Genomic DNA, 54,280 nt, shown 5'->3' on the forward strand with positions numbered 1-54,280 from the left:
AATTATACGTCCGACCCGATATGTTGCTCAACCTCCGGTGAGCGTCGTTCGCGTGGGGTCGCCGAGTGCACGGCTTGTCGCCGAGTGCACGGGATATCCACGTCGACGATCCGTGCACTCGCGGGCACGCCGTGCACTCGGCGACCCCACGCGAACGACGCTCACCGGAGGTTGAGCAACATATCGGGTCGGACGTATAATTTCCGTGAATTCCGGCGGGCTGAAAGGGCGCCCGTTCGACCGCACGATGCAGGGATCTGCATCCTCGGATGCGGTGCGCTCCTCGACAGCCGATGCCGGCCGACTGATTGGAGTGTTGAGATGTTCACGATGCCCGATCCCCGATTCGAGCTCAGGAAGATCACCGATACCGAGTGGCTGATCCTCGACCACCGCTACGCCGCGGATGACTCGCGCCGCACGGTCGCCTGCATCTATCAGGTCGACACGGTCGAGGTCGAGGCCGTCTGGCTACGAGACCTGCCGCTCGCGACCTACTACATGTCTGCGGCGGATGTTCTGGAGGACGTGCAGCGGTTCCACTCGCCGAGCCGTGCCGGACGCCCGGTTCCGATCCCGCATCTGCCCCCGCTGGCCACCGCCTGACGTCGACGAGACGCCGGCGGGCGAGCCGACGAGGGTCGGGATTGTCCGGCCCGGCGCACGCGTCTGTCAATGGGCACGCGTGCCCGGGCCGGCAGGGTGAGACTGAACTCCCCACCCCTTTCGTCCGAACGGAGTCTCTGATGTCAGATCCGCAGAACAACCACGATGACCAGCCCCTCGTCGACGCCGTCGGCATCGACCCGGACATGCCGTCCACCGATGACGACATCGACGAGGACGACGACATCGACGTCGCCGACCAGGACGAGTGACCTGATTCGCACGTGCGCAACCCCCTGGCGTTCTCTTCCGGAGCGTCGCATCCTCGGGGCATGACACACCCAGACGACATCAAACAGCCCCTGGACCACCTGCCTCCCCTCGAAGAGCGGGACAAGGCGATCGAGATCGAAGAGCCGAGCTATCCGACCTCCGAGGCACCCGTCGGCGAAACCCACGCCTCGCCCGAGACGGCAGCCGAACCCGGCAAGCCGAACCGGCACGGCGTCGACAAGCTCCCGCCCGGAACGAACTGACCGCTGAGGACCAGCGGTCGGATCGCTTCTGCGGGTTCGCCGGTCGACGCTCACCGGATGCCGACAGTGTCCTGGGTATCCGGCGGCTCGGCGCTCGGCCCGCCCTAGGCTTCAGAGGTGCCCCGACCCGCTGCCTCTCGTCGACGGACGGTCGCGAGGGTCGCGGGCGCACTCTTCGCCTTCGCCACGGCCGTCGTGCTCGGGCAGCTCGGGGTGTCGGCAGCGACCTCGGGCACGGCCTCCCTCCTGATCGGGCCGCTCGATGAGCGCAGCCTCATGAGCCTCGCGATGCTGATCGCGTTCCTCTCCCTCGGCATCGGGCTGTGGAGCGTGGATGCGCCGCGGTGGATGCTGGCGCTCAAGATCATCGGCATCGTCCTCGCCGCCTGCGCCACCGCCCTCGCGGCCGTGGTCATCACGCTCGTGGGCGACGCGAAAGCCACGCCGCTGCTGCAGGGCGACTGCGATACGGGCTACGTCGTCGTCGAGCACCGATCGCTGAGGGGGTCGAGTGGCACGGTGTATCGGCAGGACGGCCTCATCGCGACCTCGGTCGCGCGGACGTCCGGCGACGACGCGTACGAGCCGTTCGCGATGGGAGGTTACGCCGTGACCCAGGCAGATGGCACCCTGTCCGTCTCGTACGCGATCAACCGGCCGAACGCGGGCTCGAATCCGCTGGGCACCTACGCGGGGGCTTTCTCCGTGCCCGTGCTCGAAGGGCGTACGCCGCAGTGCGGTCTCGACGCGCACCGCGAACCGCTTCCCTCCCCGGCCCCCGCGACGACTCCCGAGCCGGCGCCCGTGACCGCCGCATCGGTCGATGACGAGACGACGGAACTCGTGAGCGCCTCTCTCGACGCCGCCTCCGGAACCGCCGTCGACGCATCCGGCGCTCCGATCGACACCGCCGCCCTGCCCATCCGCTCCGTTGCGTGTGCCGAGGGTCCCGGCACCCGCCGCGAGCTGCGGCTCGACTTCCGCACCGACGACAACACCCGATCGGTCGCCGACATCCTGAAGATCTGGGACCGGGCCGGGTACGAGAAGGATCGTGCCATGCAGGAGGACATCCGCTACAGCGAGGGCCGCCCCGTGGAGCGGATGAGCGTGCGGGAAACATCGAGCACCGACGGCCTGGTCCACCTCACCGTGAGCTCGGCCTGCATCGTCGAGTAGCGAGCCGTCCGGGCCGGAGGATCTAACCGTCGCCCCGCTTCTCCGCCTCTTTCTGCACCTTCTCCGCCTGCTTCCTGGCCTCTTCTTCAGCCTTCTGCTGCGCCTTCTCTGCTTCCCTGGCCGCTTTCTCGGCGGCTTTCTGCTCGTCGGTCGGCTTTCCACCGCCGGGCTCGGTGTCCTCGGCGGGCACGACCGGCTCGGCAGGCTGCACGGGAGCGTTCACGGGTGTCACGGAGGGCTCCGGAGTCGTCGCGGGAGACTGCTCGGTGTCGACCGTGTCGGTCACGTCCGGATCCACGGCGCCTATGCCCGACAGCCACACCCCGGTCAGGACGGATGCCGCGACCGCCGCGACCACCGCGCCGCCGATGATCCCCCGGCGACGTCTGCGAGCCTTTCGCGCTGTCCGACCGCGCGGTCGGACAGCTCCGTCGGGAAGAAGGAGGGTCGGGGTGGTGGCCGGCGATGACGCGGTGCCCTCTGCGGCCATCGCGGCGACCGTGGCCGGGACGGCAGGACGCGGAGGCGCAGGAGGTGCCGGACGCGACGATGCTGACGCTGCCGTCGCGAGTGCCGACGAGGCAGCGAACACCTCCGAGGCGCGCGGCCGATCACCCGGGTCCGCTGCCAGCATCCGGGTCAGGAGGGTGGACCACTCGGATCCCAGCGCCGCCGGCACCTCCGGCGTCTCGATGAGCCGGGCCATCGCGGCACCGATGCCCTCGGCCTCCGGGAATGCTCGCACACCGGTGAGGGCCTCGAGCAGCACCAGCCCCAGCGAATAGATGTCGGCGGGCGGAGCGGGCGGCTCCCCTCTCAACTGCTCCGGGGCGAGATACGCCGCGGTTCCGATCACGACGCCGGGGGTGGTGAGCCGCGCGCCGTCGACGAGGACGGAGATCCCGAAGTCCGCGAGCTTCGCCCCCGACCGGCTGCCGGCGAGCGGGGTCCGCGACACCAGCACATTCGACGGCTTGATGTCACGATGCACGATCCCCGCGCCGTGCACGACATGCAGCGCCTCGGCGAGGTCCGCTGCGAGCCGGGCGACCTCGGCGGGCGCCAGGGGCCCCTGCGCGATTCGGGCGGACAAGGTCGGCCCATCGATGAACTCCATCACCAGGTACTCGGCTCGCCCCGGGACGAGCTGCGCGTCATAGAGCGTGACCAGGCCGGGGTGATTGAGCGAGGCGAGAACCGTCATCTCGCTGCGCGCACGACCGGATGACTGGGCCTCGTCCATCTCCTCGCGCAGCATCTTGATCGCCACGGTGCGGCCGAGAAAGATGTCGTCGGCGCGATACACGCGTGCCATCCCGCCCTGTCCGACGCACTCCTGCAGCTGATAGCGCCCATCGAGCAGCGCTTCGGTAGGAAGCGAGTCATCGGTCATCGTCGAATCCTCCTGACGCCCGTCGGGTATCGGGCGGCGAACGCCCACCTTACGGATTCGACGCGCTCGAGGCTCGGGCCTTGACACACGCCTGAACCGTCCCGATCTCCCGCGCCTCCTGGGAGGATGGTCGCATGATCCAGGTCGACGACGTCGAGGTCACCGCGGGTGACGTGACCCTCCTCGCCCCCGTCTCGGTGGCTGCGGAGCGCGGCGCGGCACTGGTCATCCGCGGCAGGAACGGCAGTGGCAAATCGACATTCCTCCGCGTTCTGGCCGGCGCGCGGCAGCCGTCCAGCGGGACGGCGCGGATCGCCGGCGAGCCGATCGCTCCCCGCGACCGTGGCTTCCGTCGACGCGTCGCCACGATGATCGGGCTGCCACCCATGGCGCCCGATCTGACGGTGTTCGACCACGTGCTGCTGGTCGCGACCACGTGGCTCGACGACTCCGATGCCGCGGCGGCTCTCGCGCATCGCGTCGTCGCGGAGCTGGGCCTGGCCGCGCTGGGGCAGCGATTCCCCCACGAACTGTCGTCGGGGCAGACGCAGCTGTTCGGCCTCGCACTGGTGCTGGCTCGGCCGTTCGACGTGCTGATCCTCGATGAGCCCGAGCAGCGGCTCGACGCGGAGCACGTCGAGGCGGTCGTGCGCGCGTTGCGAGCCCGGCGCGACGCGGGGACGACGATCGTCCTCGCCACGCACAGCTCGGCGCTCGCTGACGCGCTCGCCGATCAGACGCTCTGGTTGGATGCCGCGGCATGAGCGGCCGCACCTCCGCCGCGATCAGGATCTGGCGTGCCCGCAGCGTCCGCACGAGCGGCGACCGCGCCTACGTCGTCTACTTGGCACTGATGGTCGCCCTGGTGGCGGTGGCGCCGTTCGCGCGAGCGGTGTGGTTGAGCGTGACGAGCACCGAGAGCATCGCGGTCTTCGCGTCCCCCGCCGCGCCGGGGATGACAGCACTCGTCGTCGCGGCGCTCTGGGCCGGCGCGGTGCTGGTGGGCCGGGATCGCGGCCCCGCACTTCGTTCGCCTCTCCCCACCTACGCCCTCGCCACCAGCGACCTGCCACGCTCCGGCGCATTCCGAGGCCCGGTGCAGCGCGCGGGTGCGACGCTGACCGCCGTGACCGCCGTGTTGGCCGCGCTCGTCGCCGTCGGCGCGAACGGCAGCGGAGCGGTCGGGCCGCTCGGCGTCGCCATGTTCGCCACGGTCGGCGCGCTCATCGGGATGATCGCCACCGTCGCCTGGCTCGCCGGCCAGGCACTTCCGCGTGCTGCGGTGCCGATCGCTGTCGGAACACTCGCTCTCGGCATCGTCTCCGCCGCCGTCCCGGTCATGCAGCCGTACGCCCCGTGGGGGTGGGTCGGGCTCCTGTATCCCGGCAGCGGATCACCGCACACCCTCACCGCGCTGCTCGCACTGGTGGCACTCGCCGGAGGGCTCGTGGCGACGGGGCCGATGCTTATGAACCGGCTCGCACTCGCGGAGTTGCTGGCCCACGCGGCGCGCTGGGATTCGGCGACCATCCATGCGACCGGCCTCGATCTGGGTGCGGCCGCGACGGTCTACCAGGGCCGACCGCACCTCGGTCGTCGGCTCCGTGCCGTGCGGGCGGTCGGGTCCCGGGCTGCCGTGTTCCTGATCCGCGATGCGATCGGGGCGATTCGCACGCCCGGCCGGCTCGCCGTCGGTGTCCTCGCCGTCGCCGCCGCGGCGACGCTCTTCACACTCTCGTTCGCCCCGGCAGCACCTGCCTGGACACTGGGTGCCGCGGCCGGGGTGATCTTGTTCGCCGGCCTCGGCCCTCTCACCGACGGCGTCCGACATGCCGCGAGTGTCGCCGCGGACTTCCCGCTCTACGGTGTCAGCGACGAGCGGCTCCTCGCCGGTCACGCACTCTTTCCGATCGCGGTCACTACGGTGGTGCTGCTCACGGTGGTCACCGCGTGCGCGCTCGTCGCCGGCATCGGAGTGGTCGCGCCCCTGGTGAGCTCGATCGCGCTCGGGCCCCTCTCCGTCGTCGCCCGCATCGCCAACGCCGTGAAAGGTCCACTCCCGCCCGCATTGCTCACCCCGATTCCCACCCCGATGGGCGATCTCGGTGCCGCCGTTCGTCTGGCCTGGGCCCTGGATGGCCTCTTCTTCGCGGCGCTGATCGGTGTTTCCTCGGCCCTCGTGTTCACGGCGCCCGTCCTTCTCCTCGTCGTCGCAACTGCTCTGATCGGCATCGGCGTCCCGCGCTGGCGCCATCGCCGCTGACCGCACCGGTACTGTTTTCTCAGGAGAACGGAGCCGATCATGGATGCTGCCGATGCGATCGGGCTGATCGCCGAGATCCTGTCGTGGATCGGCCTCGGGGTCGGTCTCCCCCTCCTGCTCATCGTCTTCCTGGTGAAAGTGCACGATGGCCGCTGGGTGCCGCAGGAGGTCTTCATCCTCGAGGACGACGGCCGCGCCCGTGCCCGATGGTTCACCGCCGGCGACTTCTGGGAGCGCCCGCTCCGCGCCGACGAATCCGGCCACTGGCAGGGCCGCGAAGAGGTCGATGCGTTCGTCAGCGAACACCACCCGAGCCTGATGCGATTCGAACCCCGCCGGCCCCTCCTCCATGCCGTGCAGGTGCTCGGAGTCACGCTCGCCAGCGTCGGTGCTGCGGCGGTCGCGCTCTCGATCATCCTGCTTTTCGTGGGGTGAATCGACGGCGGCCGGCCTGACAGGCACCGGCATTCCGCGGCAGGATGGAGGCATGCCCGTTCCTCCCCTCTCTTCACGCCCCTGGCTCGACTCGTACGCGGAGGGCGTCCCCGCAGACATCGACGAGCCGACGCAGACCCTCCCGGAGATGCTGTCGGCGAGCGTGAAGGCGTTCGGCCGGCGTCCGGCGCTGGACTTCTTCGGCGCGGTCACCACCTACCGGGAGCTCGGGGAGCAGATCGAGCGAGCCGCCGAAGGTCTCCGGCGGCTCGGGGTCGGCAAGGGCGACCGCGTCGCCCTCGTGCTTCCCAACTGCCCGCAGCATGTCGTGGCCTTCTATGCGACTCTGCGACTCGGCGCGATCGTGGTCGAGCACAACCCCCTCTACACACCGCGGGAGCTGCGACACCAGTTCGAGGATCACGGTGCGCGCGTCGCCATCGTGTGGGACAAGGCCGCCGACATGGTCGCAGGTTTTCCCGCCGACCTCCGGGTCGAGCACATCGTCAGCGTCGACATCACCGCGGCGATGCCCCTGTCGAAGCGCGTCGCGCTCCGACTCCCGATCCCCAAGGCTCGTGAGGCGCGAGCGAAGCTGACCGGCACACCGAAGGCACGGCACCTCGTCGCCTGGAAGAGTCTCATCGACCATCGCCGGCTCTCGCGACGCGTGCCCGGTCCCGCCTTGGGCGACACCGCGCTGTTGCAGTACACGAGCGGGACGACGGGCGTTCCGAAGGGCGCGATCCTCACGCACTCGAACCTCCGCGCCAACGCGATGCAGGGGCGGGCGTGGGTACCAGGCCTCGTCGACGGCGAGGAGACGTTCTACGGCGTGCTGCCGTTGTTCCACGCCTACGGCATGACGCTGTGCCTCACGTTCGCGATGAGCATCGGCGCGCGGCTCGTCCTGTTCCCCGCGTTCGATCTGGGGCTGGTCACCGCCGCGGCGCGCTCGACTCCGCCCACCTTCCTCCCCGCCGTGCCGCCGATCTACGACGCTCTGGCTCGCGCAGCCACGCGCGGGACCATCGATCTCTCGACGGTCCGCTTCGCCATCTCCGGCGCGATGAGCCTTCCGGTCGCGACGGTGAAGCGGTGGGAGGAGGCGACCGGCGGCCTCCTCGTCGAGGGCTACGGCATGACCGAGAGCTCGCCGGTGGCACTCGGCAATCCGATGGGGCCGACCCGTCGTCCCGGCACCGTCGGCGTGCCCTTCCCGAGCACCGAGATCCGCGTCGTCGACCCCGAGGACACCGATGTCGACATGCCGGCCGGCGAGCGCGGAGAGCTCCTCATCCGTGGGCCTCAGGTCTTCCAGGGCTACTGGGGGCGTCCGGGCGATACGGCGGATGCGCTGCTGGCAGACGGCTGGCTCCGCACCGGAGACATCGCCGAGGTCTCGGCCGACGGGTTCGTGAGCATCGTCGACCGCCTCAAGGAACTCATCATCACGGGCGGGTTCAACGTGTCACCCAGCGAGGTGGAAGACGTGCTCGCGGCGCACCCGGATGTCACCGCCGCCGCCGTCATCGGTCTTCCGAGGCCGCACGGCGGAGAAGACGTCGCCGCCGCGGTCGTGCTCCGCGAGGGCGCCGCCCTCGACGTGGATGCGCTGCGCGACTTCTGCCGCACGCGACTCACGCCCTACAAGGTACCGCGCCGCATCACCGCCGTCGATGAGCTGCCGCGGTCGCTCATCGGCAAGGTGCTGCGCCGCCAGGTGCGCGACGAGCTGCTCAAGGATCGCTGAGGGGTCGAACCCACCCGTCAGTCACCGGACCGGCCCCGGCCGTGGGCGAGTGCACCAGAAGTGGCTCGCTACTTCGTCGCGTTCGGGTGATGCGTGTGCACCTGCTCGATCAACACGTCGCCACCGTCGACGTAGAACCAGATTCGCGCATCACCCTGGGCGGTCGGCTTGTGCTGCCAGCGCTCGTGACGAGCGTTGCCGCGCTGGATGAACTGCAGCTCGCCTCGCAGCGGATAGTTCGTCGGTGTTCGCTCGAGAGGGCTTCCCGTGAGGAAGTCCCATGTATCGGCCATGGGGTTGCGGATGGTCGCGACGAGGTCGCGCCAACCCCTGCGGGCGCCGGCGGTCGCGTATCGGATCGTGTATTCGGTCTTCTTCGTGGGCCTGGCGACCAGGTCGTCCTTGGCCACGCTCAGGGACGCTCGATCAGCTCGTCGTGATCCAGCCACTCCGCAGGTCGAGCGGAGAGCCCTGCGGCGATCGCGGTCGCCGTCTCCCGCCAGGACGTGAGCTCCGCGATCGCCAGATGGGGCTGTCCTGTGGCGAACGATGCGCGAGCCGCATCGACGAGATCCCGTGCGCACGTCGCCTGGTCGGTATCGGAGAGCGCCAGCATCCACGGGAAGCGGTCAGCCATCCGCGACGCGAGAGTGCCCTCCTCGTCGAGCGTGACCGTGATCAGGTCGGCGGCGAACTGCAGCAGCGCCGCGCGGGCGTCGGCCTCACGCTGCGACATCAGTACGAGCGGCTCACCGTCTCGGCGCGTGATCTGGACCGTGTGGTCCTCCGCCTCGGCGAAGACGTCAGCGGAGTGCTTGCTGAGATCGGACGAGCGCCGAGTCGTCGTGCGGAGGTCGTTGAGGATCGTCATGCGTTCATTCTATTCGGAATGTGTTCGGAAGTCTAAGGATGGTCCTGGAGCGCTTCGCCCTCGCATGGATCTCACAGAGTTCGAGAGCATGGTGACTTCATGACGCTAGGCAATTACCCGGTCAGGCCCTCGATCGGGGTGACCGATATCGAACGGTCGGCGGCGTTCTACGAGCAAGTGCTGGGCCTCGTCCCCGTGAGCATCGGCCCGAGTGCCGGAATCCAAGGAGGCGCTCGGTTCTACGCCTGCGGGCAGGGGACCGTGCTCAACGTTTTCGAGACGCCCACTGCGGGTTCGACGCGCTCGACAGTGGCCACCTGGTACGTCGACAACATCGATGCGGTCGTCGCCGGATTGACGGCGGCGGGGGCGCAACCCGTCCGCTACGAGGGATTCGGGCAAGACGATCATGGGATCGGACCGCGTGCGGGCGGTGGCCGCATCGCCTGGGTGGAAGACCCCGACGGAAACACCCTCGCCATCGAGTCCGACGATTGACCCCGTGAGCGACCACGGGCACCGCGAGGCACTCCCCGCTCAAGAGCGGGCGGAGCTGGAGCGCCGTCTGGCCGACATCCAGGTCGAACTCGAGGTGATCGCGCGCGAGCGACTGCGCGGGACGCTCGCCACGTTCCCCCCGGACGATGGCGAGGAAGAACTCGAGGCCGAAGCCGACGCCATCCGCGTCCGACTGGGGACTTCTCCCGCGATCGGACGCCCGCCGCGGGGGAGCTCGCTGGGCTGGGCCGCGCTGGTCGTGGCGATCGCCGCCATCATTGTGGTGGTCGCACTGCTCACCCGCTGAGATCTGCGGAGGTCAGGCGAGGTGCCGACCCAGCGCAATGAGGAGACCGCGCGTGCCGTCCTCACGCCCCTGCCCGTCCGCCCAGAACTGGTCGAAGAAGACGCCGTGCTCCGTGTGCGTGAAGCGGGTACCGGCATCGATCGGTTCGAACTCCAACGACGCGACCGACGTCGACATGTGGGCCCCGTCGAGCCACATGTCGTACGTCGTGACGATGCGGACGTGTTCGACGATGTCGGTGTACGTCGCCTCGTACCGTGAAACCGGACCGCCGTGGAACTTGCCCTCGTCGATGTCGCGGCCGCCGACGCGGAAGTCGAACACCCACTCCCGAGTACTGATGCGGTCGGCGTCGCCCCACCAGCTCCGCTTGCTGTCCTCGTCGGCGAACGCCGCCCAGACGCGCTCGATGGGCGCCGCATAGTCGCGGGTCAGGGTGAATCCGGAGCGCCCGAGCCGGCGTTCGATCGTCATCCCCGCCTCCTATCGGGCCAGAGTGACGTGGATCGCGCCGCTCTCGGCGACTTCTGTCGTCACCTCGTGGGTGAGTTCGAAGCCGACCAGGTCGTCCCACAGTCGATGCCCTCGACCGAGGAAGATCGGGGCGACCATGAGGTGCAGGTCGTCGATCAGCCCTGCGCGCAGGAAGTCTCGCGCCGTTCGGTACCCTCCGCCGACGCGCACGTCGAGGTCGCCGGCGGCCTCCTTCGCCTCGGCGAGCACCTCGTCGATCGGGGCGTCGCGGAAGTGGAAGGTGGTTCCGCCGTTCATCGGAAGCGGCGCCCGAGGTGCCGTGTGGGTGAGGACGTAGACCGGGGTGCCGAACGGAGGCGTGTCACCCCACCAGCCCTTCCAGTCCGGATCGTCGGGGAAGGAGTGGAGTCCGAACATGCCGGCACCCATGATCTCGGAGCCGACTCCGTCGAAGAACGCGGCCGCATGACGGTCGTCGACGCCAGTCGTGCCTGCGCCGCTCGTGTCCCCGAAGACGTTCTCGCGAAAAGTTCGGGTGGCGGCATACGCAGCGGTAAGTCGCGCCCAGTCTTCGCCCATCGGATTCTCGGGGGTCGCATCCGACGGCGTATAGCCGTCCAGCGAGGCGAACAGGTCCATGCGGACACGTGTCATGTCAGTTCTCCTTCGGGGTCGTGAGAGCGAGATGGATGCCGAGTCGGTCGGCGTGGTGCTCCGCGGGTGTGCGCTGCTCGCCGAGCCACAGGTGCAGCACGTCGAGGGCGCCGGGTCGCAGGCTCACGGTGCGCACGCGCCCGAGCTTCTCCGACGTGACGACTCCGGCACCCTCGAGCACGCTCAGGTGCTGCAGGAACGACGGCAACGCCATGTCGAACGGCGCCGCGAGATCCGAGACGACAGCGGGAGACTTCGCCAGCCGTTCCACGATGGCGCGACGCGTCGGATCCGCGAGAGCGCGGAACACGGCGTCGATCTCTTCGTGATACTTAGGCATGCACCTAAGTATCACGAAGGATCGACATCTCGTCAAGCGGGAGGGAGGCTATCCGGTCGTCACGCCCGGCTCCGCGGCGAACGGCACCATCCCGAAGCCGCGGTAGATCCGCGCCGGGCTCACGGCCCGCCCCTCGGCCACGGTGAGGGCCACGTTGCGGATGTCCCTGATCGACCGCGTCGGGTCGCCGTCGACGAGGATGAAGTCGGCGGCCTTGCCCATCTCGATCGTGCCCCGGTCTTCGGCGCGGTGCAGGTGCTCTGCGCACTCGATCGTGGCGATGCGGAGCGTGTCGACCGGACTGATGCCGGCATCGACGAAGAGCTCCAGTTCGCGATGCACGGTGACGCCGGTGCCGTCATCCGTTCCCGGCCACAGCTTCACGCCCTTCTGATGCAGCCGGACCACGATCTCCTGAAGGCGCCGGAACGCCGTCTCGTAGCTGTCGAGTTCGGCCTGGTCCCGGTAGGGCACGTAGGTACGTCGGCGATAGCGGCCGACGCCCGCCGGGAAGTGCTCGATGACCGGCTCGTGAGCGGCGATCACGGTGCGCGCCCTGCTCAGCATCAGCTGTTCGAGAATGACCAGGGTCACGTCGAGGCTCACGCCCCCGTCGACCATCGAGGTCATGGTGCGCTGGACTCGCTCCGAGTCGAGGTCGAGGTCGGCGACCCGGGTGAGCGCCGTCAGCCGCAGCGGCGTGCGCGTGTCCTCCTCCGGCTCCAGCACCCAGCCGAGTGCGAGCTGGTTCAGGTGCGTGATCTCGTCGTACCCGTCGGCGATGGCCCGATCGGCATCCATGAACGCCGGCACGTGGCCCTGCACCCGCATCCCCCGGTCGTGGGCGCGCGCGGCCGTCTCGGCGACCCAATCAGGTGTGAAGGAGTTGTAGATCTTGATCGCGTGGAACCCGCGGTCGGCATACCAGTCGACGGCTGCGCGCGCCTCGTCCAGACTCTCGACGACGTGGCCCATCCGCATCGCATGCGCGCTCCGGCCCTCGATGAAACCGGCGGGCACGGCGGAAGGCCCGCGCACCTCCCCCGTTTCGATGGCGCCCATCAGGGCGGCGAGCGCGTCGTTGTCGTTGCCCATGTCGCGGATGTTCGTGACTCCGGCGGCGATGTACAGCAGAGCGGATGACGTGTCGAGATGAGCATGCATGTCGTGCAGGCCGGGGATGGCGGTGCGACCGGCCCCGTCGATGATCGTGGCGCCGTCGGGAACCGCGATGTCGGGGCCGATCCCGGTGATGCGTCGCCCGTCGACCACGATGGTCTGCGGATCGCCGACCTGCCCGCTCACCGGGTCGAAGATGCGCACGTCGCGCACGACGAGCGTCCCGCCCTGGTGCAGCGTGGCCTCGCGGGAGAGCGCGGCGAAGCGGCGTCTGGTCGCTCGCTGCAGCGCCGCATCGATCTCGGCTGCCGCGGCGACGAGATCCGGGTGGAGCAGCAGCTCGCCGTCGGAGATCCCGAGCACCTCCCCGGTGACGCGGTCTCGCAGCACGTACTGCGGCCGCAGCTGCACACCCGTGAGCGCGAAGGCCTCGACATCACGGCCGCCGACTTCACCGAGCGGCACCGGGACGACCGCGACCTCCCCGGCCGGCAGCAGTGGAACAGGCCCTCCGGTGGCGAGGGCACGCTCGACCAGCAGCACCAGGCCGTACGGGCTGGCGTCGGCGGGAAGGTAGAAGCCCTCCGCCGTGGTGGTGCCCTCGTCGGCCTGGCTGCTCCAGCGCGCCGCCCCGTCGGGGTCGATCGCGAACCTCTCGTGCACCGTGCCGCCCATGAGCGACGTGCCGTCGATCTCCCACCGCACCGGCAGACCGGCATCGAGCCGGAGTGTCTCGGCGAGTCTCGCACCGCGGCCGTTGTTGTCGACCTCGTAGACGATGCGGGTGAGGCCGTCCGGATCGGTGTCGGCCGAGAGTGATCCGACAGGCTCGCCGTTGGACACGAGGATCAGTTGCACCGTCATCGGCGGGTCCCTGCTTTCGAGGTGTGGGTGATGGTTCGGCCGATCGCGTCGCGGGCCTCGACGAGAACCGTCTCATCGAGGGAGTGCCCGGCGATCAGCGGACGGATCTCGACGGCGGATGCCGGCACGCCGGAGTGCCGCACCGCGTGGATCGTGCTGGCCAGCGTGGTGGCGAGGTCGAAGTAGCCCCCGAGCAGGAGGACGCGCAGGTCAGGCCGCTCCGTCGCGACCTCGCCGAGGTTCGTCGCCACCGAGGTGCGGAAGATGGGCGGCATGGCCTCTGCCGGACGCCAGTCCCAGGCGAAGTTCAGGTCGAGGGAGAGCGACACGTAGGGCTCGTCCGCATCGACGGGTGCGCGCAGCTCGTCGCGGAGGTACCGGGCGATGGGGGCCGAGTGGATGACGTTGCCGCGGCCGAGGCCGAGAGCCGGGTCATCTGCTGCCGGCGGACGACCATCGGGATGGGGCTCGGACAGCGGACCGGTCACGCGCACGTCCAGCCGCCCGACGACGAGTCCCTCGTCGGCCCGCAGGCGGCGGAGGAAGTCCTCGCTGCCCACTCGCAGGTCGGCGGCGAGCACGGCATCCGGCGAGAGGCCCACGAGCTCGGCGATCCGTGCGGCGAGGCGGATGCGGGTTTCGGGCTCGAGGGCCGCGCCACGGTGCAGCGCCGGGAGCACCTCGTCGACGGCGAAGCGCTCCACCTCGGCCCAGACCTCCGCGACGTGGTCGACGCCCGCGCAGACGTCACCGTGGAACCAGGCCGCCACCGCCATCGTCGGCAGCGCGAACACCGTGGCGAGGTCGTTCTCGGGCGCCTCGGCGACCGTCGTAGCGTCGAGCATCGGCGAGATGAGGGTGATGCTGTCCAACCGCAGATCCGTCAGCTGCGGGGCGACGGCGGCGAGCCGGTAGCCGCCGAAGCTCTCTCCGATCAGATGGATCGAGGCGTGCTCCCGGTCGTTCGCGCGGAGCCAGGCGCGGACGAAGGTCTCCACGGCATCCGCATCGCCGGGCACCGTGAGCAGCCGAGCCTTCGCCTCGTCCCGGAGCATCCTGCTGAACCCGGTGCCGACCGGGTCGACGAAGACGAGATCGGCCGCGTCGAGCAGCGAGACGGCGTTCTCGACGACCTCACCCGAGCGGAGGATGCGCGGACCCAGGGCGTTCATGTGCAGCGGAGACGACGAGGCGCCGGGGCCGCCGTTCCACAGGAAGGCGACAGGGCGCTCCGTGTCGGAATCCCGGACGTAGCTCGTCGCGCTGATGGTGGCATCCGGTTCGCCGTCGGGCCCGAGGAGGACCAGTTCGCTCCACCGCGCGACGCCTTCGCCGAGGTCTGCGCCGAGTGACACGCGCCCCTCGATCGACCTCACCCGTCCACCACCCAGTCGGTGGTGCGGATGTCGCCGCCTCGGGGCTCGTAGCGCACGGTCACCTCCTCGCCGTCGCGCGCGATGACGATATCGAGCGGCGTGGATCCGTCCCGTGCCGCGCTGTACGAGAAGCGACGCGTGACGAGTTCGTCGCCGTCGCGGAGTCCCGCGCGTTCGGCCGCAGACCCCGCGACCAGACCGGTGATGCGCCGCGGCTCCTGGAACGACACGATGTCGAAGCCGAGGTCATGCTCGGGGGCGACAACGGGAACCGGGCGAAGCACTCCTTGGAAGAGCTCCGTCGGTCGTTCGATCGGTTCGCCGGCCACCATCGCGTCGTAGTCGGTGCGCGCCCGCTCGCCGATGACCTTCTCGATCCGCTGCAGCCAGCCCTCCACGAGCACCTTCTCGCCGCGACGCTGCGCCCGCTGGATGTCGATGACGATGTCGTCGAGCGAGACCTCTCCGGCCGACTCCGCCCGCAGACGGGCATCGACGGCCACGAGGTACTGGATGCCCCGCCCATAGGGGATGGTCTGCGCCCGCAGATCCGCCCAGAACAGATCGGCCGCGGCCGCATAGCTCAGGTGCCGTCGCGGGTTCGCGTCGTACCGGCGGTACATGTCGGTGAGCTGTTCGCCGAAGGTCGCGGAGTCGAGTATCCCTGCTCGCCAGGGCAGCACCAGCGAATAGAACTCGGCCGTCCCCTCGCTGTACCAGGATCCGACGGTCCAGTCCTCGTCGAGGTGCGGCCAGTTGTGCACCATCTCGTGCGCGAGCAGAGTGCGCAGATCCGCCTCGTCGACCTCGGTCGTCGGCGAGTAGCCGAACGCGAACGACGACGGGAAGGACGTGCCGCCGGAGCCCTTGTCGGGGTTGCGGCGCACGAGCACGTGATACTGCGGATTCTCCTCTTCGAAAAACGCGCTCATCGTGGTGTGGATGTCTCGCAGGTAGCTGCTGAGGCCGTCGAGGTCGAAGGGCATGTCGCTGTAGGCGTGGATGCCGAAGTTCGTCGCTCCGTCCGGAGCGATGATCGGGGTCCCGGCGCCGAACAGGCAGTGCTCGATCGATGCGATGTCGCCCGACCAGCGCCGCACCTCATCGCCGGCGCCGTGGCTCGAGACCGCCGACACGCCATCGTCGAGGTGCCAGGTCAGCGAGAAGTCGAACTCGCTCTCCGCACTGAGCGGCACGGGAAGGAAGGTGCAGCCGGCGCCGAACAGTCCGAGCTGCTCGCGGCGCAGGTCGAACAGCGGCCCGACCGGTGTGCGCAGATCCACGTCGCGCACGGGGGCCCGCACCGCGACCTCCACGACGCCGTCGACGTCGCGGGCGGCGAGGAAGTGCCGGTAGGTGCTCATGGGATCCGACGTGCCCTCGACCTCCGTCAATGGGACGGCGCCGGCGGAATCGCTCACCCGGATGTCTTCCACTCGGTATACCGCGCCGGGGACGGAGGCGATCACGGCAGGGAGCCGGAGCAGCACCTCCCCTGCGGCGACGGGGCCGAACTCGGCGCGATAGCGGGCGTCGATGCCCGCCCATCCCTCGGCGCTGCGGAACGGGGTGAGCTCGAGATCGAACACGGGCAGAGTCATGAGAGCGCCTCCCAGCGCACCGTGGCGACCTGGTCGCCGGCCGGCAGATAGTCGAAGTCGAGCGGCTCGCCGTCGCGCACGACGTGCAGCGACAGCGGCCGGTCGCTGTAGCGGGATGCGTGGTACGGCAGTGCGAGATCGACCAGCGCATCCCCGTCGCGCACCCCGGCACGGGCGGCCGCGGAATCGGGACGGAGACCCTGCACGCGCCGCCCGTCGCTGCGGAAGGAGGCGACGTCGAAGCCGAGGTCGTACTCCGCAGCCGTCGCCGGGACCGCTCGCATCCCCTCGAAGAGAACCTCGGGAAGCGGGATGGGGGTCCCTGCGGCCATGGCGTCGAAGTCGCGTTGCGCGTCAGCCCCCGTGAACGCCGCTACCCGCTCCACCCAACCCGCGGCCCCGACCTGTTCGCCGGCACGCTGCGCGCGGAGGATGTCGAGCACGACGTCGTCGAGCGACTTCTCGCCGTCCGTCGCCTGCCGGACCCGGCCGTCCGTCGCGATCAGATAGCGGAGCCCGCGCCCGTAGGGGATGCGCTGCGCGCGGGGATCGGCCCAGTACGCGGCGGAGGCCGCGTCGTTGTCGAGCCCTCGCAGGGCGTTGGTGTCGTACTGCTGGAACCTGTCGGTGAGCTGCGCGGCGAGCGCCGTGGTCGAGAGCATGCCGCTGCGGTGCGGGAGTACGTGCGAGTAGTACTCGGCGGTGCCCTCGGTGTACCAGGAGATCGCCGAGTGGTGGTCGTTCAGGGTCGGCCAGTTATGCGCCATCTCGTGTGCGAGGAGGCTCCGCAACTGATCCGTCTCGGTCTCGCCGACCGCTGAGAACGCGAACGCGAAGGACCCGGGGAACGCCGAACCGCCCGTCCCCTGCCCGAGGTTCTTGCGGATGAGCACGTGGTAGCTCGACCCCTCGTCCTCGAAGAACCGGGTGAACTCGGTGTGCAGCCTCGCGACGTACTCGCCGATCTCGTCCAGATCGAACGGGGTGTCGTTGTAGGAGTGGATGCCGAAGTCCCCTGACCCCTCCGGAGTGCGGTGCGGGGTGCCGGCGGCGTAGTAGCAGAACGCGACCGACTGCAGCGGCCCGCTCCACGAGCGATCGCCGGTGCCGTAGCTCGACACCGCCTGGACGCCCTCGTCCAGGAGCCAACGGAGCGAGAAGTCGAAGACGGGACCGTCGGGGGTCGAGACGTCGCCGGGAAGCACCAGGAAGTTCAGGCCGGCGCCGAACAGTCCGAGCTCTTCGGCCCGGAGGTCGAACAGCGGCCCCACCGGAGTGAGTTCGTCGTGGGGTCGCACGGGCGCCCGGAAGGCGACCTCGACACGGCCTTCCGTCGTGCGATCCGCGACCCAGTGACGGTAGACACCGGAGGAATCCGACGTGGGCTCGGCTTCCGTGAGCACCAGCGGCCCCGCGTCGTCGGAGACGGCGAGATCCTCCGTGCGGTAGGGCGTCGCCGGAATCGAGACGACGACCTCCGGGATGCTGAGCAGCGTCTCGCCCGCCGCCACCGCGGGCAGGTCGACGAGGTAGTGCACGTCGAACGCCGTCCACACATCGCCGTCCGCGACGGGCCGGAGGTCGAGCTCGAACCGCGGCATGCTCATCCCCGAGCCGCCGGTCGATGCGCGATGCACGACATCTCGACGCTGATCCCGAACGGCAGGCGGGAGACCTCCACTGCCGTCCGCACCGGGTGGGCGCGATCGCTCAGGTACGCCGCATACGCCTCGTTCATGGCCGGCCACTCGTCCATGTCGGTGAGGAAGCACACGATCTGCGCCAGGTCTTCGAGGGCGAATCCCTCCGAGGCCAGCAGCGCCTCGACGTTCTCGAGCGTGCGGCGGGTCTGCGCGCCGATGTCGTCGAGCACGGCATCGCCCGTTGCCACGTCGATCGATCCCTGGCCCGACAGGTAGAGCACGTCGCCGACCCGCCTGGTCGTGGCGTAGGGGCCTTTGGGCTGCGGCACGAGGGTGGCGCGCGTGGTCATGAGTGTCCTCCATGGGGATGGTGTGCCGGCGCGAGCTCTGTCAGCGCAGACAGCAGCAGGTCGACGTCGTCGTGGGTCGTCGTCAGGTACGGCGAGACGCGCAGGGCGCCGTCCCGGACGGTCGTGGTGATTCCGCGGTCTTTCAGCCGGTCGGTCAGTGTCGGGGCATCCGCCACCGTGAGGCTGACGATGCCCGATGCGGGCTCGGCCGCGGCGGGTGGCAGGCCGAGTTCGGCTGCTCCCTCGGCGATGCGCCGGGTGAGCGAGAGGGTGTGCGCGCGGATGGCCTCGAGCCCGATCCCCTGCCGCACGCGGGCCGCGGCCTGCAGCGCGGCCATGCCGAACAGGTTGCTGTGGCCGACGGCCAGTCGCGGCGAGGACGGCTCGTTCATGTAGCCGATGAGCCCCGGGACCGCGCGGTCGTCGAAGCGCTCGCCGGTCGCGACCACGGCGGCGCCGAATCCCGCCAGCAGCCACTTGTACGACGCGGCGACGTAGACGTCGGCGTGGCGAGCGGCACCGGGGAACAGCCCGGCCGCCTGCGCCCCGTCCACGATCAGGAGCGCGTCCGCAGACACGCACGCGTCGTGCAGCCGAGCAAGGTCGAGCGCATCACCCGTCGTCGCGTGCACGTGCGTCACCGAGACCGCCCGCGTGGCCGGGCTGATCGCCGCGATGAGCGCCGTCGTGCGGTCGGCGTGCGCGGTGGTGGCGACCTCCTGGACGGAGAGCCCGGGGATCGTGCGCCACGGCATCCGCGGGCTCGGGAAGTCGTCGGCGAGCACGATGACCTCGTCGCCGTCGACGAAGGGGATCGCACGGGCCACGGAGTTGATCGCCGTGCCGGTGTTCGCCAGCACCGAGACCGCGGTCGCCACGACCCCGAGCTCGTCCGCCAGCAGCACCGACACGTCATCCGTGAGCTCATGCCAGTCCGACGAACCGCGCGTCCCGCGACCGAGAGCGCGCGCGACCCCGGCGACGGCCGACTCCACCTCGACCGGGACCGTGCTCACCGCCGCGTGATCGAAGTACCCGCGCGGACGATCAGGGAAGTGCTCGGCGATGGCGCGTTCGTCGATCATGCGGCCGTCCCCCGGTCGATTCCCGGCGTCACCGAGAACCGGGGCACGGCGTCGAGCAGCATCCGCGTGTAGGGATCGTGCGGGTCGCGGAACAGGTCTTCCGCCGGCCGGTTCTCCACGACGACGCCCTGCCGCATGACGGCGATGTCGTCGCAGAGGTAGCGCAGCACATCGAGGTTGTGCGACACCACGGCGAGCGCGAGACCCGACTCGCGGCGGATGTCGCGAAGGAGGTTCAGCACCGACGCCTGCACGCTCACGTCGAGCGCGCTCGTGGCCTCGTCGCAGACGAGCACCTCGGGTCGCACGGCCAGCGCACGGGCGATCGCCACGCGCTGACGCTGCCCGCCGGAGAACTGGAACGGATACTTCTCGACGTCCGTCGCACTCAGACCGACGATGTTCAGCAGCCGGACCGTCTCGGCGCGATGGTCTCCCGGGATGTCGTTGACCTGCAGCGCCTCGCGGATCGCATCGCCCACGGTCATGCGCGGGTTCAGCGACGACATCGGGTCCTGGAACACCATCTGCACGATGCGGGGACGAGACCCCACGCCGCGCGCGGGCAGCGTCTCCAATCGGGCGCCGTTCCATTCCACGCGCCCGTCGGTGGGCCGGCTCATGCCCACGAGGGCGCGGGCGAGCGTCGACTTGCCCGATCCGGATTCTCCGGCCAGGCCCAGCGAGCGCTCGGTCGAGACCGCGACGCTCACCCCGCGCACGGCGTGCACCCGAGTAGACCCGCGCCCGTAGACGACATGGATGTCCGAGCCGATCAGCTGACCGCTCATCGTGCACCTCCTGCGACGCTCGCTGCGGAGTCCGTGTGCCTCGGCACCGGATGCGCGGCGCGGTAGGCATCCGTGTTCCACGAGTAGTCGTCGATCGTGGTCAGCTCGTGCGCGGTGCCGCCCGACAGATCGGGTACCGCGCCGAGCAGCGCCCTCGTGTACGGATGCTGCGGGTCACCGATCACCTCGGCCATGGGCCCCTCCTCGACGATCCGACCGTCGTACATGACGATCACGCGTTCGCAGACCTGGCTGATCAGCGCCAGGTCGTGCGAGACCATCACCAGCGCCGTCCCGTCTTCTTCGTTGAGCTTCTTCAGCAGGTCGATGACCTGCGCCTGCACAGACACGTCGAGCGCGGTCGTCGGCTCGTCGGCGAGGATCACCTGCGGATCGCCGAGCGTGGCCATCGCGATCATGACGCGCTGACGCTGGCCGCCCGACAGCTCGTGCGGATGCTGCCGAAGGCGCCGCGCGGGCTCGGGGATGCCGACGTTCTCGAGCGCTTCGATCATGCGCGCCTTCGCCGCAGCACCGCGCAACGAGGTGTGAGCGTCGAGCTTGTCGCGCATCTGCCGACCCACCGTGAGCGACGGGTTGAGCGACGACATCGGGTCCTGGAAGATCATCGGCATCTTCGCGCCGATGATGCGGCGGAGGCGTGAACGGCTGAGCCCGCGCAGATCCGTGCCGAGGAAGGTGTGCGCGTCTACCTCGGCTTCGAGCAGGCCGGGGAGCATGTGGGCGAGCGCCGAGATGGTGAGGCTCTTCCCGGAGCCGGACTCTCCGACGATGCCGACGCGCTCACCGCGGCGGACGACCAGGTCGATCCCGCGCACGAGCTCGCGCCGATCGTCGCCGTGGCCGGTGAAGACGCGCAGGTTCTGCACACCGAGCACCACGTCTTGCGGCAGCTCGCCCTTCGGGGCCTGCGACGACGGTGCGTCGTCGATCTCGGCGGCGGGTGCTCCACCACGGCCGCGGTCGCGGGCGAGACGGCGCAGCATCCGGCCCGGGGTCATCACCGCGCCCCGCGGGTCGAGAAGCTCCGCGAGCTTCTCGCCGAGCAGGCTGAAGCCGATCCCGGCGGAGACGATCGCCACGGCAGGTCCGATCGTGGTCCAGGGCGTGGAGTAGATGTCCTTCATCGCCTCGGCGATCATCCCGCCCCAGTCGTACTCGGGCGGCTGCACTCCGATGCCGAGGAACGAGAGGGCGGCCATCATCATCAGGCTCGCGCCCATGGTCACGACGGTGAGCGTGACGATCGGCTCGGCCACGTTGGGGACGATGTAGCGCCACATCAGTCGCCCCTTGGGCACGCCGAGAAGGCGCGCACTTCCGACGAAGTCGGCGCCCGCGACGGTGGCGGTGAGGTTGACCACCAGTCGCGCGGTCGACGGCACACCGGCGAGCGCGAGACCGAGCATCGCGGCGGTTCCCGAGCGGCCGAGCATCGTCGCCAGCAGCAGGGCGAGGATGATCGAGGGGAACGCGGTCGCCGCGGCGATCAGCTGGAACAGCACCTGGCGGGCACCGTTGCCGAGCACGGCCGCGAGCACCCCGATGAACACACCCAGAACGAGAGAGATGATGACGGCACCGAAGGTGAGCGCGAAGGTCAGTCGTGCCGCCACGAGCACACGGCTCAGGACGTCGCGCCCCAGGGCGTCGGTGCCGAACCAGTGCTCGAGAGAGGGCCCGGCGAGCGGATTGGCGGTGTCGAAGTCGTTCGCCTGCGGTTCGAGGAAGAACGGAGCGAAGAGGGCGGCGAGCACCCAGAACAGGACGAGGACGAACCCGACCAGGCCCGCCGGCGTCTGGAACACCCGCCGCAGCAGTCGTCGGGGCGTCTTGGTGCCGAGCGTGGTGGTGAGGGACTCGGTCATCAGCTGCTCCGGATCAGAGACTTGGGATCGACCTTCGCGAGGATCAGATCGACGATGAAGGTGGCAACGAGCGAGAACGTCGCGATGATGATCACCAGACCTTCCAGAAGCGGATAGTCGTACACGGCGATGGACTTGACGAAGAGGTTGCCGATGCCCGGCCATCCGAATACGGTCTCGGTGATGATCGCGCCGCCCATGAGCGAGGCCAGCATCATGCCCGAGTAGGTGAGCGTGGCGGTCATCACGTTGGGCAGCACATGCCGGAAGAGCACCACGCGGGGAGGAAGGTTGTTGGCGCGGGCGGTGCGCGTGTAGTCCTCGCGCAGCACCCGGGTCGTCTCGGCCTTCATCAGACGGCTGAGCACGGCGATGAGACCGAGCGACATCGTGAGCACCGGAAGGATGAACGCGGTCACGCCCTCTCCCCCGGCGGCCGGCAGCCAGCGCAGACCGACCGCGAAGATCATCACCAGGGAGATCGCGATGAGGAAGTCGGGGATCGAGGCGAAGAACCCGGAGATCGCGTTGAAGGCGGCGTTGGTGCGCTCGCCGCGGCCGTTCTCGGTGCGCACGGCCATCCAGATCCCGAGCGGGATCGAGACGAGCATCGCCAGCAGGAACGCGTAGAGGCCGAGCTGCACCGTGTACGGCAGTCGCGCGGCGATCTCGACGGCCACGCTGTTGCCTGTCGAGATCGATTCGCCGAAGTCGAAGGTGACGATCCGCTCGATGAACCGGCCGTACTGCTCCAGCAGCGGGTCATCCAGGCCGAGCTCCGCACGACGGGCGGCGACGTACTCCGGAGTCGCGGTGACGCCCGCGGCGGCGCGCACGGCATCCCCGCCGATGGCGCGGGAGAGGAAGAAGATGAGGGTGGCGATCAGCCAGAGGCTCAGGATCAGCGATCCGGTGCGTCGGACGATGAAGCCCACCCACGGCGATCGCGCCCCCTTCCGGGAGGACTCCGACGAGTCCTCCCGGGAGGGGGTGGTGACGGTGCTGGTCATCACGCGGTCTGTCCTGCGATCAGTTCTTGCGGAGGGTGAGCGGATCGACGAAGGCGCCCTTCGAGAAGAAGCTCACGCCCTCCCCGAGCACCCACTGGGAGTCGGCGGCGATGGTGGGCACCCAGTCCGCGCGCTCGACCACGGATGCCTCGGCCTCGATCCAGAGCGGGCAGGAGTCCAGTCCGCCGACCTGCGACGCCTCGCCCTGCTTCTGCGCGTAGACGGGGTTGTTGATCGCACCGAAGTTCGGGCCCTCGGGAGCCGCCGGGCCGACGAAGAACGGACGGAAGCCGGTGGGCTGCGACGCTCCCATGGAGACGAAGCTGACGCTCCATCCGGTGCCGGAGTACAGCACGTCCACGGCCTGAGCCGGTCCGCGGTTGTCGAGTTCGACCTTCACGCCGAGGTCCTTCCAGGCGCTGGAGACGAGCTCGGATGCGGCGGAGGTGAACTCCATCTGCAGCAGCTGCACGCTCAGCGGCACGCCGTCCTTGGCGTAGATCCCGTCGTCGCCCTTCGCGTACCCGGCGTCTTCGAGCGTGGCGGATGCCGCCTCGATGCCGCCGGTGGGGATGACGTCGGCGATCGCCTTCTGGTCGACGCAGATGTTCGAGGGTGCGCGCAGGAAGTCGGCCACGTAGCCGAGCCCCTGGGTCTGCACCTGGGTGAGCTCCTCGAAATCGAGGGCCTGGGCGAGCGCACGACGCACGGCTTCGTCCTGCGTGGGGTAGCCGTCGCGCTCGTTGAACATCATCATGGTGACGCCGGTGTCGGCCACCTGCTCGGTGAAGCCCGACTCGCCCTCCAGCCGCGCGAGCTGATCGACCTGCAGCAGCGCGGTGTCGGCGTCGCCGCCCAGGAGCAGGTTCACCTGGGTGTTGAGGTCTTCGACGATGTTCAGGTCGACGGTCTTCGGGAGGTCCTTGACCGAGAACCCTTCCGGGCCCCAGGCGTAGTCGTCGTTGCGGGTGAGGGTGATGTGCGAGCCGGTGACGAACTCGTCGACGACGTAGGGGCCAGTGCCGTCGGAGCCCGTGGCGAGCACCGACGGGTCTTCCAGCGCCGAGTCGCACACGATCCCCAGCTGGGTGAACGAAGGCTCTGCACCCAGGAACGGCATGCCGACCGTGAGGGCGACGTCGACCGTGCGGGCGGTGTCGTCGTACTCGACGGTGAAGTCGGAGGAGCCGAAGAAGTTGTTCACGAGCGGAGCGTTGGTCTCCGGGTCCTTCCACCGCTCGAAGTTGCGGGCGACGGTGCCGGCGGTGATCTCGCTGCCGTCGGCGCACATCGCGCCCTCCTTGATGACGAAGGAGGCGGACAACGGCGTGAAGTCCCACGACTCCGCGAGTCCGGGGATGGCCTCGCCGGTCTTCGGGTCTTCCCGGACGAGCGCCTCGTAGATGAGCCAGGTGGCCTGGCGTCCGCCGGTGCTGAACGCGAGTGCCGGGTCGATGCTGTTGACCGTGTCCGGGAGCAGCATGGTGAGCTTCGAGCTGTCACCACCACCACCGCCGGATTCGCCGGGGATGGCGGGGGTGCACGCGGTGAGCGCCATTGCCAGGGCCAGACCGGCCCCCACCGCAGCGGGGACGAGGCGCGGGGACTTCGGGGTAGTGCGCAAGGGTCCTCCAGGGTTCGGGGCGAGCGTCGTCGCCTTCGACAGTTTGTTGGGCGCTATTCAACACCATGACGAAGAACGTTCATGTAACAACTGTGTTACGGCGGTGATAACTGGGCCGAATACCCCGTGATTCCGGGAGAGAGCGGATCTAACTCCCCTCCGGGCCGGGCAAGAATTCATTGCAAATTTCTACAATCTGTGCCAAATTCCAGGTACCCAGAACTGTGGAGGGACCATGACGGATACCGCACCACCGACGTCGGACACGACGTCGCGCATCCCCGCGTTCACCGATGAGGAGCGGGCGCATGCCGCCACGATCGTCGACATCGTGGGTCCGATCATCGTGCCGCTGGCCCGCGCGCTCGCTCCCCGCACCGAGGTGCTGCTGCACGATCTCACCAAGATGCCCGGCACGATCGCCGCGATCGGCGGCAACATCACCGGGCGCGGCATCGGCGGGCCTGCCACCGATCTGGGCCTGCGCACGTTCTCCTCGGGGTGGAACGAGCACCTCATCGGCTACCGGACCGAGACGAACGACGGGTTGCCGATGCGCTCGTCCAGCATCTTCTTCCATGCCGCCAGCGGTCGACCCGTCGCCTGCCTGTGCCTGAACACCGATGTGAGCGAAGTGGTGCGCGCGCAGGAGCTGCTGCGCAGCCTGAGCGCCATCACGACCATCGATCCGTCGCTGCGATCCGAGACGATGACCGCCGAGAAGTTCCCCGCCTCCGTCGAGGATCTCGCGCAGGGCATCCTCGCCGAGGCCGTCACCGAGACCGGCATCCCGGTCGAGGCTATGAAGAAGCGGCACAAGGTGGAGGTGGTCCGGCAGCTGCGCGATCGCGGCTTCTTCACCATGCGCGAGGCCGTGCCGATCGCCGCCCAGAACCTCGGGGTCGGTCGCCACACCATCTACAACTATCTGAACGAGATCGAGGAATCCGCGGACGCCTCGAACGAAGAGGAATAGGGATCCGTGGACGAACGACGCGTCATCCGCTCCGCCACCTGCAACGGACGCCCGATCGACTACGCGATGAGCCTCGAGCAGATCCCGCTGCGCACGGCCGACGGCACCCAGGTCGGCACGCTGTCGGCGTTCTCGTACATCGCCGAGACCGACGCCGACAGCCGTCGGCGTCGCCCCGTGCTGTTCCTGACCAACGGCGGCCCCGGCGCCGCGTCCAGCTACCTGCACCTGAGCGGCATCGGTCCGTTCCGCGCACAGATCCCCACCGACCTGGAGTCGGGTGTCCGCGCTCCGTACGGCATCGAGGAGAGCCCGTCGTCGCTGCTCGATGCCGCGGATCTGGTGTTCATCGACGCTCCGGGAACGGGATTCGGCACGGTGGCGGAGGGCGCAGACCTCGCTCCCTTCTTCTCCATGGAGGGCGATGCCGAGGCGTTCGCCCGGGCCATCACCGAGTGGGTGGGCCGGCATCGACGCTGGGATTCTCCGAAGTACTTCCTCGGCGAGAGCTACGGCACCCACCGGGCCGCGTTCCTCGCGTCGAGCACACACGGCATGTCGACGGTGCCGTTGGACGGCATCGCGCTGCTGGGCCAGGCAGTCAACATCCAAGAGACGGCCGAACGACCGGGCAACGTGCCCGGCGCCCTGGCGAACGTGCCGTACAAGGCCGCGGTCGCCTGGTACCACGGAGCAGGATCGCGCGAGCATGAGTCCGTCGAGGATGCCATCCAGGCCGCGCTCGACTACGCCTGGGGCGACCTCGCCACCGCCATGCTGCAGGGGACGTCGCTGCCCGGCACCGAGCTGCAGGCCGAGGCGGCTCGCCTGTCCGGCATGATCGGGATCCCCGCGGAGGAACTGGTCCGGTCCCGCCTCTGGATCTCCAAGACCGACTTCCGCAAGCGATTGCTCCGGGATCGCGGAGTCGAGGTCGGCGTGAACGACAGCCGCTACACCTCCCCCGCGACCGATCCCGGCTTCGGCGAGCTCGGACTCGACGCCGCCGGCACGCACCTCTCCCCTCGCTACACCGCGGCGTTCGCGCAGCTCTTCGAGGAGCTCTTCGACGACACCCCCGGCATCCCCTATCTCGTCCACGACGCGAACGCCGCCAGGGAATGGGAATGGGCGGATCAGGGCGGCGGCCTGTTCATGTCGATGGGCAAGCCGTCGCCGTTCCACACCTACCCGTACCCGGCCCGTCTGAGCCGGTGGATGAAGCAGATGCCGACCGGGCGCCTGTTCATCGGCACCGGGATCTACGACTCCCTCACCACCATCGGCTCGGCGGATCATCTGCTTCGTCAGTGGGACCTGCCGCGGGAGCGCGTGGTCTCGCACTGGTACGACGGCGGTCACATGATGTACAGCGAGAGAGACACGATCGTGAAGCTCAACGCCGATCTGCGCGACTTCGTGACGGGCGGCCACGAGTGACCGCCCCGGTCCGGAAGGCGCGCATCGGCGGCGCCGAGATCGAGTACCGCGGCACCGTCGGGGAGATCGACGTCTCCGACGGCGAAGACGGCCCCGGTGCGCGCTACGTCTTCGCCGAGTACATCCGCACCGATCTGACCGACGACGAACGTGCCGTGCGCCCCGTGCTGTTCGCGTTCAACGGCGGCCCCGGCTCGTCATCGGTGTGGCTGCACCTGGGCCTCGGCCCTCGGCGGGTGGCCGACGCCGACACGCTGCATCCGCGCATGGCTCCGCCGTTCGCCCTCGTCGACAACGCGGACTCTCCGCTCGATGTCGCCGACCTCGTGTTCATCGATCCGCCCGGCACCGGTTACAGCAGGATCCACCCGGATGCCGATCGCGAACGTTTCCACGGTGTGGAGCAGGATGCCCGCGCGACTCTGGAGTTCATCGGCCGGTGGGTGCGGCGGAACGGCCGGGAGCAGTCGCCGCGCTTCGTGATGGGTGAGAGCTACGGCACGCATCGCGCGGCGCGCATGTCGCGTCTCGCGAACGGCGGCCCGATGCGCGGAGGCACCACGAGGGCGACCTCGCTGAACGGCGCGATCGTGCTCGGGCCGGCATTCGGACTCGGCGAACCCGCCTGGAACGGAGATGTGCGCGCGGCCTTGGAGTTCCCCACGCTCGTGCACACCGCGCGCCACCACGGTGCCGTCTCCGACCTCTCCGATGACGACGTCTCGGATTTCGCCCGCACTGAACTGCTCCCGGCGCTCGTCGCGGGAACGCAGCTGGAGGATGCGGAGCGGGAGGCCCTCGCGGCGCGCATGGGCGGGCTGCTCGGACTCCCCGCGCCGGTGCTCATCGAGCACGATCTGCGGATCACCCCGGATGCCTTCGCCCGGCTCGCGTTGCGTGAGCAGGGTCGCCAGCTCGGAATGTACGACAGCCGCTACACGCTCGCCGCCGACGGCGCCGGCTCCGACCCTGTCGCCGACGACCCGGCGATGGGCGCATACGCTCCGCAGTTCACCGGAGCGATCCAGCACTATCTGCGCGAGGAACTCGGATACGCGAGCGACGACGAGTACCGTGCCATCGACTTCCGTCTCGCGATGGGCGGTTGGGACTGGGACGGGCACGACTCACCCCACAGCAACTGCTTCGGCGACTTCACCGAGGCGGTGCGTCGCGACGAGCGCTTCGAGCTGATGATCGGCGTGGGCGAGTACGACCTCGTCACGACCAGGGCGGCGACCGAGTTCACCTTCACCCGCTTCCGGTTCGATCGCTCGCGCGTACACCTGAAGGTCTACGGATCCGGCCACATGCCCTATCTCGGAGAGGCACCCCGGGTCGCGCTGGCCACGGACATTCGGGGGTTCGTCGGCGCGGGCGCTGCGCCCTAGCTCGATGGATCCCGACGATGACGCCGCGGCTACGCTGAGGCGTATGGCAGATGATGTTCGCAATGTGCTCGAAGCCCTCTCCACGATCGACGAGCACTGGCAGCCGCATCGGCTCACCAGCATCAACGACTACGACGTCAAGGTGGTCAAGCTCCAGGGCGAGTTCGTCTGGCACACCCACCCCGACACCGATGAGCTGTTCATGGTCGTCAGCGGTCAGCTGACGATCCAGCTCCGCGACCGCGATGTCGTACTGAACCCGAATGACGTGTTCGTCGTGCCGCGCGGAGTCGAGCACTGCCCGAAGGCGACCGACGAGGTGCACGCGATCCTGTTCGAGCCGAAGGGCACGGTGAACACCGGAGACGCCGGCGGCGACATGACCTCAGACTTGCACGAATTCGACTGAGATCTGTCCGTCGCTCAGACCCTCGGCCACTCGCTGGTCAGGTAGGCCTCGACGGCGCGGTGCCGGAAGCTGTAGGGCTTGCCCCTGTCGATGACGCCGCGCACGGTGTCCAGGCGTTGGGCTGTGGGGCCCACCTCGGTCACTTTCGAGAACCCCATCGCCTCGGCGATGCGGGTGGCTGTGCGCTCCGGGGCAGGCAGCGCTGACATCACCTGGAGGAACTGGCGCTCTCGGGCGGGGAGTCGTTCGAGGATCCGTTCCACGTGCGCGGTCGCTTCCCGTTGGGCGCCCTGCCAGCCGCGGCGGACCTGGTCTGCGGTGATCGTCGGAGTGGAATCTGCGTACCAGGACTGCTCACCGGCAAGCTGGAACAGGAACGGCTCTCCGCGGCAGACGTCGACGATGAGCGCTGCCGCGTCGGGGTCCATCCGCACGCGAGTGGAACCGCCGGCGCCGTCGGGAACTGCCCACCCCTCGAGGACGAACTCCTGAAGCGCTTGGGCGAGATCCTCGTCGTCGATGGCCGACAGAGTGGTGGTCTTGAAACGGCGGGCGAAGGTCGCCCCCATGCGGGCGCCAGCCATGTCTTCGAAATCCGGGAGGCCGGTGAGGTAGACGGCGATCGGCAACGAGCGGCTGACGCGTGCACCACCGGGCACGGTGACCTCGACCTCGTGCGTGAGGGCGTCTCCGAGCGCGATGAGCAGCTGGGAAAGCGCCTTTTCATCGGTGATGTTCTGCACCTCATCGATATGGATCAGCGCCATGACACGGCCGTTGGCGATCGCGGCGAGACCGACTTCGATCAGCAGTTCGGTGAGAGCCGTGAAGGGCTCGGGCCCGTCGACACCGCGAAGCGTGAGGGAGATGCCGGAGACGGCGACGGCCTGCACGCGTGCGATGGCATCGCCGATGCGCTTCTCACGCGACGCGGAGAGTCCGGCGTCGGTCGCGAGCTTCAGCACGGCTCCGGCGACGAGCTTCAAGGGGTCAGCTCCGGTGGGGATGCGCAGCTGCGGGGTGACCCAGTCGCCGGCACGCGATGCCTCCTGGGCGATGCGTCGCACGAGCGTCGATTTCCCGAGCCCCGGCTCCCCGAGGATCGTTCTGCCGCGCTCCGGTAGACCCGCGAGGCGGCGAGGACGCACAACGTCGCGCCAGTCACTCAACTGCGCGGTGCGTCCTGCCCACACCTCGGGGATGGTGTCAGAGCCAGGGCTGAAGGGGTTGTCGAGTGCATCACGCATGTTGATAACATTATCAACATGCCGCAGCCTTGATAAGGTTATCAGCCCAACGGGTCGCTCAGACCACGAGTGCCAGCACCGCGAGCACGATCGCCACGACCGACGCGACGGAGCGCACGCCGTTCAGCACGTTCCAGCGCCGTTCGAACGCCGCGCGCGCAGCCGTCGATGACGACGTGGAGCCATCCAGGGCGTTGTTCAACGGGACGTTGCCGGCGCCCGTGACGACGATCACCCCGACGAAGAAGACGACGCCCGACGCGACGAGCATCCATCCGCGCGCGTCGTCCAGATCGAGGAGCCCCGCCCACACGAGCGGGACCGGCGGCAGGAAGATCGGCAGCAGGAACAGCGGGTTCACGACAGCGCGGTTGATCGACCTCATCGACGAGACGAAGGTCTCGTCGTCGGTACGCCCCAGCCCCGGCATCACCCCCGTCGAGAACGACCAGAACGTTCCGCCTCCGAGCGCGAGAAGAACGAGACCGAGGGCGGCGAGGATGTCGGAGAGGTCCACGTCCTGCAATCTACACACCGCGCGGCGGCGTGTGACCCGCGGCCGCACGATGAGCGCGCACCCGGCCGCGTGACGCGCATGCCGGGGCCGGGCACCAGCGCCGACGGCCGGATGGATTGAAGAGCGCCTTCAGCTCCCGCGGGAACTGGTGTGCCCTGTCAGTTCTTGGGGAGGGCGAGGGCCGCGATGAGCGCGTTCGTGAGCACCGCGCTCATCGTGCGGGCCACGGCCTCAGCCGCGGCCGCGGCACCCCAGTCGCCGCGCTCGATCGCCTTGGCGCGCGTGTAGACGTCGCCGCTCCAGGGGATCTCTCTGTGGAACTGCGGCAGGGTTCCGCTCGCGGACAGGAGGGCGATGCTCGCGGCGGTGCGGATGTCGGGCGTCTCGCCGTCGGTCAGCACGGAGCGCACCCGCTCGATCAACACGGCACGTCGGTCGCTTCCCAGGGCGAGCTTCGTCGTCGGGAAGATTCCGAGCGATCTGCCCTGTTCTCTCGTGAGGTCGCCGCGCTCCACGAGGCGGTCGAGGACCGGTGCACGCAGGTTCGGGCCGATCGCCGCGAGCACCGTCTGCGCATCGCGCGGCTTCCGTTCGATGTACTCGAGCCCGGGCGCGAGCAGCTCGTCGGGCGCGGACTGAGCGTCGAGCGCGTGGATGCGGCTCGTGAGCGCTCCCTCGTTGCGCATCTCGATCCGCTCCTGCAGCGCCAGGTCGCCCAGAGCAGCGCCGCCGAGCACGTAGAAGAGGATGTTCTCCCCGGCGATCGAGCCCGAATCGGGCTGGAAGAGCAGAAGCAGCACGTCTTCGACGAGCAGGGGCTCACCGAGGTGCGGGTCGGGCGAATCGTTCGTGGAGCGGGCGTCGGGCTGGTCCGTCATCATCTCTCTCCTTCTTCGGGTGCGGCATCGGCGAGTGCAGCGTCGTCTGATGCAGCGTCGTCGCTCGGTGCGGCGCTCGGCCCGAACGCCTGCTCCCTGGCGAGCCCGGATGCCCGGCCGAGCACGTCGAGCTGCGCCTCGTTGTACAGCCCACCGACGGTCTCCAGGAAAGCCTGCGCCGTGACGCGCGGGCCCTTCGACAGATGCTCGGTCGGCTCGCTGAGCCACGGGTAGTCGGTGAGGTGCTGCGCGATCACCGGCGCGAACATCTCTGCCACGCGCTGACGCGTCTCGTCATCCGCCTCCACCGTGAGCGCTTCGAACTCTGCACTGCCGTCGTCGGATTCCGTCTCGACCATCGTGCGCAGATCCGCCATCGCCTCCGTGTCGTACAGCTGCTCGTAGACGAGCATGAGCGACCGCTCGGTGGTCGACAGTCTCCCCGCGACGTCCTCGAACCCGGCAGGCAGGTCGGTCGTCGATGCTCCGTCGACGATGGCGCGGATCTCGGCCCGTGCCCGCTGCAGCCGCTCGATGCTCGCGGCGAGGTCGGCATCGATCGCAAGCAGCGCCTCTTTCGTGGTGTCCCCCGCAGAGCCGACGGACTCGATCTGGGCCAACGGGACGCCGAGGTCGCGAAGCCGCCGGATCTGCAGCAACCGGACGAGATGCCGAGCGCGGTACTGCTTGTAGCCGTTCGACATCCGCTCCGGTTCCTCGAGCAGGCCGGAGCGGTGGTAATGACGCACCGTGTTCACGGTCGTCCCCGCGAGCTCGGCGAGTTCACTCGTACTCCAGGGCATCCGTCCATCCTTCTGTCGGCACGCAGGGCCGGGGTCTCGGTCGTGGCGCTCAGCACCATTCAAGACCCTGTTCTCGGAACAGGGTCAAGACCCGACGTCGATCTGCCGAGGTCGCTTGACCCTGTGCGGGGAACAGGGTCTGTACTTCTTCCCATGCCCCGCGCCGGCTTCCGGCCGCGCCTGAAGAGAAAGAGACACCGCCATGGTGGACAACCCGTACGAGTGGCTGCAGAACGCCATCGACCAGCTGCCGGAATTCCTGCAGCCGCTTCTCGTCATGCTGGCGGGTGCGATCCCCTACATCGAGGGCGAAGGCGCCGCCGGCCTCGGCATCCTCGCAGGGATCAACCCGATCGTCGCCGCCGTCGCGGGCGCAACAGGGAACATCCTGTGCGTCATCGGAGTGGTCTTCCTCGGTGCACGCATGAGAGAGGGCGTCGTGTCGCGGAAAGCAGCTCGCACCGAGGCGATGCGCCTCGAGCCCTCCCTCGTCGGCGGATCTGGCACGGCACCGGCTCCCGGCGGAACGTCGCCGAGCGACGCGGATCCGGAGAAGCCGTCACGGAAGACGAAGGGACGGGCCAAGCTCGGTCGCTGGCTGGTGCGCTTCGGCGTTCCCGGCGCGAGCATCCTGGCTCCGCTCGCCCTGCCCACGATGCTGACGGCGGCGTTCTTCGTCACGTCCGGGGTGAGCAAGCGATGGGTGATCCTGTGGCAGGTCGTCGCGATCGTCTTGTGGACCAGCCTCATCGCGGCCGCGGCAACCGGCGCACTCGCCCTCCTCGGATGGTGATCACTCCGACAGGGAGTGGCCGAGCACGGAGAACGTCGCGACCTGGGCCGCGGTGGCGCTCGCCCCTCGTCTGCTCACCAGCAGACCCACGACCGACTCTGTGACGAGCATCAGCGCGGCGCGCGAGGTGTAGAGGAGCTCGTCGCGGAACGAGTCGTTGATCGGGGCGACGACCAGAGCCACATCGGCCATCTCGGCGACCGGTGAGCGCGGGAACGACGTGATCGCGAGCACCCGGGCGCCGCTCGCCCGCGCGGCCGTCATCACGTCGATCGATGCGCGATTCACCCCCGACCCGGACACGACCAGGCAGGCCGAGCCGGCGCCGAGCTGCGACGCGGTGATCTGCTGGCCGAGGGTGTCCGCCACGTACTCGGCGGGTCGACCGGCCGAGGTCAGGCGCATCGAGAGATCGGCGCCGACCGGCGCGGAGAGACCGTTGGCCGCGACGAGGAGCCGCGTCGCACCGTCGAGCTCGCCGACGAAGGCCGCCAGGGTCTCCTCGGTGACCGCGGAGACGGTGTGCGCCAGGCGGGACGCGAAGCGGTCGACCGCACCACGAAGCGCCCCGAGCATCGTGGCATCGGCCGCGGCATCCTGCGATGGCGCCGAACTCGCTCGCTCGCGCGCGAGCGCCACCCGCAGCTGCGGGTAACCGTCGTAGCCGAGGGTCTGGGCGGTGCGCACCACGGTCGTGCGACCGACCTCGACGGCATCCGCGATCTCCTGCGCCGTACGCTCGATCGAGAGGTCGACGTCGGCGGCGATCGCCTCGGCCACACGACGCTCGCTCGGCTGCATCGACGGAGCCAGCATCGCGATGCGCGCCGTCGGCGGCGTCTCAGCGGGTCCCTGCCACATCGGCGCGCTCCTTCTTCGGTTCCACGATCGCCTTGACCCGCGGGCCGCGCATGATCCGGCGGCGGATCGCACCGGAGACCGCATCCATCATCATCGTCGCGATGACGACCACGATCAGCAGCATCCCGACCGTATCCCACTCGCGGAAGTTCGTGTAGTTCGCGAGCATGCTGCCGATCCCACCCGCGCCGACGAGTCCGAGCACCGCCGAGGTGCGGATGTTGATCTCGAAACGGTAGAGCGCGAACGACAGCAGCGTCGGGGCCGCCGCGGGCCAGAGCGCCCACCGCGTCACCTGCGCTGTGTTGCCACCGGCAGCCTTGACGGCCTCGGAAGCGCCCTCCTGCACCGACTCGACCGTCTCGTAGACCCACTTGGCCTGCGTGCCGATGCCGGCGATCGCCAGCGCCAGCGCACCGGTGAACGGCGTGAGCCCGGTGACGGTGAGCAGCAGCAGCGCGATGATGACTTCGGGCACGGCGCGGATCACGGCGAACAGTCCGCGCAGCGGCAGACGCACCCAGACGGGTCCGACGTTGTTCGCGGCGAGCATGCCGAGCGGGATCGACACGATCACGCAGCCGATCGCGCCGATCCAAGCCATCGAGATCGACCGCCACGTCTCGAACAGCGCCTGCGGCAGCTTCTCCCAGTTGGGGTCGGCGAACATGAGCGTCAGGTAGTGCGCGATCTGTCCGGGCAGCGCGCCGAGGTCGTTCCACGGGATCGGCAGCCCCGCCGCCGCGGCCAGGACCACGACACCGACGATGACGGCGACGACGGTCGGGACGAGACGGGACGGATGCCGGGGCAGCTCGAGCCCGATGCCCCGTGCGGTGGTCGAGAGCGTCATACCAATCGCCTCCGCAGGAAGTTCGAGAACACTTCGATCAGCACCACGACGACGAGGATCTCGAGCACGATCACCGCGACGTCGTCGTAGGCGTAGAACGCCCGCCGCTCGTCGAGGAGTCGGCCGATGCCGCCCGCGCCGACGATGCCGAGGATCGCCGAGATGCGCACGTTGAGCTCGAGCGTGTACAGCCACTGGTTCGCGAAGAGCGGCCAGGTCTGCGGCAGCACGACGCTGCGGTTGATCTGCGTCTGGCCGCCGCCGGTGGCGCGACCGGCCTCGATGACCGGCAGATCGGTGGAGTCGATCGCCTCCGACACGAGCTTGACGATGATGCCGATGTCGAACAGGAGCAGGGTGAGCAGGCCGGGCAGCGCGCCGACGCCGACCATCGCGACCAGGACGGTCGCGTACACGAGGTCGGGGACGGAGCGGATGACGTTGATGACGGTCCGCACCGCGATGCGGGTCGGACTGTTCGGGTTGGTCGGGGCAGCGGCCCACAGCGTCAGCGGCACGGAGACCGCGGCGGCCACCGCTGCACCGACCACGGCCATCTGGAGCGTCTCGAGCATGGGCCCGAACGTGCGCGGCAGGAACGAGAAGTCCGGCTGCAGGAACTGCACGAGCAGCGCGGATCCGTTGTCCCAGTTGCGGATGAGCGCCCCGAAGTCCAGCTCGATGCCGCCGATCACCGGGAGGCAGGTGGCGACGGTGAACGCGGCGAACGCCAGGACGACGAGGCTGGTGCGCAGTCTCGATGTCGGCTTGGGCGGCACGACGAGGGGGCGGGCTTCGGTGGTCATGCGCCGAGCACATCCCTCGGCTGGATCGGACGGCCGTAGATCTGCTCGAAGTCGTGATCTGCGGCATCCGCTGCCGGTCCGTCGTAGACGACCTCACCGGCCCGCAGGCCGATCATCCGCGTCGTGTACTGACGTGCCAGGTCCATCAGGTGGATGTTGACGAGCACGGTGAGGTGCTCCTCGACGTTGACGCGGCGCAGGTCGTGCATGACCGCGTGCGCGGTGGGCGGGTCGAGGCTCGCGACCGGCTCGTCGGCGAGCATGACGCTCGGCTGCTGCGTCAGAGCCCGGGCGATCGCGACGCGCTGCTTCTGGCCGCCGGAGAGCTGGCCGGCGCGGTTCCAGACCTTCTCGAGCATGCCGACCGAGTCGAGTGCGCGCAGGGCGAGCTCGCGATCCTGCACCGTGCTCAGGCCGAGCACGGTCCGCCAGGTCGCAGTGTGAGCGAACCGACCGACCAGCACGTTGCGGTAGACGCTGGCCCGATCGGCGAGGTTGAACCCCTGGAAGATCATTCCGATGTGCCCTCGGGTCTCACGCAGGCGTCGTCCGCGCATGCCGGTGACCGCATGCGGGCCGACGGTGACTGTACCGCTCGTCACCGGCACGAGACCGTTGATCGTGCGGATCAGCGTGGACTTGCCCGAGCCGGAGAGGCCGACCACCGAGACCATCTCGCCGGCGGCGATGTCGAGGGACACACCGCGGAGGGCGCGGGTGCCGTTGGGATAGGTGACCGAGACGTCGTCGAGACGGATCGACCACGACGCGGAGGCCGGGAGCAGGGCTCCGGCCTCCGCGCGCTGCGGATCAGTGTGCATGTTCTCAGTTCTGCGTGTCAGTTCGAGAACTCGGCGAGGATCTCGCCGTAGCGGGTGATCTCGTCCTCGGCGGTCTCGCTGGTCCAGTCCGAGAGTCCGACGAGGTCGAACATCACGGATGCGGCCTCTTCGGACGAGTCGGCGTAGCCGTCCAGCAGCTCGGTGAGCTCCGCGACGAGGTCGTCGGGAAGTGTCGAGGTGACCGCGACGCCGCCGTTGGGGATCATCTCCGTGTAGGCGAAGGCCACGACCTTCTCGGCGATGTCCGGGGCCTCTTCGGTCACGGTCGTGCGGGCGTCCCAGTATGCGAACGAGACCTCGGCGTCGCCGTTGTACACGGCGAGGACCGCGTTGTTGTTGCCTTCGACGGGCACCTGCGTGATGCCGGCATCCGTGTCGACGCCCTGTTCGCGCATCGCGACGACGGGGTACTGGTAACCGGCCGGCGACGTGGCTGCCTGCAGGGCGACCTTCGTGCCGTCGGAGATCTCACCGAGCGCCTCGATGCCGGCGGGACCGGAGCCGGTCGCGTCGGCGGCGGCCTCTTCGATGCCGTTGCAGTAGGAGAGCTCGATGCCGCTGGCCGCGTAGGTCGACATGACCGGCTCGTCCTCGCAGTACTTGTCGGGGTTGTTCGTGTACGCCACCGAGGCGTACGAGGTGGCGCCGAAGCGCACGTCGCGGAGGATGAGCTCGGCGTCGTAGCGCTCGGTCGCGTTGTACAGCGATCCGGCGTCGGTGATGATGACCTGCGCCTGGTCGGTGCCGAGGGCCTCGACCGTGGCGGCGTAGTCGGAGGCGACGACCCCCTTCACCTCGATGTCGAGGTTCTCGGACAGGTACGTGGTGAGCGGGTCGAGGGCCTGGGCGAGGTCTTCGCCCTCGACCGACGGGACCAGCGAAAGGGTGATGGAGGACGGCCATTCGGTCGTCTCGTCTGCCGTCTCGTCGGGTGCGCTGCTGCTGCAGCCGGCGAGCGCCAGGACGGCGACGGCGGCGATGCCCGTGGTGAGCAAGGACTTACGCATTCGGATCGTGCCTTTCGGTGAGGGTGGTGCTGCGGGGGGTACTGGACGCCGCAGTCGCGGCCCAGGCTTCGATGTCGCCGTACAGGTCGGCGATGGTCCGGCCGCGCATCGTGACGGCGGCCGGGGAGCGTTCGGCGGTGGCGCCGACGAGCGCCGTGGCTGCGCCCTGCGCGGCGGCCGGTGCGAGGTCGAACTCGAAGATGTCGCCGACCGAGAGCACCGGCCCTTCGGCGATCGCCGCCTGGATGATGGGGATGAGCCCCGAGGGCTTGCCGACCGTGAAGTGCAGGTCGTCGAACAGGGGGGTGATGCCCCACCCGTCCAGGACGGGGCGGATGCCGGCACCGGGCGCATTGGTCGCGAGCACCAGCCGGACCCGCGGGTGGACACGGGTCAGGAAGTCGGCGAGCCCTGCCGGTGGCGCGATCGCCGCATGCTCGGAGCCCAGCAGCGCCCGCGACGACTGGTAGGCGGCCTCGAGCGCATCGGCGGTCACTCCCTGCCCGGTCGCGAGTGTGCTGATCACGTCGTAGCCATCGCGGGCGTCGGTGTCGCCGCGTTCGAACGCGGCGAGGTCGGACATCGCGCGATCCGCGAACGTCGGGTCGTCGGCGGAGATGGCGACGGCGCGGGCGAAGGCTTCGAGCGGTCCCGCGCCGAGCGCGATGGTGCCGTCGAAGTCGAGGACGATAGTGGGGAGCACGGTTCTCCTGGTCAGGATCGGGACGATGCGTCCATAGTTGCAGTCGTTTATGGACGATACGACCATCCTGTGTGAACAGTGCGTGAACTCCGATTCCGGTGCGGGCATCCGCGCCCGCTACGCTCATCGTCGTGATCGAACGACTGGATGCCGCGGCCACCGCGCACGACGCCGCCGACGTGCTGTCGATGTTCGACTGGCTCGGTCCGGCGATCGATGCCGATGCTCGGGACGAGCGCTTCGCCCGCTGGGGCCGATCCACCGCCGTGGACGAGAACGTCGGAGCGCCGGTGCTGTCACGGTCGACCTTCGAAGCGCTGCACGACCGCGCAGGTCTGGACTCGGCGTGGCCGGTCGGCAACGCCGGACTGCTGCACGTGTACGGCTATCTGCTCTCGACCACGCCCACTCCGTACGGCCTGAAGCGCGATCGCTGGCTCGGCGGTGAGCTGGCCCGCGCGTGCGGGCTCGCCACCGACGCGTTCGTCCCCTGGGCCGGCGAGCGCACGCTCCTCGACCGCGTGACCGAGACCGCCGGGACCCTGATCGCCGGCGTGCCGGTGCGGCGGCAACGACTCGGCGACGTGGATGCCGTCGTCGCGGTCGCCGATCGGCGGCCGCACCCCTCGGCGCTCGCCTACGCGCTCGATTCCCCCGCACAGGGTCGCCGACTCATCACGATGTTCCCCGTCGCCGACCCGACCGCGCTGCTCGCCGACCTCGACGCCTCACCCCCGCGCCTCCGTTGGAACGCCGAGGGCTGACCACGTGACGGTTCAGAGCTGATCGAGGACGAGCTCCCCGCGCGAGTTCAACTGCTCCATCATGTGCGTGACCCGGTTGGCCTCGACCCTCGGCAGCGTCGGCTTGTCGAACTCGAAGACCAACGGGATGCTCGGGTGCACCCAGATGCTCAACCGCCCCGACTGCACTTCAGGCTTCGGCAGCCAGGTCATCATGAAGCTCTCGTTGCGGCGGAGCTTCGTGCCGATCACGATCTTGAGGTGCGCCAGAGTGGCGTCGTCGATCTCGATCGCGGGGCGCGAACTGTTGTACTCCAGAGTTCCCATGAGAAGAACTGTACGCGCCGTCTAGCTGAGCTCGTAGTCCGGGCCTTCGGGTGCGTCGAGGGGCGGCCCCGAGGGGGACTCGACCGCGCGGGTGAGCGCCTGCAGACGACGGACCAGCTCGGGATCCTCCAGCTCGGGCCCGCTGCCGCTGATCGCCTTCGCCACGATCTGGCTGGCCGGACCGATCAGGAACTTCGCCGACACGACGGTGCCGTCCTGCTCCCGCACCGGTATCTCGATGATCTCCGCGCGCTCCTCATCTCCCAGCGCGCGCCCGTACGCCAGCAGAGCGTCCGCGATGTCGTCACCGGTCAGGAACTCTTCGCCGCCATACAGGATCGATTGCATAGTGCCGTTCTACGGCACCAGCGCCGCATCCCCGCGCCCCTTGCCCGCTCACCCGGCGGATGCTAGCGGCACGCGGAGCCGGTGCCGCGCAGTCAGTGCTCGACCACGGCGAGCTCTTCGCGAAGAAGAGCGGCACCCGCGCTGAGCGCGTGCAGCTTTCCACGTGCGACGTCACGAGGCAACGGCGCCAGGCCGCAGTTCGTGCTCGGCACGAGCTTGTCCGCATCGACGAAACGGAGCGCGTTGCGGAGAGTGTCCGCCACCTCTTCCGGGGTCTCGATGGTCTCGCTGGCGACGTCGATGGCTCCGAGCATGACCTTCTTGCCGCGGATGAGTTCGATGAGGTCGAGGGGGACGTGGGAGTGGTGACTCTCGAGCGAGATGGTGTCGATGCTCGAGCGCTGCAGCAGCGGGAACGACGTCTCGTACTGCCGCCACTCCGCGCCGAGGGTCGCCTTCCAGTCGGTGTTCGCCTTGATCCCGTAGCCGTAGCAGATGTGCACCACGGTCTCGGCGCGCAGCCCCTCGGCCGCCCGCTCGAGCGCCGCGACTCCCCAGTCCCGCACGTCGTCGAAGAACACGTTGAACGCCGGCTCGTCGAACTGGATGATGTCGACGCCCGCGGCCTCGAGTTCTCTCGCCTCCTGGTTGAGGATCGTCGCGAACTCCCAGGCCAGCTTCTCGCGGCTCTTGTAGTGGCGGTCGTAGAGAGTGTCGATCATGGTCATCGGACCGGGCAGCGCCCACTTGATCGGCTGGTCGGTCTGCTGGCGGAGGAACTTCGCGTCCTCTACGAACACGGGCTTCTCCCGACCCACGGCACCGACGACCGTCGGCACGCTCGCGTCGTAGCGGTCGCGGATGCGGACGGTCTCGCGCTGGTCGAAGTCGACGCCGGAGAGGTGCTCGATGAAGGTCGTGACGAAGTGCTGGCGTGTCTGCTCGCCGTCGCTGACGATGTCGAGGCCCGCGAGGCGCTGCTCCTGGACGGCGATGCGCAGCGCATCCTGCGTGCCCTCGACCAGCGCCTCCCCCTCCAGCTTCCAGGGAGACCAGAGGGTCTCCGGCTGCGCGAGCCAGGAGGGCTTGGGCAGGCTGCCGACGATCGAGGTGGGAAGGAGCGTGTTCACGATCGGGGGTTCTCCGGTCATCATCCGACGGAGACCAGGGAGGCGGCGGAACTGCCGGCGGCCCACTGCTCGAGCAGCTCACCGTGCGGCTTCATGAGGTGCTCCTCCGTGTACTTCCCCTGCTCGGCCGCGAGCCGGCTGCGCTCGTCGCGGTCGTAGGCGGTCTTCGTCACCGAATAGTCCTGCTGCTCCAGGCTCGGCTGATAGATCTTCGCCGCGGCCGAGTTCGCGTTGTAGATCTCCGGTCGGTAGATCTTCTGGAACGTCTCCATCGTGCTGATCGTGCCGATGAGCTGGAGGTTCGTGTAGTCGCCGAGCAGGTCGCCGCGGAAGTAGAACGCCAGGGGCGCGACACTGCCGCGCGGCATGAAGTACCGGACCGAGAGCCCCATCTTCCCGAAGTACGCGTCGGTCAGCGACGGGTCCTTCTGCTCGTATTCGACGCCGAGGATCGGGTGGTGGTTCTCGGTGCGACGGTAGGTCTTGCTCGTCGAGACGCTGATGCAGATCACGGGCGACACCGCGAAGCGCTCCCGGTAGGCCTCCGAGTCGAGGAAGTGCTGGAAGAGCTTGCCGTGCAGGTCGCCGAAGTCGGAGGGAACGGTGAATCCCCCTGCGGCGGCCGTCGCCGCCGGAAGTCGCACGCTGAAGTCGTAGTCGCGGATGTAGGACGAGAAGTTGTTCCCCACGATCCCGTGGCTGCGCTTTCCGGTGAGACGGTCGACGATCTGGATGTCCAGGACCTCGAGCAGCGGGAAGTCCTGGTCCTCCCCCTCCGCGGCGAACTGGACCGCGACGGAGACGATCTCGAGTTCGACGGTGTAGCGGTCACCGTGCGGGTTGTCCCACTCGGCGAGATCGTTGAATCGACGGTCGATCATCGACAGGGCGTTGCGGAGGTTCTGCTGGCGGTGCTCACCGCGCGCCAGGTTGGCGAAGTTCGTGGTGATGCGGGAGTTCTCCGACGGCGAATAGTCCTCGTCGAAGCGGGTCGTCGAGATGCGGAACGTGAAGTCGTGGGCCATGAGGTTGCCAATCGGTGAGCTGATCGGCCGGGCTCGGCCTCGCGAAAGGGGGTGACTCCATGGTGCGGTGCAAGCCGCCCTATCGAGAAATGTGCTGTGACTATGCCGTGGCATAGTCTGTGGCTATGGCCAAGCGATCGAGCGGCATCACCCTGCAGCAGCTCACCTATTACATCGAGGTCGCCGCGGAGGGATCGATCAGCGCCGCCGCCGATCTGCTCTACGTCGCGCAGCCCACGATGTCGGCGGCGATGAAAGACCTCGAGAGCCGAGTGGGCCGTGTACTCCTCCTCCGCTCCGCGCGCGGAGTGACACTCACCACCGATGGTATCGAGTTCCTCGGCTACGCCCGACAGGTCGTCGAGCAGGTCGCGCTCCTCGAGCAGCGCTACCTCGACCGGCCGCCGTCCCGGCGCCTGCTCGGGGTGTCGACGCAGCACTACTCGTTCGCGGTCGACGCCTTGGTGCGGATGGTGAAGGCGACCTCGGCGGCCGAGTACGAGTTCTCGCTGCGGGAGACGCGCACGTGGGACATCATCGAAGACGTCCGCACCCTCCGCAGCGAGTTGGGGATCCTCTACCGCAACGACTTCAACCGCAACGTCATCGACAAGCTGCTCCGCGACTCCGGGCTCGCGTTCCACCCGCTCTTCGTCGCCGAGCCGCACATCTTCATCTCACGCAAGAATCCGCTCGCCTCGCGGGATCGTGTGACCCTCGACGACCTCGCCGAGGTGCCGCGCCTGACCTTCGATCAGGGCGCGAACAACTCCTTCTACTTCGCCGAGGAGATCCTCTCCACCCTCTCGAGCCCGCAGGAGATCCGGGTCTCCGACCGCGCGACGATCTTCAACCTCATGATCGGACTCGACGGGTACACCATCTCGACGGGCATCATCAGCGACGACCTCGACCCCGAGATCGTCGCCATCCCCCTCGACGTCGACGAGCGCATCGAGATCGGCTGGATCGGCCACTCCGCGATCCCGCTCACCGAGCAGGCGCAGCGCTACCTCGCCGAACTGCGGACGGTCGTCTCGGGATTCGGGGTGGAACTGCTCGGGTGAGCCCGTCCCTCGCTATGCGGCGTTCGGCGCACCGCGCTAGGTTGAGCAGTCGAACCACTCCTGACCGGAAGGCAACAGCACATGCGCGTCACCCCTCGCGTCTGGATCGGCTTGGCGATCTACGTCGGTTACGTCGTCGTCATCTTCGTCGTGTCGAAGCTCAGCGGGGTGGCGTACACCGACATCGGAAAGTCCGCCGAGTTCACCTGGCGCGGCGCGGTGCTCGATCTCGCTGTCGGCGCTATCCTCCTCGCCATCACCACCTGGGCGCTGGGATGGTGGAAGCCTGCACTGTTCGAGCGCAAGCGGTCACACCACAAGTGGCCGATCTTCGTTCCGGCGTTGATGTTCGTCGTCGCTGTGGTGAACCTGTTCAGCACCGACTGGTCCCAGTTCGACACGTCATTCCTCCTGTCCCTGCTCGCCCTCGGAGTCGCCGTCGGATTCTGCGAAGAACTGATGTCGCGAGGGCTCCTGCTGACAGCGTTCCGCTCACGCCTATCCGAGGTCTGGGTCTGGCTGCTCACGTCGATCCTCTTCGGCGCGATGCACCTGCTCAACGCCGCCCTCGGGGCCCCGCTCCCGGGCACTCTCGGTCAAGTGGTGATCGCCGCCATGTCCGGCACCTGCTTCTACATCGTGCGACGGGTCACCGGCTCTCTCATCTGGGCCATGGCGCTGCACGGCCTGTGGGACGTGTCCGTCTTCGCGGTCGGCTTCGCACCCCTCAACGGCGCAGGGGCGAGCATCCTGGTGCCCGTCATCGGCATCCTCGCTGTCGTCGTCGTCCACTGGGTGATCAAGGGCACAGACGAGAAGCCGGTCGGAGCAACGACCACCGCACCCGCACAGGCCTAGCCCGCCAGCGCGAGCGTCAGAGGTACTGCTCCATCCGCGCGGTGAGGTTCGCACGATGTTCTTCGAACCGGCGGCTGGTCTCGAGCGTGCTGATCCCCTCGCCTGCCGGCGTGAGGAGATCGAGATCGTCGCGCGCGAAAAGCACGTCGTAGAAGGGCGCGAGCTCCTCGTCGGAGTACTTGTGCAGCCCCGCGAGCGTCTGCAGCGGCGTGCCCCAGCGGGCGGCGTTGGCATTCACGTCTGCCCCACCCTCCAGGAGTCGCTCGACGAGCGGCACCTCGCCGGCGAAATCGTGGGAGGTCTGGGAGAAGAGGATGTGCAGCGTCGAATACCCTTCCGGCGCGACGACTGCTCCCGCGTCAGCCCCGTCGTCGAGCAGCCGATTCGAGATCGCGATGCGGGCGTCGAGGTGCCGGTTTCCCAGCGCACGATGCAGGAGCGTCAGCCCGGTAGAGCCGACGGCGTGAGCGTCTCCGTCATAGAGGGCGATGAAGTCCTCGTAGGAACCTGACTTCGCTGATCCGTAGGCGCTCGGCATCATCCATCTCCTATCTGGCCGTGTTCTATCTGACTGTGTTTCCACGAGGTCGGGGCCGGGATGAACCCTCAACTCGTGATGCGGCCGCCCAGTGCGGGGCGTCGGGCCCACTTCATCCGCAGCCGCTGCAGGGCCGTCAGAGCGTCGGCGCGCGTGGCCGCGTACGTCGAGGACCCGACGAACCACGGCTCGATCGCGAACCTGTCGCCCTGCCAGCGGAAGCCGAGGCCGGCCATCGAGAGCCCGAGGATCCGGGCGAACTCCGCGGCGGCGTGATCCAGTTCCTGTCGAGACATGACGGCATCCGCGGGTTCGATGCGCTCGAGCATGGCGGTGAAGGCGGGCCAGGAGTCGTCGAATCCTCGCAGCCACACCGGATCCGTGCGGACCACGTTCAGGAATCCGCCGTCGGGCACGACCACGTTCCGGGCGGCGGCATACGCGAGTCCGCGCCACCCGATCAGCACGCAGCTCGTCACTTCGAACACCAGCCGATCGACGGAGCGATGACCTTGGTACGTGGCGACGGCGATGTCGAGGTTGGCCTGCAGATCGGCGATGATCGCGGCCGGCTCCCACACGGGCTCGCCGCGGCGGAACTCTCCGCCGACGCGGATCTCTGCCCGGTACTCCTCGATGATCGCGGCAGCTCCACCCACGAGATTGAGATCGCGGAAGCTCGCGGTCGCATCGGGCTGATACACCTGTCCGTTCTGATGCATGATGACGTGCTGCGCTTCGTGCACGAGCACGCGCCTGGCGATCAGTTCGTTGACCTCGGTCTGGTCGCGGTCGAGATCATTGCGGAAGTAGTGCGCGTGCAGCAGCACGACGGCGCGGCCGTCCGGCAGGCGGATCGTCTTCCCCGCGGAGAGTCCCGCACCGTGCTCGACGGTATGGATCCCCGTGGCGTCCTTGTCGGGAGACCAGCGCTCCACCGAGCCGGCCATGTACCCGGTCACCACCAACTGCACGCGTGCAGGATCCGGAACGGAACGGTCGAGGTGCCCCCAGCACCACGCGAGCGTCTTCGGCACCGACGGAGGCTCGACCGTGACATCGACCAGCTCGAGATCGACACCCTCGACCAGCAGCTCGACCAGCGGCTGCGGCGTGCCGCCCGTCATCCGATCGCGCCGGTCACGGGGTGGCGAGCCAGGTTCGCCAGGGCGTCTCCGGGGAGATGTGCGCGGCGACGTCGTCGAGCATGTTCGCGAGTTTCTCCCACCGCGGCTGATCACCGAAGTATTCGTGGAGGCCTGTGACGAAGGCCTGTGCGCGGTCCAGCTGATCGTGCTGCAGGTACCACGCGAAAACGCCCTCGAAAACGGAGAGCTTCTTCCCGGAGAGGTAGTCGACGGCATCGGCCGTCGTCGTGAATTCGTTCATCCTGCCGAGCACCGCGTCGATACCGCGAACCCCCACCGCACCGATGTCGGCCGGGTCGGATTCCTGCGTGATGGCGATCGCCTCGGGGAGGCTCCGATCGACGTTGTGGGGGCGGAACATGAGGCTGTTCGGGCGTGGCCTGCTATCCACCCCAGCCAGGAGTTCGCTGATTGCCGGCAGGCGGATGATGCCGTTGAGATACACGAAGCCTTGACCCCCGCCGACGCCATGGCGCTGAATCTCCACTGTCTGGACCGTCTCACCGACCGAACGTCGGAACTTGGTGGTCCCGTCCGCTTCGAACCCCTTCTCCAGGAGATACGGCTTCAGGGTGTCTTTCACCGCGCTGGTGATGATGTCGGCGGGCCTCATGTCCATCCACCTACTCTTTCGCTGCGGTCTCGGGAGCCTGCTGGCCGCGCTCTGCGAGGTAGGCGGCCGCACGGCGCTTCAGGTCGGAACGATGCGGTTCGCGCATGAGCTGGATGCTCTCGTACACCGAGCGCCCATCCTTCGCCGTTGCCAGCAGATCGAGGTGCGGCTGTTCGAAGAACACGTCGTAGAACGGCGCCAGCGTGGCATCCGAGAACTTCGCCTGACGGGCGATGGTGAGCAATGGAGTGCGGAAACGACCGGAGAAGTGATTGATGTCGGCACCCGCCTCGATGAGCCGGCGTAGCAACGGCACCTCCGCCGGCACGTCGTGGTCACCCCGGCCGAGCAGGGCGTGCAGCACGGTGTTCCGCTCGCCACCGACCCCGGAGAGGGCGGTGGCATCGGCCCCCTCGTCGAGCAGGAACGAACTGATCGCCACGCGTGCCGAGAGGTCACCGTTGGTCAGAGCGCGGTGCAGCAGGGTCTGCCCGTCACCGAAGTCACGCCCGGCGTCGCCCGGCTGGAATGCGGCGACGAACTCGTCGAACGAGGCGTTCGCCGCGAGGAACCACACGTCGGTGCTCACGAGGCACCGCCTTCGATCTGGCTGTGGGAGACACGGAAACGGGGATGCATGCGCACCACGCTAGCCGACCTCGAAGGAGCCGCAGACCTCAACCCGTGGTTGGTGTTCGCCTGAGCCGGCGCCTCTTAGCGTGTGCTCCATGCACGCATCAGATCACGCCCACGACGTCGACAGCCGTGACCGAATACCACGCCTCCGTGCAACCGATCTGACCCATCACTATGGTTCGACGGTCGCGCTCGACCGGGTGTCGCTGACGATCCTCGACGGCGAAGCCGTGGCGATCATGGGGGCATCCGGATCGGGGAAGAGCACGCTGCTCCTCGTGCTGGCCGGGGTCATCCGCCCCGACTCCGGCACAGTGATGCTGCGCACCGAACGCGGCACGGCGGATGTCGCGGCGATGGCGGATCGTGAGCGCTCAGCGCTGCGGTTGACGGAGTTCGGTTTCGTGTTCCAGGACGGAATGCTCATTCCGGAGTTGACCGCCGTGGAGAACGTGTCTCTGCCTCTGCTGTTGAACGGCACGGGGCGGGCGGAGGCCGAGCGGACCGCCGAGAGTCTGCTCGCAGAGCTGGGCTTGGGCGGCATGGAAGACCGACGGATCGGCCAGCTCTCCGGCGGACAGGCGCAGCGGGTCGCCATCGCCCGCGCACGCGCGACGAATGCCCGCGTGATCTTCGCCGACGAACCGACCGGGGCGCTCGATTCGCGCACGGCGTCGGATGTTCTCGGGGTACTTCTGGCAGCGACATCCGGGCAGGGGCGATCCCTGGTCGTGGTGACGCATGACGAGGATGTCGCCGCGCGGTGCGATCGGGTGGTGCGCCTCCGCGACGGACGAATCGATGCCGCCAAGGAGGCGTCCCGATGAGACTGCGGGCGCTGGCCGTGCTCGTGCGTCCCTCCCGCGGCGACGCTTCCGCCGTGACGCTCCCGGTGGTGGCCTTCGCGATCATCGGAGCGGTGACGTATCTGGCCGCAGCCTTGGCGAGGTTGTTCTGGATGGCGTCGGATGACGGTTTCGGCCAGTACAGCATCCTGGCGGTCGCCATGGTCGCTGTGCTGGTGGTGCCCGCCGGCACCCTGGGGACATCGGCAGCTCAGCTTTCCGCCCGTCGAAGGGAAGACCGTCTGGCGGTGCTGCGTCTGCTGGGCGCGTCATCGACGTGGGTCCGTGGGTTCGCCGTGATCGAGGCGTCTCTTCTCGCTGCGGCTGGGGCGATCGCCGGCCTGCTCGGCTATGCCGTTCTCGTCCCCGCGCTCACCCTGGTGCCGATAGCCGGTGAGCGCCCCGCTCTCTCCGAGGTGTGGCTCCCGGCGTGGACACTCGGAGTTCTGGTCTGCGCCCTCACAGCCGTGGCGGCGATCAGTGCCGCGGTGGGGCTGCGCCGCGTGATCATCTCGCCTCTGGGAGTTCGGATGCGGACGGATGCTCCGCGTCTCCACTGGGTTCGGCTGCTGGCGGGCGCCGTCGTGCTCGCCGGTGGCGTCACTCTGATGCAGGTGACGTCGGTGAGTTGGGGCGCTGTGGGGATCACCGCAGCGATCGTGGTCGTGCTCGTGGCGGTCATGGCTGTTCTCAATCTCGTAGGGCCGTTCCTGATCGGCTGGCGCGCACGGTGGAAGCTCGCTCGCGCCCGGACGGCTGAAGACCTGATCGCAGCTCGCGGCGTGCTGGAGTCCCCGGCGGCGGCGTGGCGATGGGTGTCCGGGGTGGGACTGGCGAGCTTCATCGCGGTTCCGGCTGGCTCGGTTCTGGGGTTCCTCGACATGGTGGAGAACGGGGACACCATCCTCGCGGCGGACCAGCTGGTGTTCTTCGCCGACATCCGCACGGTCGTCATCGCCGCGGTGGCGGTGTCGTATCTGCTCGTGGCATGCACGGTCGGCATCACTCAGGCGGCGTCCGTGCTGGAACGTCGCGCCCTCTACGTCAGCCTCGACCGGTTGGGCATGCCGCCACGGGTGATGAATCGCTCCCGACGTCTCGCCGTGGCCTCTCCGCTGTTCGTCGCGGCGGTCTTTCCGGCCGTGGCCGCATGCGTCCTGTTCGCCCCGGTGGTCGCACTGTCGGTCTTCACCGCCCCTCTGTTCATCGCCACCGTCATCGCGTGCATCGCGCTCGGCGTTCTGCTCGTGCAGCTCGGGGTCGTCGCGACGGATCCCCTGCTGCGGCGCGTCCTCGCTGCGCCCGACCGGGCTCTGTAGCCCTCCGCCGGACGCCCCCATCCGTCGGTGGACCTCGAAGATCAACCCCTGGTTGGCGGGCGGGCGGAGTGCGGATTTCTACCGTTGAAACAGGTCGACGAGAAACGCGAAATCGAAGGAGACGCAATGACGATCGAGGTTCAGAATCTCAGCAAACGGTACGGCGATCGCTATGCCGTGCGAGACGTGTCGTTCACGGTTCAGCCGGGTGCGGTCACGGGATTTCTCGGGCCGAATGGAGCGGGCAAGTCGACCACGATGCGCTCGATCGTCGGACTCGACCGCCCGTCGTCGGGGCAGGCACTGATCGACGGGAAGCAGTACGCCTCCTACCGAGCGCCGTTGCAGCAGGTCGGCGCGCTGCTCGACGCGAGATCGGCCCACAAGTCCCGCACGGCCGTGAACTACCTGGCCTCGATCGCGGCCACCCACCACATCCCGAGGGCCAGGGTCGATGAGGTGCTCGACGCGACCGGACTGACCTCGGTGGCGAAGAAGAAGGTGGGCGGGTTCTCGCTGGGCATGGGCCAGCGGCTCGGCATCGCCGCCGCACTGCTGGGCGACCCGTCGACGTTGATCCTCGACGAACCCGTGAACGGTCTCGACCCCGAAGGCGTCACCTGGGTGCGTACCCTGCTCGGTGATCTCGCCGCTGAGGGGCGCACCGTGTTCCTCTCGTCGCACCTGCTCAGCGAGCTCGCACTGATCGCGGACCACGTCATCATCATCGGACGCGGCGAGATCATCGCGGACTCACCGATCGACGCTCTCACGGCGGGCGGGCAGACCAGAGTGCGGGTGCGCACCACGGACACCGCCGCGTTGAGCAACCGGATCGCGAACGCCGGCGTCACGGTCACCTCTTCGGAGCTGGAGCTCTTGGAGATCGACGGACTCACCGCGGAGGAGATCGCTCGGGCAGCGCACGAAGCCGGCATCCTCCTGACGGAGCTGACGCCTGTACGCCAGACCCTCGAAGACGCCTACAACGCGCTGACCCGAGACGCCGTCGAGTATGCCTCGACCGGGCTCTGAGATCAGCTCCGCAGAAAGGACCATGATGACCACTCTCACCGAGCCGGTGAAAGCCACCGGAAGAAATGCCGACCTCCCCGGCGCGATCCGTTCGGAATGGATCAAGTTCCGGGGCCTCACCTCGAACTTCGCCCTGGCCGGATTCACCCTGCTGCTGCTCATCGCGAACGGGATCGCGATGCCGTTGGCCTATGTGTTCCGTGACCGCGGTTCGCCCAAGGCCGACTACGAGGCCTACGCGGAGATGATCGTCGACAAGACCGGATACGTCGGCGTCGTCCTCGCTGTCCTCGCCGCCCTGATGGTGACCAACGAGTACCGCTCGGGTCAGATCAAGACGACGCTCCTTTCGGTCCCCCAGCGGGTTCCGGCGCTGGTGTCGAAGGCCACGATCATCGCCGCCGTGTCCTTCGTGATCGGCGTGGTCAGCTCGAGCATCGGATTCGCGATCGCACCGACCATCCTCGCCGGCGGCGGCTACAGCTATCCGTTGGATACCGCTGATGCGATCCGCCTCATCCTCGGGTCGGGGCTCTACCTGGCGACACTGAGCATCATCGGCATCGCCGTCGGCTCGCTCATCCGGAACGTGGTCGCGGCCGTCCTGACGACCATCGTGTTCCTGATCATCGTGCCGGTGATCCCGCAGATGTTCTCCGAATACGGCACCGAGATTACCCGCTTCTTCCCGATCGAGTCGGGGTCGCTCCTTCTGGCACCCCTCGGAACCGACCCGATGGGGCCCTGGGGCGGCTATCTCGTACTCTTGGCCTGGAGCGTCGTCCTGTTCACCGCAGCCGCGATCGTGCTCAGACGCCGGGACGCATGACAGCATTCGGGCGGCGGTCCGAACTCCGGGCTGCCGCCCCGACCCCGCAGAAGGAACAGCACGCAGGACGGATGCTCGAGAAGATGCGCTGGTTCACCTCACACCCGTTCGTCGTCGACGTGCTGGTGGTGATCGCCGCCGTCGCGCTGCAGGTTCTCGCCTTCGCCCTGGCCGGGCAGGGTCCGCTCTGGCCCGGTGCCCTGATCGCCGTCGTCTCATCCGTACCGCTGTTCTGGCGTCGCCGATCACCGTTGCTCGCACTCTGCGCGACGGTGTGCGTCGCCGCCCTCGCCGTCTGGGTGCTCCCCGGCGTCGGGGCGCTGAGCTTCCCGTTAGCGTTCGCGCTCTACACCGTCGCCGCCACTCGCCCCTTTCCGCGCGCTGCCCTCGGGTACGCGATCGGCGTCTGCCTTCCGGCGCTGAGTGCCTTCGCGCTCCTCCTGACGAACGGGGTGGCGTTCTCACCGCTGTTCCTCGACCCGCTCGCCCTCGTCGCGCTGTCGCTGGGGCTGGCCGTGAAGAACCGCCGGCAACGTCAGGAGTCACACGCGGCGCTCGTGGAACAGCGGTTGGAGAACGCGCGGGTCAGCGAACGGAACCGGATCACCGCCGAGATGCACGACGTCGTCGCCCACTCGATCTCGATCATGATCGCCCTCGCGGACGGCGCATCGACCGGGTGGCAGAAGCATCCCGACCGTTCCGCAACCGCGCTGCGGAACCTGGGCGACGTCGGAAGAACCGCGCTCAGCGACATGCGTCGCATCCTTCACCTGCTCCGAGACGACGACGACGAACTCGCAGAAGCACTGCATCACTCCGGCCATAACCTCCCCGCCCTGGAAGAACTCGTCGACGTCTTCCGCGCTGCGGGACTCCCCGTGCACCTGATCCGCGTCGGAAAAGCGATACCGAACGATCCCACCCTGGCGACCACCGTCTACCGAATCGTCCAAGAGGGCCTGACGAACGCGCTGCGCTATGCCGAAGGAGCCACCCGCGTCGAGGTGCGACTCGAATCCGACGGGGCCCAGGTCGCCCTCACGATCACCGACGACGGACACGCGCCGGCAGCCGGGGCGCCGAGCCAGGGCAGCGGCAGAGGGCTCCGCGGCGTCGCGGAACGTGCCGCCGCGTACGCGGGCACCAGCTCCAGCGGGCGGCTCCCCACCGGCGGGTGGCGCACGACCGCGACCCTGTACATCGATGACGAAAGCCGAGCCGATCCCTCATGACTCCGCCACCGATTCGCGTCCTGGTCGTCGACGACCAGCCCCTCGTGCGCATGGGCAACGCGCTCGTGCTCGACAGTGCCGACGACATCGAGGTCATCGCCGAAGTCGGCAGCGGCGAGGAGGCCGTCGCCCTGGCAGCGGAGTTACACCCCGACGTCGTGCTCATGGACGTGCGCATGCCCGGCATCGGTGGCATCGAGGCCACCCGACGGATCACGACCGAAGACCCCCGCATCAAGGTCATCGTCTTCACGACCTTCGACATAGACGAGTACGCCTTCGGCGGGCTCCATGCGGGTGCGAGTGCCTTCCTCCTCAAGAGCGCCACGCCCGAAACACTCACCGCGGCCGTGCGCACCGTCGCCGCGGGCGACAGCGTCGTCGAACCGCGCATCACCACACAACTCGTCGACCACTACGTGAAGCGCGACGCGACTCCGGTCACCGGTAGCCCGCCCTCACCCCTCGACCGTCTCACTCCTCGCGAATACGACGTCTTCCTCGCGATCGCCACAGGGCTCTCCAATCCGGAGATCAGTGCGCGCCTGCACCTCACTCCGGCGACGGTGAAGACCCACGTCAACCGCGTCTTCGCCAAGCTCTACCTGAGGGACCGCGTGCACGCGGTCATCCTCGCGTACAAGCTCGAGGTGCTGTGAGACCCTTTTCCGGCTGAATCTACGACTCCTGATCGGGGTCCACGGCGGCACTCGCCTCGAGCTCTCGAAGGCGCTTCAACTGCGCCCACGGCCAGAAGGCGATCCACGCGATCGAGACGATCGAGGCCCCCATGATCATCGAAGCGATATCCATGCGATCCACGCTACGGAAACCGGATGCTCGCGAGCATCCCCCGTGCGACGGACTTGAGGCCCGCGTTCCTGCCAACCCGTGACGGCATGGATACGTCAGGCTGCCCAGCGGCGGATGCCTCACACCGCGTCGACGGGCCGTCTGTCTCCTCAGGTGTTCGGCGTGCTGATCACGAGGAACTGTGTCTCCATGCATCATCCCCGCGTGACGGGCACCCGATTCACGAGCCCCGGCGTGTATGAGCCGGCGGCAGCAGGTACTCACCGGCGCGGGCGAAGCTTCGGTCCGACCTCACTCTCGAGGGCTCCGAGCGCGATCAGCGCGACCCGGAGGAGAAGTCCGCGAGGATGCGGTCGAGGGTGCGGGTGATCGAGATCGTCGTCGCGGCGTCATGCCAGGGGTGCTCGCGCAGACCGGATTCGATCGCGACAGTCACAGCCTCGAGCATCGGGCCGTAGCCGTTGCCGACCCGCGGATGCCGCACCTGCTCCGGCTCGCGGAAGATGCGCTCCGCCGACCCTGCATGAACTCGGGCGTCGCTGCCCGCCCAGAACATGGGATCGAGCGTGATCCAGCCTCGCTCGCCGCTGATCGCCGCCGAGAGATCGAGAAAGTCCACTCCTGACCACGCGAGCTGCGCGAAGGCCCCACCGGGGTGTTCGAGCGTCGCATGCCCCGACAGGTCCACTCCGTCTGAGATGACACCACGGGCGTCGAGAGTGCACGGCTCGCCGAGGAACCAATGCGCGACCGTGACCGGGTATATGCCTCTGTCGCGCAAGATGCTCCCGCCGTCTTCCGGCCGCGCTTTGCCCGGGCGCGGGAAGAACGGGGTGCCGAAGCTCGCCCGCACGCTTCGGATCGCACCGAGCTCTCCCGCGGCGATCCGGTCGATGATCTCGACGTGCAGCGGGTTGAACCGCATCCACATCGCCTCCATGAGGAAGCGGTTCGCCTCTGCGGCGCGCGCGAACAGCCGCTCGGCGTCGGCAGCCGAGGTCGCAATCGGCTTCTCGACCAGTACATGCTTACCTGCGTCGAGGGCTTCGAGCGTGATCGCGGCATGCGTGACGGCAGGGGTGGCGATGTAGACAACGTCGACGTCGTCGCGAGAGAAGAGCGCCGAACGCTCGTCAGTCGATGACGGGATCCCGTGCCGCGCGGCGAAGTCCGACGCGCGGTCGGCGGTTCGCCCCCAGACGGCCCTGATCTCACCGCCGATGGCGAGCAGATCGGAGACGAGGCGATCGGAGATGTCGCCGGTGCCAACGATCCCCCACCTAAGCATCGACGGCCGTCCGCTCGCGGATCGGCGCCACGGTGAGGGTTGCGAGAGCGACGAGCACGAGAGCGGCTCCCCAGACGAGCTGATAGCCGCCGGTCGCCGACACGACGATCGCGGCGAGCGCCGGTGCCAGCGCCTGACCGAGGTTCATGGCGACGATGGCGAGTCCGAGATCTCTCCCTGCGCGCGCCGGATCCGGAAGCACGTCGATGAACATCGCGTTGTCGACCGGCAGATAGATGCCGAAGGCGAGACCCGTGATGATCACCTGGGCGAAGAGCGCCGGCAGCGTCGGCGAG

The 54,280-nt window shown here is 68.6% G+C and carries 62 protein-coding genes (1 of these 62 cut by a window edge); 24 read left to right on the top strand and 38 right to left on the bottom strand.

The features are described from left to right. Positions 1–330 precede the first annotated feature (330 nt). From CQ034_RS18780 to CQ034_RS18790, 4 genes are all read left to right on the top strand, one after another. Entirely contained in the window at positions 331–606 is a 276-nt protein-coding gene (locus tag CQ034_RS18780; protein WP_258134277.1) for a hypothetical protein, read from the top strand. Between the two features lie 140 nt (positions 607–746). After that, positions 747–878 (top strand): hypothetical protein, encoded by a 132-nt coding sequence (locus tag CQ034_RS19805; protein ID WP_258134278.1) that lies wholly within the window; start codon positions 747–749, stop codon positions 876–878. Positions 879–938: 60 nt separating this feature from the next. After that, the gene (locus CQ034_RS18785; RefSeq protein ID WP_029262377.1) at positions 939–1,142 is read left to right on the top strand and encodes a hypothetical protein; all 204 of its coding nucleotides are present in this window, start codon (positions 939–941) and stop codon (positions 1,140–1,142) included. Positions 1,143–1,259: 117 nt separating this feature from the next. Then, positions 1,260–2,321, top strand: coding sequence for a hypothetical protein (locus tag CQ034_RS18790; RefSeq protein ID WP_105712289.1), 1,062 nt, complete (start codon positions 1,260–1,262; stop codon positions 2,319–2,321). 22 nt (positions 2,322–2,343) lie between these two features. Here CQ034_RS18790 and CQ034_RS18795 read toward each other — a convergent pair whose 3' ends face one another. Continuing rightward, complete coding sequence (locus CQ034_RS18795; RefSeq protein WP_105712290.1) at positions 2,344–3,714, bottom strand: serine/threonine-protein kinase; 1,371 nt, start codon at positions 3,712–3,714, stop codon at positions 2,344–2,346. A gap of 134 nt (positions 3,715–3,848) precedes the next feature. Between CQ034_RS18795 and CQ034_RS18800 the strand changes: the two genes are divergently transcribed. From CQ034_RS18800 to CQ034_RS18815, 4 genes are read left to right on the top strand one after another with little or no spacing between them, the layout of a single operon-like run. Next, positions 3,849–4,478: an ABC transporter ATP-binding protein gene (locus CQ034_RS18800; RefSeq protein ID WP_105712291.1), complete on the top strand. Its 630-nt coding sequence runs from the start codon at positions 3,849–3,851 to the stop codon at positions 4,476–4,478. Further along, positions 4,475–5,977 (top strand): hypothetical protein, encoded by a 1,503-nt coding sequence (locus tag CQ034_RS18805; protein WP_105712292.1) that lies wholly within the window; start codon positions 4,475–4,477, stop codon positions 5,975–5,977. The genes CQ034_RS18800 and CQ034_RS18805 overlap by 4 nt, the downstream gene beginning before the upstream one ends. Before the next feature lie 39 nt (positions 5,978–6,016). Beyond that, positions 6,017–6,412, top strand: a complete 396-nt coding sequence (locus tag CQ034_RS18810; RefSeq protein ID WP_105712293.1) for a hypothetical protein — start codon at positions 6,017–6,019, stop codon at positions 6,410–6,412. Between the two features lie 52 nt (positions 6,413–6,464). After that, positions 6,465–8,165, top strand: a complete 1,701-nt coding sequence (locus CQ034_RS18815; RefSeq protein ID WP_105712294.1) for a long-chain-fatty-acid--CoA ligase — start codon at positions 6,465–6,467, stop codon at positions 8,163–8,165. Positions 8,166–8,233: 68 nt separating this feature from the next. Here the strand turns inward: CQ034_RS18815 and CQ034_RS18820 are convergent, their stop codons facing one another. Further along, on the bottom strand, positions 8,234–8,575 hold the full coding sequence (locus CQ034_RS18820; protein ID WP_105712295.1) for a hypothetical protein: 342 nt from the start codon (positions 8,573–8,575) through the stop codon (positions 8,234–8,236). A 2-nt stretch (positions 8,576–8,577) separates the two neighbouring features. Beyond that, complete coding sequence (locus CQ034_RS18825) at positions 8,578–9,036, bottom strand: prevent-host-death protein (protein ID WP_105712296.1); 459 nt, start codon at positions 9,034–9,036, stop codon at positions 8,578–8,580. Between the two features lie 99 nt (positions 9,037–9,135). Between CQ034_RS18825 and CQ034_RS18830 the strand changes: the two genes are divergently transcribed. Next, positions 9,136–9,534: a VOC family protein gene (locus tag CQ034_RS18830; protein WP_105712297.1), complete on the top strand. Its 399-nt coding sequence runs from the start codon at positions 9,136–9,138 to the stop codon at positions 9,532–9,534. A 4-nt stretch (positions 9,535–9,538) separates the two neighbouring features. Continuing rightward, on the top strand, positions 9,539–9,841 hold the full coding sequence (locus CQ034_RS18835) for a hypothetical protein (RefSeq protein ID WP_105712298.1): 303 nt from the start codon (positions 9,539–9,541) through the stop codon (positions 9,839–9,841). A 12-nt stretch (positions 9,842–9,853) separates the two neighbouring features. On the opposite strand, the gene CQ034_RS18840 is transcribed toward CQ034_RS18835, so the two are convergent. The 13 genes from CQ034_RS18840 to CQ034_RS18900 are packed head-to-tail and all read right to left on the bottom strand — an operon-like array spanning position 9,854 to position 24,661. Beyond that, positions 9,854–10,315, bottom strand: coding sequence for an SRPBCC domain-containing protein (locus CQ034_RS18840; protein WP_105712299.1), 462 nt, complete (start codon positions 10,313–10,315; stop codon positions 9,854–9,856). Positions 10,316–10,324: 9 nt separating this feature from the next. Further along, a complete protein-coding gene (locus CQ034_RS18845) occupies positions 10,325–10,969 on the bottom strand; it encodes a dihydrofolate reductase family protein (RefSeq protein WP_105712300.1) in 645 nt (214 codons plus the stop codon). A gap of 1 nt (position 10,970) precedes the next feature. Then, positions 10,971–11,309 carry a helix-turn-helix transcriptional regulator gene (locus CQ034_RS18850; protein WP_105712301.1) on the bottom strand — a complete coding sequence of 113 codons (339 nt, stop codon included), beginning with the start codon at positions 11,307–11,309 and terminating at the stop codon, positions 10,971–10,973. A gap of 48 nt (positions 11,310–11,357) precedes the next feature. After that, positions 11,358–13,292 carry an amidohydrolase family protein gene (locus tag CQ034_RS18855; protein ID WP_105712302.1) on the bottom strand — a complete coding sequence of 645 codons (1,935 nt, stop codon included), beginning with the start codon at positions 13,290–13,292 and terminating at the stop codon, positions 11,358–11,360. Continuing rightward, positions 13,289–14,647 carry a hypothetical protein gene (locus CQ034_RS18860; RefSeq protein WP_181156382.1) on the bottom strand — a complete coding sequence of 453 codons (1,359 nt, stop codon included), beginning with the start codon at positions 14,645–14,647 and terminating at the stop codon, positions 13,289–13,291. Before CQ034_RS18860 ends, CQ034_RS18855 begins: the two co-directional genes overlap by 4 nt. A 17-nt stretch (positions 14,648–14,664) precedes the next feature. Further along, entirely contained in the window at positions 14,665–16,269 is a 1,605-nt protein-coding gene (locus tag CQ034_RS18865) for a hypothetical protein (protein WP_105712304.1), read from the bottom strand. Then, entirely contained in the window at positions 16,266–17,876 is a 1,611-nt protein-coding gene (locus CQ034_RS18870) for a hypothetical protein (RefSeq protein WP_146114888.1), read from the bottom strand. The genes CQ034_RS18865 and CQ034_RS18870 overlap by 4 nt, the downstream gene beginning before the upstream one ends. After that, positions 17,873–18,262 carry a RidA family protein gene (locus tag CQ034_RS18875; protein ID WP_105712306.1) on the bottom strand — a complete coding sequence of 130 codons (390 nt, stop codon included), beginning with the start codon at positions 18,260–18,262 and terminating at the stop codon, positions 17,873–17,875. The genes CQ034_RS18870 and CQ034_RS18875 overlap by 4 nt, the downstream gene beginning before the upstream one ends. Further along, positions 18,259–19,347, bottom strand: coding sequence for an aminotransferase class V-fold PLP-dependent enzyme (locus tag CQ034_RS18880; protein WP_105712307.1), 1,089 nt, complete (start codon positions 19,345–19,347; stop codon positions 18,259–18,261). The genes CQ034_RS18875 and CQ034_RS18880 overlap by 4 nt, the downstream gene beginning before the upstream one ends. Next, positions 19,344–20,138, bottom strand: a complete 795-nt coding sequence (locus CQ034_RS18885; protein WP_105712308.1) for an ABC transporter ATP-binding protein — start codon at positions 20,136–20,138, stop codon at positions 19,344–19,346. Before CQ034_RS18885 ends, CQ034_RS18880 begins: the two co-directional genes overlap by 4 nt. Continuing rightward, positions 20,135–22,027, bottom strand: a complete 1,893-nt coding sequence (locus tag CQ034_RS18890) for a dipeptide/oligopeptide/nickel ABC transporter permease/ATP-binding protein (RefSeq protein ID WP_105712309.1) — start codon at positions 22,025–22,027, stop codon at positions 20,135–20,137. The genes CQ034_RS18885 and CQ034_RS18890 overlap by 4 nt, the downstream gene beginning before the upstream one ends. Next, positions 22,027–23,037: an ABC transporter permease gene (locus CQ034_RS18895; RefSeq protein ID WP_105712310.1), complete on the bottom strand. Its 1,011-nt coding sequence runs from the start codon at positions 23,035–23,037 to the stop codon at positions 22,027–22,029. The genes CQ034_RS18890 and CQ034_RS18895 overlap by 1 nt, the downstream gene beginning before the upstream one ends. Positions 23,038–23,056: 19 nt before the next feature. Beyond that, positions 23,057–24,661, bottom strand: a complete 1,605-nt coding sequence (locus tag CQ034_RS18900; protein ID WP_146114889.1) for an ABC transporter substrate-binding protein — start codon at positions 24,659–24,661, stop codon at positions 23,057–23,059. 235 nt (positions 24,662–24,896) lie between these two features. Here CQ034_RS18900 and CQ034_RS18905 point away from each other — a divergent pair, with 235 nt between their 5' ends. From CQ034_RS18905 to CQ034_RS18915, 4 genes are read left to right on the top strand one after another with little or no spacing between them, the layout of a single operon-like run. Then, complete coding sequence (locus CQ034_RS18905; protein WP_091029785.1) at positions 24,897–25,637, top strand: transcriptional regulator; 741 nt, start codon at positions 24,897–24,899, stop codon at positions 25,635–25,637. 6 nt (positions 25,638–25,643) lie between these two features. Further along, positions 25,644–27,077 carry a hypothetical protein gene (locus CQ034_RS19495; protein ID WP_146114890.1) on the top strand — a complete coding sequence of 478 codons (1,434 nt, stop codon included), beginning with the start codon at positions 25,644–25,646 and terminating at the stop codon, positions 27,075–27,077. Then, on the top strand, positions 27,074–28,468 hold the full coding sequence (locus CQ034_RS18910) for a S10 family peptidase (protein ID WP_181156383.1): 1,395 nt from the start codon (positions 27,074–27,076) through the stop codon (positions 28,466–28,468). Before CQ034_RS19495 ends, CQ034_RS18910 begins: the two co-directional genes overlap by 4 nt. Before the next feature lie 43 nt (positions 28,469–28,511). Next, positions 28,512–28,877, top strand: a complete 366-nt coding sequence (locus CQ034_RS18915) for a cupin domain-containing protein (RefSeq protein WP_029262391.1) — start codon at positions 28,512–28,514, stop codon at positions 28,875–28,877. A gap of 14 nt (positions 28,878–28,891) precedes the next feature. Here CQ034_RS18915 and CQ034_RS18920 read toward each other — a convergent pair whose 3' ends face one another. Genes CQ034_RS18920 through CQ034_RS18935 form a run of 5 tightly spaced genes read right to left on the bottom strand, consistent with a single transcriptional unit; the run spans position 28,892 to position 32,322 of the window. Beyond that, positions 28,892–30,124: an ATP-binding protein gene (locus CQ034_RS18920; RefSeq protein ID WP_105712313.1), complete on the bottom strand. Its 1,233-nt coding sequence runs from the start codon at positions 30,122–30,124 to the stop codon at positions 28,892–28,894. A 58-nt stretch (positions 30,125–30,182) separates the two neighbouring features. Next, a complete protein-coding gene (locus CQ034_RS18925; RefSeq protein WP_105712314.1) occupies positions 30,183–30,641 on the bottom strand; it encodes a DUF1772 domain-containing protein in 459 nt (152 codons plus the stop codon). Between the two features lie 10 nt (positions 30,642–30,651). Further along, positions 30,652–30,774 (bottom strand): CGNR zinc finger domain-containing protein, encoded by a 123-nt coding sequence (locus CQ034_RS19850; RefSeq protein ID WP_219860820.1) that lies wholly within the window; start codon positions 30,772–30,774, stop codon positions 30,652–30,654. Between the two features lie 25 nt (positions 30,775–30,799). After that, positions 30,800–31,522: a GPP34 family phosphoprotein gene (locus CQ034_RS18930; RefSeq protein WP_258134282.1), complete on the bottom strand. Its 723-nt coding sequence runs from the start codon at positions 31,520–31,522 to the stop codon at positions 30,800–30,802. Beyond that, positions 31,519–32,322 (bottom strand): MerR family transcriptional regulator, encoded by an 804-nt coding sequence (locus CQ034_RS18935; RefSeq protein WP_105712316.1) that lies wholly within the window; start codon positions 32,320–32,322, stop codon positions 31,519–31,521. The genes CQ034_RS18930 and CQ034_RS18935 overlap by 4 nt, the downstream gene beginning before the upstream one ends. A 202-nt stretch (positions 32,323–32,524) precedes the next feature. Here CQ034_RS18935 and CQ034_RS18940 point away from each other — a divergent pair, with 202 nt between their 5' ends. Next, positions 32,525–33,115: a small multidrug efflux protein gene (locus CQ034_RS18940; protein WP_105712317.1), complete on the top strand. Its 591-nt coding sequence runs from the start codon at positions 32,525–32,527 to the stop codon at positions 33,113–33,115. Here the strand turns inward: CQ034_RS18940 and CQ034_RS18945 are convergent, their stop codons facing one another. Genes CQ034_RS18945 through CQ034_RS18970 form a run of 6 tightly spaced genes read right to left on the bottom strand, consistent with a single transcriptional unit; the run spans position 33,116 to position 38,187 of the window. Next, the gene (locus CQ034_RS18945; RefSeq protein ID WP_105712318.1) at positions 33,116–33,976 is read right to left on the bottom strand and encodes a MurR/RpiR family transcriptional regulator; all 861 of its coding nucleotides are present in this window, start codon (positions 33,974–33,976) and stop codon (positions 33,116–33,118) included. After that, positions 33,957–34,829: a phosphonate ABC transporter, permease protein PhnE gene (gene phnE / locus CQ034_RS18950; RefSeq protein ID WP_105712319.1), complete on the bottom strand. Its 873-nt coding sequence runs from the start codon at positions 34,827–34,829 to the stop codon at positions 33,957–33,959. The genes CQ034_RS18945 and phnE (CQ034_RS18950) overlap by 20 nt, the downstream gene beginning before the upstream one ends. Next, positions 34,826–35,635, bottom strand: coding sequence for a phosphonate ABC transporter, permease protein PhnE (gene phnE / locus CQ034_RS18955; RefSeq protein ID WP_105712320.1), 810 nt, complete (start codon positions 35,633–35,635; stop codon positions 34,826–34,828). Before phnE (CQ034_RS18955) ends, phnE (CQ034_RS18950) begins: the two co-directional genes overlap by 4 nt. Then, complete coding sequence (phnC, locus tag CQ034_RS18960) at positions 35,632–36,456, bottom strand: phosphonate ABC transporter ATP-binding protein (RefSeq protein WP_029262401.1); 825 nt, start codon at positions 36,454–36,456, stop codon at positions 35,632–35,634. The genes phnE (CQ034_RS18955) and phnC overlap by 4 nt, the downstream gene beginning before the upstream one ends. Before the next feature lie 17 nt (positions 36,457–36,473). Beyond that, positions 36,474–37,484, bottom strand: a complete 1,011-nt coding sequence (gene phnD / locus CQ034_RS18965) for a phosphate/phosphite/phosphonate ABC transporter substrate-binding protein (RefSeq protein ID WP_105712321.1) — start codon at positions 37,482–37,484, stop codon at positions 36,474–36,476. Then, complete coding sequence (locus tag CQ034_RS18970) at positions 37,477–38,187, bottom strand: HAD family hydrolase (RefSeq protein ID WP_105712322.1); 711 nt, start codon at positions 38,185–38,187, stop codon at positions 37,477–37,479. The genes phnD and CQ034_RS18970 overlap by 8 nt, the downstream gene beginning before the upstream one ends. A gap of 131 nt (positions 38,188–38,318) precedes the next feature. Here CQ034_RS18970 and CQ034_RS18975 point away from each other — a divergent pair, with 131 nt between their 5' ends. Beyond that, the gene (locus tag CQ034_RS18975) at positions 38,319–38,951 is read left to right on the top strand and encodes an amino acid deaminase (protein ID WP_258134283.1); all 633 of its coding nucleotides are present in this window, start codon (positions 38,319–38,321) and stop codon (positions 38,949–38,951) included. Positions 38,952–38,963: 12 nt separating this feature from the next. On the opposite strand, the gene CQ034_RS18980 is transcribed toward CQ034_RS18975, so the two are convergent. The 4 genes from CQ034_RS18980 to CQ034_RS18995 all read right to left on the bottom strand — a co-directional run bounded on the left by CQ034_RS18980 (position 38,964) and on the right by CQ034_RS18995 (position 41,760). Continuing rightward, the gene (locus tag CQ034_RS18980) at positions 38,964–39,257 is read right to left on the bottom strand and encodes a hypothetical protein (protein WP_029262405.1); all 294 of its coding nucleotides are present in this window, start codon (positions 39,255–39,257) and stop codon (positions 38,964–38,966) included. A gap of 21 nt (positions 39,258–39,278) precedes the next feature. Beyond that, positions 39,279–39,605, bottom strand: a complete 327-nt coding sequence (locus CQ034_RS18985) for a hypothetical protein (RefSeq protein WP_105712324.1) — start codon at positions 39,603–39,605, stop codon at positions 39,279–39,281. Between the two features lie 92 nt (positions 39,606–39,697). After that, positions 39,698–40,735, bottom strand: coding sequence for a methionine synthase (locus tag CQ034_RS18990; protein WP_105712340.1), 1,038 nt, complete (start codon positions 40,733–40,735; stop codon positions 39,698–39,700). A 20-nt stretch (positions 40,736–40,755) separates the two neighbouring features. Continuing rightward, on the bottom strand, positions 40,756–41,760 hold the full coding sequence (locus tag CQ034_RS18995) for a DUF1852 domain-containing protein (protein ID WP_105712325.1): 1,005 nt from the start codon (positions 41,758–41,760) through the stop codon (positions 40,756–40,758). Between the two features lie 125 nt (positions 41,761–41,885). Here CQ034_RS18995 and CQ034_RS19000 point away from each other — a divergent pair, with 125 nt between their 5' ends. Together CQ034_RS19000 and CQ034_RS19005 are read left to right on the top strand one after the other, a co-directional pair. Beyond that, entirely contained in the window at positions 41,886–42,827 is a 942-nt protein-coding gene (locus CQ034_RS19000) for a LysR family transcriptional regulator (protein WP_105712326.1), read from the top strand. Between the two features lie 81 nt (positions 42,828–42,908). After that, entirely contained in the window at positions 42,909–43,685 is a 777-nt protein-coding gene (locus CQ034_RS19005) for a CPBP family intramembrane glutamic endopeptidase (protein ID WP_258134284.1), read from the top strand. A 16-nt stretch (positions 43,686–43,701) separates the two neighbouring features. On the opposite strand, the gene CQ034_RS19010 is transcribed toward CQ034_RS19005, so the two are convergent. The 4 genes from CQ034_RS19010 to CQ034_RS19025 all read right to left on the bottom strand — a co-directional run bounded on the left by CQ034_RS19010 (position 43,702) and on the right by CQ034_RS19025 (position 46,573). Then, complete coding sequence (locus CQ034_RS19010) at positions 43,702–44,226, bottom strand: hypothetical protein (RefSeq protein WP_105712327.1); 525 nt, start codon at positions 44,224–44,226, stop codon at positions 43,702–43,704. 65 nt (positions 44,227–44,291) lie between these two features. After that, the gene (locus tag CQ034_RS19015) at positions 44,292–45,350 is read right to left on the bottom strand and encodes a hypothetical protein (RefSeq protein ID WP_105712328.1); all 1,059 of its coding nucleotides are present in this window, start codon (positions 45,348–45,350) and stop codon (positions 44,292–44,294) included. A gap of 13 nt (positions 45,351–45,363) precedes the next feature. After that, positions 45,364–45,990, bottom strand: coding sequence for a hypothetical protein (locus tag CQ034_RS19020; RefSeq protein WP_105712329.1), 627 nt, complete (start codon positions 45,988–45,990; stop codon positions 45,364–45,366). Positions 45,991–45,994: 4 nt separating this feature from the next. Beyond that, a complete protein-coding gene (locus CQ034_RS19025) occupies positions 45,995–46,573 on the bottom strand; it encodes an ankyrin repeat domain-containing protein (RefSeq protein WP_105712330.1) in 579 nt (192 codons plus the stop codon). A gap of 139 nt (positions 46,574–46,712) precedes the next feature. Between CQ034_RS19025 and CQ034_RS19030 the strand changes: the two genes are divergently transcribed. From CQ034_RS19030 to CQ034_RS19055, 6 genes are all read left to right on the top strand, one after another. Further along, the gene (locus tag CQ034_RS19030; RefSeq protein ID WP_105712331.1) at positions 46,713–47,447 is read left to right on the top strand and encodes an ABC transporter ATP-binding protein; all 735 of its coding nucleotides are present in this window, start codon (positions 46,713–46,715) and stop codon (positions 47,445–47,447) included. Beyond that, complete coding sequence (locus tag CQ034_RS19035; protein WP_105712332.1) at positions 47,444–48,784, top strand: permease; 1,341 nt, start codon at positions 47,444–47,446, stop codon at positions 48,782–48,784. Before CQ034_RS19030 ends, CQ034_RS19035 begins: the two co-directional genes overlap by 4 nt. Before the next feature lie 126 nt (positions 48,785–48,910). Continuing rightward, on the top strand, positions 48,911–49,819 hold the full coding sequence (locus CQ034_RS19040; RefSeq protein WP_105712333.1) for an ABC transporter ATP-binding protein: 909 nt from the start codon (positions 48,911–48,913) through the stop codon (positions 49,817–49,819). Positions 49,820–49,844: 25 nt separating this feature from the next. Beyond that, complete coding sequence (locus tag CQ034_RS19045) at positions 49,845–50,648, top strand: ABC transporter permease (protein WP_219860819.1); 804 nt, start codon at positions 49,845–49,847, stop codon at positions 50,646–50,648. Continuing rightward, positions 50,645–51,883: a histidine kinase gene (locus tag CQ034_RS19050; RefSeq protein WP_105712335.1), complete on the top strand. Its 1,239-nt coding sequence runs from the start codon at positions 50,645–50,647 to the stop codon at positions 51,881–51,883. Before CQ034_RS19045 ends, CQ034_RS19050 begins: the two co-directional genes overlap by 4 nt. Beyond that, the gene (locus tag CQ034_RS19055; protein WP_105712336.1) at positions 51,880–52,542 is read left to right on the top strand and encodes a response regulator transcription factor; all 663 of its coding nucleotides are present in this window, start codon (positions 51,880–51,882) and stop codon (positions 52,540–52,542) included. The genes CQ034_RS19050 and CQ034_RS19055 overlap by 4 nt, the downstream gene beginning before the upstream one ends. Before the next feature lie 19 nt (positions 52,543–52,561). Here the strand turns inward: CQ034_RS19055 and CQ034_RS19810 are convergent, their stop codons facing one another. The 3 genes from CQ034_RS19810 to CQ034_RS19065 all read right to left on the bottom strand — a co-directional run. Further along, a complete protein-coding gene (locus CQ034_RS19810) occupies positions 52,562–52,696 on the bottom strand; it encodes a hypothetical protein (protein WP_258134285.1) in 135 nt (44 codons plus the stop codon). A 316-nt stretch (positions 52,697–53,012) separates the two neighbouring features. Beyond that, positions 53,013–53,984 carry a Gfo/Idh/MocA family protein gene (locus CQ034_RS19060; protein ID WP_105712337.1) on the bottom strand — a complete coding sequence of 324 codons (972 nt, stop codon included), beginning with the start codon at positions 53,982–53,984 and terminating at the stop codon, positions 53,013–53,015. Next, positions 53,977–54,280, bottom strand: partial view of an MFS transporter gene (locus CQ034_RS19065; RefSeq protein ID WP_105712338.1) — the 3' end only. It continues 1,136 nt past the right edge of the window; the window shows 304 of its 1,440 coding nt (coding positions 1,137–1,440); the start codon falls outside the window, past its right edge; its stop codon occupies positions 53,977–53,979. Before CQ034_RS19065 ends, CQ034_RS19060 begins: the two co-directional genes overlap by 8 nt.

This window comes from Microbacterium sp. MYb45 (assembly GCF_002979655.1).
Classification (GTDB): Bacteria; Actinomycetota; Actinomycetes; order Actinomycetales; family Microbacteriaceae; genus Microbacterium.

Excerpts from the sequence above, each read along its gene's own strand:
- CQ034_RS18780 (WP_258134277.1), top strand. The coding sequence starts at position 331 with ATGCCCGATCCCCGATTCGAGCTCAGGAAGATCACCGATACCGAGTGG.
- CQ034_RS19805 (WP_258134278.1), top strand. The coding sequence starts at position 747 with ATGTCAGATCCGCAGAACAACCACGATGACCAGCCCCTCGTCGACGCC.
- CQ034_RS18785 (WP_029262377.1), top strand. The coding sequence starts at position 939 with ATGACACACCCAGACGACATCAAACAGCCCCTGGACCACCTGCCTCCC.
- CQ034_RS18795 (WP_105712290.1), bottom strand. The coding sequence starts at position 3,714 with ATGACCGATGACTCGCTTCCTACCGAAGCGCTGCTCGATGGGCGCTAT.
- CQ034_RS18800 (WP_105712291.1), top strand. The coding sequence starts at position 3,849 with ATGATCCAGGTCGACGACGTCGAGGTCACCGCGGGTGACGTGACCCTC.
- CQ034_RS18805 (WP_105712292.1), top strand. The coding sequence starts at position 4,475 with ATGAGCGGCCGCACCTCCGCCGCGATCAGGATCTGGCGTGCCCGCAGC.
- CQ034_RS18810 (WP_105712293.1), top strand. The coding sequence starts at position 6,017 with ATGGATGCTGCCGATGCGATCGGGCTGATCGCCGAGATCCTGTCGTGG.
- CQ034_RS18815 (WP_105712294.1), top strand. The coding sequence starts at position 6,465 with ATGCCCGTTCCTCCCCTCTCTTCACGCCCCTGGCTCGACTCGTACGCG.
- CQ034_RS18825 (WP_105712296.1), bottom strand. The coding sequence starts at position 9,036 with ATGACGATCCTCAACGACCTCCGCACGACGACTCGGCGCTCGTCCGAT.
- CQ034_RS18830 (WP_105712297.1), top strand. The coding sequence starts at position 9,136 with ATGACGCTAGGCAATTACCCGGTCAGGCCCTCGATCGGGGTGACCGAT.
- CQ034_RS18840 (WP_105712299.1), bottom strand. The coding sequence starts at position 10,315 with ATGACGATCGAACGCCGGCTCGGGCGCTCCGGATTCACCCTGACCCGC.
- CQ034_RS18845 (WP_105712300.1), bottom strand. The coding sequence starts at position 10,969 with ATGACACGTGTCCGCATGGACCTGTTCGCCTCGCTGGACGGCTATACG.
- CQ034_RS18850 (WP_105712301.1), bottom strand. The coding sequence starts at position 11,309 with ATGCCTAAGTATCACGAAGAGATCGACGCCGTGTTCCGCGCTCTCGCG.
- CQ034_RS18855 (WP_105712302.1), bottom strand. The coding sequence starts at position 13,292 with ATGACGGTGCAACTGATCCTCGTGTCCAACGGCGAGCCTGTCGGATCA.
- CQ034_RS18865 (WP_105712304.1), bottom strand. The coding sequence starts at position 16,269 with ATGACTCTGCCCGTGTTCGATCTCGAGCTCACCCCGTTCCGCAGCGCC.
- CQ034_RS18870 (WP_146114888.1), bottom strand. The coding sequence starts at position 17,876 with ATGAGCATGCCGCGGTTCGAGCTCGACCTCCGGCCCGTCGCGGACGGC.
- CQ034_RS18875 (WP_105712306.1), bottom strand. The coding sequence starts at position 18,262 with ATGACCACGCGCGCCACCCTCGTGCCGCAGCCCAAAGGCCCCTACGCC.
- CQ034_RS18880 (WP_105712307.1), bottom strand. The coding sequence starts at position 19,347 with ATGATCGACGAACGCGCCATCGCCGAGCACTTCCCTGATCGTCCGCGC.
- CQ034_RS18885 (WP_105712308.1), bottom strand. The coding sequence starts at position 20,138 with ATGAGCGGTCAGCTGATCGGCTCGGACATCCATGTCGTCTACGGGCGC.
- CQ034_RS18890 (WP_105712309.1), bottom strand. The coding sequence starts at position 22,027 with ATGACCGAGTCCCTCACCACCACGCTCGGCACCAAGACGCCCCGACGA.
- CQ034_RS18895 (WP_105712310.1), bottom strand. The coding sequence starts at position 23,037 with ATGACCAGCACCGTCACCACCCCCTCCCGGGAGGACTCGTCGGAGTCC.
- CQ034_RS18905 (WP_091029785.1), top strand. The coding sequence starts at position 24,897 with ATGACGGATACCGCACCACCGACGTCGGACACGACGTCGCGCATCCCC.
- CQ034_RS18915 (WP_029262391.1), top strand. The coding sequence starts at position 28,512 with ATGGCAGATGATGTTCGCAATGTGCTCGAAGCCCTCTCCACGATCGAC.
- CQ034_RS18920 (WP_105712313.1), bottom strand. The coding sequence starts at position 30,124 with ATGCGTGATGCACTCGACAACCCCTTCAGCCCTGGCTCTGACACCATC.
- CQ034_RS18930 (WP_258134282.1), bottom strand. The coding sequence starts at position 31,522 with ATGATGACGGACCAGCCCGACGCCCGCTCCACGAACGATTCGCCCGAC.
- CQ034_RS18935 (WP_105712316.1), bottom strand. The coding sequence starts at position 32,322 with ATGCCCTGGAGTACGAGTGAACTCGCCGAGCTCGCGGGGACGACCGTG.
- CQ034_RS18940 (WP_105712317.1), top strand. The coding sequence starts at position 32,525 with ATGGTGGACAACCCGTACGAGTGGCTGCAGAACGCCATCGACCAGCTG.
- CQ034_RS18945 (WP_105712318.1), bottom strand. The coding sequence starts at position 33,976 with ATGTGGCAGGGACCCGCTGAGACGCCGCCGACGGCGCGCATCGCGATG.
- phnE (WP_105712319.1), bottom strand. The coding sequence starts at position 34,829 with ATGACGCTCTCGACCACCGCACGGGGCATCGGGCTCGAGCTGCCCCGG.
- phnE (WP_105712320.1), bottom strand. The coding sequence starts at position 35,635 with ATGACCACCGAAGCCCGCCCCCTCGTCGTGCCGCCCAAGCCGACATCG.
- phnC (WP_029262401.1), bottom strand. The coding sequence starts at position 36,456 with ATGCACACTGATCCGCAGCGCGCGGAGGCCGGAGCCCTGCTCCCGGCC.
- phnD (WP_105712321.1), bottom strand. The coding sequence starts at position 37,484 with ATGCGTAAGTCCTTGCTCACCACGGGCATCGCCGCCGTCGCCGTCCTG.
- CQ034_RS18980 (WP_029262405.1), bottom strand. The coding sequence starts at position 39,257 with ATGGGAACTCTGGAGTACAACAGTTCGCGCCCCGCGATCGAGATCGAC.
- CQ034_RS18985 (WP_105712324.1), bottom strand. The coding sequence starts at position 39,605 with ATGCAATCGATCCTGTATGGCGGCGAAGAGTTCCTGACCGGTGACGAC.
- CQ034_RS18995 (WP_105712325.1), bottom strand. The coding sequence starts at position 41,760 with ATGGCCCACGACTTCACGTTCCGCATCTCGACGACCCGCTTCGACGAG.
- CQ034_RS19000 (WP_105712326.1), top strand. The coding sequence starts at position 41,886 with ATGGCCAAGCGATCGAGCGGCATCACCCTGCAGCAGCTCACCTATTAC.
- CQ034_RS19005 (WP_258134284.1), top strand. The coding sequence starts at position 42,909 with ATGCGCGTCACCCCTCGCGTCTGGATCGGCTTGGCGATCTACGTCGGT.
- CQ034_RS19010 (WP_105712327.1), bottom strand. The coding sequence starts at position 44,226 with ATGATGCCGAGCGCCTACGGATCAGCGAAGTCAGGTTCCTACGAGGAC.
- CQ034_RS19015 (WP_105712328.1), bottom strand. The coding sequence starts at position 45,350 with ATGACGGGCGGCACGCCGCAGCCGCTGGTCGAGCTGCTGGTCGAGGGT.
- CQ034_RS19020 (WP_105712329.1), bottom strand. The coding sequence starts at position 45,990 with ATGGACATGAGGCCCGCCGACATCATCACCAGCGCGGTGAAAGACACC.
- CQ034_RS19030 (WP_105712331.1), top strand. The coding sequence starts at position 46,713 with ATGCACGCATCAGATCACGCCCACGACGTCGACAGCCGTGACCGAATA.
- CQ034_RS19035 (WP_105712332.1), top strand. The coding sequence starts at position 47,444 with ATGAGACTGCGGGCGCTGGCCGTGCTCGTGCGTCCCTCCCGCGGCGAC.
- CQ034_RS19040 (WP_105712333.1), top strand. The coding sequence starts at position 48,911 with ATGACGATCGAGGTTCAGAATCTCAGCAAACGGTACGGCGATCGCTAT.
- CQ034_RS19045 (WP_219860819.1), top strand. The coding sequence starts at position 49,845 with ATGACCACTCTCACCGAGCCGGTGAAAGCCACCGGAAGAAATGCCGAC.
- CQ034_RS19050 (WP_105712335.1), top strand. The coding sequence starts at position 50,645 with ATGACAGCATTCGGGCGGCGGTCCGAACTCCGGGCTGCCGCCCCGACC.
- CQ034_RS19055 (WP_105712336.1), top strand. The coding sequence starts at position 51,880 with ATGACTCCGCCACCGATTCGCGTCCTGGTCGTCGACGACCAGCCCCTC.
- CQ034_RS19810 (WP_258134285.1), bottom strand. The coding sequence starts at position 52,696 with ATGGATATCGCTTCGATGATCATGGGGGCCTCGATCGTCTCGATCGCG.
- CQ034_RS19060 (WP_105712337.1), bottom strand. The coding sequence starts at position 53,984 with ATGCTTAGGTGGGGGATCGTTGGCACCGGCGACATCTCCGATCGCCTC.